This window comes from Flavobacterium sp. (assembly GCF_035299005.1).
Taxonomy (GTDB): Bacteria; Bacteroidota; Bacteroidia; order Flavobacteriales; family Flavobacteriaceae; genus Flavobacterium.
Map to the genome: position 1 here is coordinate 346,029 of NZ_DATGXL010000014.1, position 57,671 is coordinate 403,699.

General features: G+C 30.9%; 56 protein-coding genes (2 of these 56 cut by a window edge). 18 read left to right on the plus strand and 38 right to left on the minus strand.

Annotation, left to right across the window (positions count from 1 at the left end):
• The 9 genes from VK164_RS10455 to VK164_RS10495 form a co-directional block, all read right to left on the minus strand.
• A protein-coding gene (locus VK164_RS10455) for a CoA transferase subunit B (RefSeq protein WP_324209286.1) crosses the window boundary here: on the minus strand, positions 1–553 show its 5' portion. It extends 107 nt beyond the left edge of the window; 553 of the gene's 660 nt are visible here — the first part of the coding sequence; its start codon is at positions 551–553; its stop codon lies off the left edge, out of view.
• Between the two features lie 38 nt (positions 554–591).
• The gene (locus VK164_RS10460; RefSeq protein WP_324209287.1) at positions 592–945 is read right to left on the minus strand and encodes a four helix bundle protein; all 354 of its coding nucleotides are present in this window, start codon (positions 943–945) and stop codon (positions 592–594) included.
• A gap of 31 nt (positions 946–976) precedes the next feature.
• Positions 977–1,675: a CoA transferase subunit A gene (locus VK164_RS10465; RefSeq protein ID WP_324209288.1), complete on the minus strand. Its 699-nt coding sequence runs from the start codon at positions 1,673–1,675 to the stop codon at positions 977–979.
• Positions 1,676–1,693: 18 nt separating this feature from the next.
• Positions 1,694–3,988, minus strand: coding sequence for a transglycosylase domain-containing protein (locus VK164_RS10470; RefSeq protein WP_324209289.1), 2,295 nt, complete (start codon positions 3,986–3,988; stop codon positions 1,694–1,696).
• Position 3,989: 1 nt separating this feature from the next.
• Positions 3,990–4,487, minus strand: coding sequence for a gliding motility lipoprotein GldH (locus VK164_RS10475; protein WP_324209290.1), 498 nt, complete (start codon positions 4,485–4,487; stop codon positions 3,990–3,992).
• A complete protein-coding gene (locus tag VK164_RS10480; protein ID WP_324209291.1) occupies positions 4,468–5,628 on the minus strand; it encodes a regulatory iron-sulfur-containing complex subunit RicT in 1,161 nt (386 codons plus the stop codon). Before VK164_RS10480 ends, VK164_RS10475 begins: the two co-directional genes overlap by 20 nt.
• A 177-nt stretch (positions 5,629–5,805) precedes the next feature.
• A complete protein-coding gene (locus VK164_RS10485) occupies positions 5,806–6,036 on the minus strand; it encodes a ferredoxin (RefSeq protein WP_324209292.1) in 231 nt (76 codons plus the stop codon).
• Positions 6,036–7,277: a peptidase U32 family protein gene (locus VK164_RS10490; RefSeq protein WP_324209293.1), complete on the minus strand. Its 1,242-nt coding sequence runs from the start codon at positions 7,275–7,277 to the stop codon at positions 6,036–6,038. The genes VK164_RS10485 and VK164_RS10490 overlap by 1 nt, the downstream gene beginning before the upstream one ends.
• On the minus strand, positions 7,277–8,635 hold the full coding sequence (locus VK164_RS10495) for a rhodanese-related sulfurtransferase (RefSeq protein WP_324209294.1): 1,359 nt from the start codon (positions 8,633–8,635) through the stop codon (positions 7,277–7,279). The genes VK164_RS10490 and VK164_RS10495 overlap by 1 nt, the downstream gene beginning before the upstream one ends.
• A gap of 189 nt (positions 8,636–8,824) precedes the next feature.
• Here VK164_RS10495 and recA point away from each other — a divergent pair, with 189 nt between their 5' ends.
• The 4 genes from recA (at position 8,825) to VK164_RS10515 (ending at position 12,462) form a co-directional block, all read left to right on the plus strand.
• Positions 8,825–9,829 carry a recombinase RecA gene (gene recA, locus VK164_RS10500; protein ID WP_324209295.1) on the plus strand — a complete coding sequence of 335 codons (1,005 nt, stop codon included), beginning with the start codon at positions 8,825–8,827 and terminating at the stop codon, positions 9,827–9,829.
• 93 nt (positions 9,830–9,922) lie between these two features.
• Positions 9,923–10,327, plus strand: a complete 405-nt coding sequence (locus VK164_RS10505) for a hypothetical protein (RefSeq protein WP_324209296.1) — start codon at positions 9,923–9,925, stop codon at positions 10,325–10,327.
• 12 nt (positions 10,328–10,339) lie between these two features.
• Entirely contained in the window at positions 10,340–10,882 is a 543-nt protein-coding gene (locus VK164_RS10510) for a sigma-70 family RNA polymerase sigma factor (RefSeq protein ID WP_324209297.1), read from the plus strand.
• Positions 10,879–12,462 carry a hypothetical protein gene (locus VK164_RS10515; protein ID WP_324209298.1) on the plus strand — a complete coding sequence of 528 codons (1,584 nt, stop codon included), beginning with the start codon at positions 10,879–10,881 and terminating at the stop codon, positions 12,460–12,462. The genes VK164_RS10510 and VK164_RS10515 overlap by 4 nt, the downstream gene beginning before the upstream one ends.
• Before the next feature lie 89 nt (positions 12,463–12,551).
• Here VK164_RS10515 and VK164_RS10520 read toward each other — a convergent pair whose 3' ends face one another.
• Positions 12,552–13,292 (minus strand): lysophospholipid acyltransferase family protein, encoded by a 741-nt coding sequence (locus VK164_RS10520; RefSeq protein ID WP_324209299.1) that lies wholly within the window; start codon positions 13,290–13,292, stop codon positions 12,552–12,554.
• A 129-nt stretch (positions 13,293–13,421) separates the two neighbouring features.
• Between VK164_RS10520 and trpS the strand changes: the two genes are divergently transcribed.
• Positions 13,422–14,390, plus strand: a complete 969-nt coding sequence (gene trpS / locus VK164_RS10525; RefSeq protein ID WP_324209300.1) for a tryptophan--tRNA ligase — start codon at positions 13,422–13,424, stop codon at positions 14,388–14,390.
• 74 nt (positions 14,391–14,464) lie between these two features.
• Here the strand turns inward: trpS and VK164_RS10530 are convergent, their stop codons facing one another.
• Positions 14,465–17,038, minus strand: a complete 2,574-nt coding sequence (locus VK164_RS10530) for a phosphoenolpyruvate carboxylase (RefSeq protein ID WP_324209301.1) — start codon at positions 17,036–17,038, stop codon at positions 14,465–14,467.
• Positions 17,039–17,077: 39 nt separating this feature from the next.
• The gene (dprA, locus tag VK164_RS10535) at positions 17,078–18,181 is read right to left on the minus strand and encodes a DNA-processing protein DprA (protein WP_324209302.1); all 1,104 of its coding nucleotides are present in this window, start codon (positions 18,179–18,181) and stop codon (positions 17,078–17,080) included.
• Positions 18,182–18,431: 250 nt separating this feature from the next.
• Here dprA and VK164_RS10540 point away from each other — a divergent pair, with 250 nt between their 5' ends.
• The 5 genes from VK164_RS10540 (at position 18,432) to VK164_RS10560 (ending at position 23,306) form a co-directional block, all read left to right on the plus strand.
• Complete coding sequence (locus tag VK164_RS10540; protein WP_324209303.1) at positions 18,432–19,364, plus strand: SPOR domain-containing protein; 933 nt, start codon at positions 18,432–18,434, stop codon at positions 19,362–19,364.
• Positions 19,365–19,463: 99 nt separating this feature from the next.
• Entirely contained in the window at positions 19,464–19,976 is a 513-nt protein-coding gene (locus VK164_RS10545) for an acyl-CoA thioesterase (RefSeq protein WP_324209304.1), read from the plus strand.
• A 50-nt stretch (positions 19,977–20,026) separates the two neighbouring features.
• Positions 20,027–21,079: a ferredoxin--NADP reductase gene (locus VK164_RS10550; RefSeq protein WP_324209305.1), complete on the plus strand. Its 1,053-nt coding sequence runs from the start codon at positions 20,027–20,029 to the stop codon at positions 21,077–21,079.
• Positions 21,069–21,491 (plus strand): hypothetical protein, encoded by a 423-nt coding sequence (locus VK164_RS10555; RefSeq protein WP_324209306.1) that lies wholly within the window; start codon positions 21,069–21,071, stop codon positions 21,489–21,491. The genes VK164_RS10550 and VK164_RS10555 overlap by 11 nt, the downstream gene beginning before the upstream one ends.
• Before the next feature lie 141 nt (positions 21,492–21,632).
• Positions 21,633–23,306, plus strand: coding sequence for a hypothetical protein (locus VK164_RS10560; RefSeq protein WP_324209307.1), 1,674 nt, complete (start codon positions 21,633–21,635; stop codon positions 23,304–23,306).
• On the opposite strand, the gene VK164_RS10565 is transcribed toward VK164_RS10560, so the two are convergent.
• Both VK164_RS10565 and VK164_RS10570 read right to left on the minus strand, forming a co-directional pair.
• A complete protein-coding gene (locus tag VK164_RS10565; protein ID WP_324209308.1) occupies positions 23,299–24,336 on the minus strand; it encodes a glycosyltransferase family 9 protein in 1,038 nt (345 codons plus the stop codon). The genes VK164_RS10560 and VK164_RS10565 overlap by 8 nt on opposite strands.
• Positions 24,337–24,346: 10 nt before the next feature.
• Positions 24,347–24,952, minus strand: coding sequence for a DUF4254 domain-containing protein (locus VK164_RS10570; protein ID WP_324209309.1), 606 nt, complete (start codon positions 24,950–24,952; stop codon positions 24,347–24,349).
• Positions 24,953–25,025: 73 nt separating this feature from the next.
• Between VK164_RS10570 and upp the strand changes: the two genes are divergently transcribed.
• The gene (gene upp / locus VK164_RS10575; protein ID WP_324209310.1) at positions 25,026–25,679 is read left to right on the plus strand and encodes a uracil phosphoribosyltransferase; all 654 of its coding nucleotides are present in this window, start codon (positions 25,026–25,028) and stop codon (positions 25,677–25,679) included.
• Here the strand turns inward: upp and VK164_RS10580 are convergent.
• The gene (locus VK164_RS10580) at positions 25,674–26,603 is read right to left on the minus strand and encodes a DUF6427 family protein (RefSeq protein WP_324209311.1); all 930 of its coding nucleotides are present in this window, start codon (positions 26,601–26,603) and stop codon (positions 25,674–25,676) included. The two genes, upp and VK164_RS10580, sit on opposite strands and share 6 nt — an antisense overlap.
• Positions 26,604–26,649: 46 nt before the next feature.
• On the opposite strand from VK164_RS10580, the gene VK164_RS10585 reads away from it, so the two are divergent.
• Positions 26,650–26,880, plus strand: a complete 231-nt coding sequence (locus VK164_RS10585) for a DUF6341 family protein (RefSeq protein WP_324209312.1) — start codon at positions 26,650–26,652, stop codon at positions 26,878–26,880.
• Between the two features lie 22 nt (positions 26,881–26,902).
• On the opposite strand, the gene purD is transcribed toward VK164_RS10585, so the two are convergent.
• Entirely contained in the window at positions 26,903–28,174 is a 1,272-nt protein-coding gene (purD, locus tag VK164_RS10590) for a phosphoribosylamine--glycine ligase (protein ID WP_324209313.1), read from the minus strand.
• Positions 28,175–28,286: 112 nt separating this feature from the next.
• On the opposite strand from purD, the gene VK164_RS10595 reads away from it, so the two are divergent.
• Positions 28,287–29,597, plus strand: a complete 1,311-nt coding sequence (locus VK164_RS10595) for a phenylacetate--CoA ligase family protein (protein WP_324209314.1) — start codon at positions 28,287–28,289, stop codon at positions 29,595–29,597.
• 103 nt (positions 29,598–29,700) lie between these two features.
• Here the strand turns inward: VK164_RS10595 and VK164_RS10600 are convergent, their stop codons facing one another.
• Genes VK164_RS10600 through VK164_RS10630 form a run of 7 tightly spaced genes read right to left on the minus strand, consistent with a single transcriptional unit; the run spans position 29,701 to position 37,648 of the window.
• A complete protein-coding gene (locus VK164_RS10600) occupies positions 29,701–30,453 on the minus strand; it encodes a glycosyltransferase family 2 protein (protein ID WP_324209315.1) in 753 nt (250 codons plus the stop codon).
• A complete protein-coding gene (locus VK164_RS10605) occupies positions 30,453–31,805 on the minus strand; it encodes an undecaprenyl-phosphate glucose phosphotransferase (RefSeq protein ID WP_324209316.1) in 1,353 nt (450 codons plus the stop codon). Before VK164_RS10605 ends, VK164_RS10600 begins: the two co-directional genes overlap by 1 nt.
• A complete protein-coding gene (locus VK164_RS10610) occupies positions 31,806–32,789 on the minus strand; it encodes a UDP-glucuronic acid decarboxylase family protein (RefSeq protein WP_324209317.1) in 984 nt (327 codons plus the stop codon).
• Between the two features lies 1 nt (position 32,790).
• The gene (locus tag VK164_RS10615) at positions 32,791–34,125 is read right to left on the minus strand and encodes an O-antigen ligase family protein (RefSeq protein WP_324209318.1); all 1,335 of its coding nucleotides are present in this window, start codon (positions 34,123–34,125) and stop codon (positions 32,791–32,793) included.
• Complete coding sequence (locus tag VK164_RS10620) at positions 34,067–35,173, minus strand: DUF1972 domain-containing protein (protein ID WP_324209319.1); 1,107 nt, start codon at positions 35,171–35,173, stop codon at positions 34,067–34,069. Before VK164_RS10620 ends, VK164_RS10615 begins: the two co-directional genes overlap by 59 nt.
• A gap of 58 nt (positions 35,174–35,231) precedes the next feature.
• Positions 35,232–36,383 (minus strand): glycosyltransferase family 4 protein, encoded by a 1,152-nt coding sequence (locus VK164_RS10625; protein WP_324209320.1) that lies wholly within the window; start codon positions 36,381–36,383, stop codon positions 35,232–35,234.
• Positions 36,383–37,648: an O-antigen ligase family protein gene (locus tag VK164_RS10630; protein ID WP_324209321.1), complete on the minus strand. Its 1,266-nt coding sequence runs from the start codon at positions 37,646–37,648 to the stop codon at positions 36,383–36,385. The genes VK164_RS10625 and VK164_RS10630 overlap by 1 nt, the downstream gene beginning before the upstream one ends.
• 113 nt (positions 37,649–37,761) lie before the next feature.
• Here VK164_RS10630 and gmd point away from each other — a divergent pair, with 113 nt between their 5' ends.
• Genes gmd through VK164_RS10655 form a run of 5 tightly spaced genes read left to right on the plus strand, consistent with a single transcriptional unit; the run spans position 37,762 to position 43,028 of the window.
• Entirely contained in the window at positions 37,762–38,847 is a 1,086-nt protein-coding gene (gmd, locus tag VK164_RS10635) for a GDP-mannose 4,6-dehydratase (RefSeq protein ID WP_324209322.1), read from the plus strand.
• 13 nt (positions 38,848–38,860) lie between these two features.
• On the plus strand, positions 38,861–39,787 hold the full coding sequence (locus tag VK164_RS10640; protein ID WP_324209323.1) for a GDP-L-fucose synthase: 927 nt from the start codon (positions 38,861–38,863) through the stop codon (positions 39,785–39,787).
• Entirely contained in the window at positions 39,780–40,940 is a 1,161-nt protein-coding gene (locus tag VK164_RS10645; RefSeq protein ID WP_324209324.1) for a DegT/DnrJ/EryC1/StrS family aminotransferase, read from the plus strand. Before VK164_RS10640 ends, VK164_RS10645 begins: the two co-directional genes overlap by 8 nt.
• Complete coding sequence (locus VK164_RS10650) at positions 40,940–42,268, plus strand: MATE family efflux transporter (protein WP_324209325.1); 1,329 nt, start codon at positions 40,940–40,942, stop codon at positions 42,266–42,268. Before VK164_RS10645 ends, VK164_RS10650 begins: the two co-directional genes overlap by 1 nt.
• Positions 42,261–43,028 (plus strand): glycosyltransferase family 2 protein, encoded by a 768-nt coding sequence (locus VK164_RS10655; protein ID WP_324209326.1) that lies wholly within the window; start codon positions 42,261–42,263, stop codon positions 43,026–43,028. Before VK164_RS10650 ends, VK164_RS10655 begins: the two co-directional genes overlap by 8 nt.
• Before the next feature lie 14 nt (positions 43,029–43,042).
• Here VK164_RS10655 and VK164_RS10660 read toward each other — a convergent pair whose 3' ends face one another.
• The 15 genes from VK164_RS10660 to VK164_RS10730 form a co-directional block, all read right to left on the minus strand.
• Positions 43,043–43,588 (minus strand): hypothetical protein, encoded by a 546-nt coding sequence (locus tag VK164_RS10660; protein WP_324209327.1) that lies wholly within the window; start codon positions 43,586–43,588, stop codon positions 43,043–43,045.
• Positions 43,589–43,652: 64 nt separating this feature from the next.
• Complete coding sequence (locus tag VK164_RS10665) at positions 43,653–44,387, minus strand: glycosyltransferase family 2 protein (RefSeq protein WP_324209328.1); 735 nt, start codon at positions 44,385–44,387, stop codon at positions 43,653–43,655.
• 2 nt (positions 44,388–44,389) lie between these two features.
• Entirely contained in the window at positions 44,390–45,448 is a 1,059-nt protein-coding gene (locus VK164_RS10670; protein ID WP_324209329.1) for an NAD-dependent epimerase/dehydratase family protein, read from the minus strand.
• Position 45,449: 1 nt separating this feature from the next.
• On the minus strand, positions 45,450–47,357 hold the full coding sequence (locus VK164_RS10675; protein WP_324209330.1) for a hypothetical protein: 1,908 nt from the start codon (positions 47,355–47,357) through the stop codon (positions 45,450–45,452).
• A 1-nt stretch (position 47,358) separates the two neighbouring features.
• The gene (locus tag VK164_RS10680; RefSeq protein WP_324209331.1) at positions 47,359–48,420 is read right to left on the minus strand and encodes an NAD-dependent epimerase/dehydratase family protein; all 1,062 of its coding nucleotides are present in this window, start codon (positions 48,418–48,420) and stop codon (positions 47,359–47,361) included.
• A gap of 3 nt (positions 48,421–48,423) precedes the next feature.
• A complete protein-coding gene (locus VK164_RS10685) occupies positions 48,424–49,191 on the minus strand; it encodes a GIN domain-containing protein (protein WP_324209332.1) in 768 nt (255 codons plus the stop codon).
• Position 49,192: 1 nt separating this feature from the next.
• On the minus strand, positions 49,193–50,290 hold the full coding sequence (locus VK164_RS10690; RefSeq protein WP_324209333.1) for an acyloxyacyl hydrolase: 1,098 nt from the start codon (positions 50,288–50,290) through the stop codon (positions 49,193–49,195).
• A 4-nt stretch (positions 50,291–50,294) separates the two neighbouring features.
• Positions 50,295–51,206 carry a dTDP-4-dehydrorhamnose reductase gene (gene rfbD, locus VK164_RS10695; RefSeq protein WP_324209334.1) on the minus strand — a complete coding sequence of 304 codons (912 nt, stop codon included), beginning with the start codon at positions 51,204–51,206 and terminating at the stop codon, positions 50,295–50,297.
• Positions 51,200–51,751: a dTDP-4-dehydrorhamnose 3,5-epimerase gene (gene rfbC, locus VK164_RS10700; protein WP_324209335.1), complete on the minus strand. Its 552-nt coding sequence runs from the start codon at positions 51,749–51,751 to the stop codon at positions 51,200–51,202. The genes rfbD and rfbC overlap by 7 nt, the downstream gene beginning before the upstream one ends.
• 1 nt (position 51,752) lies before the next feature.
• Positions 51,753–52,613, minus strand: coding sequence for a glucose-1-phosphate thymidylyltransferase RfbA (gene rfbA / locus VK164_RS10705; RefSeq protein ID WP_324209336.1), 861 nt, complete (start codon positions 52,611–52,613; stop codon positions 51,753–51,755).
• Positions 52,613–53,626 (minus strand): dTDP-glucose 4,6-dehydratase, encoded by a 1,014-nt coding sequence (rfbB, locus tag VK164_RS10710; RefSeq protein ID WP_324209337.1) that lies wholly within the window; start codon positions 53,624–53,626, stop codon positions 52,613–52,615. Before rfbB ends, rfbA begins: the two co-directional genes overlap by 1 nt.
• Positions 53,626–54,582, minus strand: coding sequence for a hypothetical protein (locus VK164_RS10715; RefSeq protein WP_324209338.1), 957 nt, complete (start codon positions 54,580–54,582; stop codon positions 53,626–53,628). The genes rfbB and VK164_RS10715 overlap by 1 nt, the downstream gene beginning before the upstream one ends.
• A gap of 3 nt (positions 54,583–54,585) precedes the next feature.
• Complete coding sequence (locus VK164_RS10720) at positions 54,586–56,277, minus strand: DUF6909 family protein (RefSeq protein WP_324209339.1); 1,692 nt, start codon at positions 56,275–56,277, stop codon at positions 54,586–54,588.
• Between the two features lie 43 nt (positions 56,278–56,320).
• Positions 56,321–57,145 carry a carboxypeptidase-like regulatory domain-containing protein gene (locus tag VK164_RS10725; protein ID WP_324209340.1) on the minus strand — a complete coding sequence of 275 codons (825 nt, stop codon included), beginning with the start codon at positions 57,143–57,145 and terminating at the stop codon, positions 56,321–56,323.
• A 2-nt stretch (positions 57,146–57,147) separates the two neighbouring features.
• Positions 57,148–57,671, minus strand: the 3' portion of a protein-coding gene (locus VK164_RS10730; protein ID WP_324209341.1) for a GH3 auxin-responsive promoter family protein. It continues 967 nt past the right edge of the window; only the last 524 of its 1,491 coding nucleotides appear in the window; its start codon lies off the right edge, out of view; its stop codon occupies positions 57,148–57,150.

Below are 57,671 nucleotides of genomic sequence, written 5' to 3' on the forward strand. Positions count from 1 at the left end.
AACCTTTAGGTGTGATTTCTAAAACAGCTAACTCAGTAACAACTTTTTTCACACAACCAACACCCGTTAAAGGAAGCGTACATTTTTTAAGAATTTTCGATTCTCCAGCTTTATTTACGTGCATCATTGCCACGATAATATTTTCTGCTGAAGCTACTAAATCCATAGCGCCACCCATTCCTTTTACCATTTTTCCTGGGATTTTCCAGTTGGCAATGTCACCGTTTTCAGAAACTTCCATCGCACCTAAAATAGTTAAATCTACTTTTTGCGCACGAATCATTCCGAAACTAAATGCCGAATCAAAGAAACTTGCGCCTGGCAAAGTGGTAATAGTTTGTTTTCCTGCGTTGATGATATCAGCATCTTCTTCTCCTTCAAAAGGAAATGGACCCATTCCTAAAACTCCGTTTTCTGACTGAAATTCTACTGAAATATCGGTACGAACGTAATTGGCAACTAAAGTTGGGATTCCGATTCCTAAGTTTACATAGTAACCATCTTTAACTTCTTGTGCTATTCTTTTTGCGATTTGATTTTTATCTAATGCCATATATTATTTGATGATTTGAAAATTTGATGATTTGAAAATTAACCCTTCTTTGAAGAAGATATGATTTTAGAAATTATCAAATTTATCGATTGTAACTTTTTAAATAATTCTTCGTTAGGATTTGGATAGAATTCAGAATTATTACATAGCTCTAACCAAAATTGCAACTCATCTGCTTCTTTAGCTGAAATTTTAAACTTATGAATAAAATCAGCTTTACTTTCGGCATTTTGAGCTTCTCTAATATTTGCTCCTATTGATGTTCCACTTCTAAAAATTTGAGAAGCCATTTCAAAACGATTTGATTTTCTAATTTCCTCTGAAAAACTTATTATTTCTAAAGCAAACTCGAATGTTAATTTTACAATTAAATTATCCTTATCGTTTCTCATCTTCAAATTTTCAAATTAAAGAATTTTCAAATTATTTTTGACGAACTGTTCTTTGCTCAATTCTTTTCTCAAATTTCTCACCTTGGAAAATACGGTTTACCATAATTCCTGGAATGTGAATTTCGTTAGGATTTAAAGTTCCTGCTGGTACCAATTCTTCAACCTCAGCAATTGTAATTTTTGCAGCACCTGCCATACAAGCATTGAAATTACGTGCGGTTCCTTTGAAAATAAGATTTCCTGCTTCGTCACCTTTCCATGCTTTTACGATAGAAAAATCGGCTTTGTAAGCCAATTCCATTACGTGCATTTTTCCGTTGAATTCGCGTGTTTCTTTTCCTTCTGCGACTTCTGTTCCGAAACCTGCTGGTGTAAAAAATGCTGGAATTCCTGCTTGTGCAGCTCTGCATTTTTCAGCTAAAGTCCCTTGTGGGGTCAATTCTACTTCTAATTCTCCTGAAAGCATTTGACGTTCGAATTCTGCATTTTCACCTACATAAGAAGAAATCATTTTTTTGATTTGACGTTTTTGCAATAACAATCCCAGCCCAAAATCATCAACACCTGCATTATTTGAAATGCATGTTAGATTGGTTACGTTTTTAGTGACTAATTCAGCAATACTATTTTCAGGAATACCACAAAGACCAAAACCTCCCAACATGATAGTTTGCCCATCTTGAATTCCTTCTAATGCTTCTTTTACGTTATTTACTTTTCTTGAAATCATATAGTGTTATTGTTGTTTTTATAATCCTTCGAACTCATCCATACTTGGTTCATCTGTTGGAACCGCTGTTGTATCAACAACTTTTTTAGGTGTCCAACAATCTACTTTTATAGATAAATTATCGGGTCTTTCAAATGGTTCTCTTGATACATCTAAATCACTGTCATCATAACATTTTTTCATAAAGATTCCCCAAATAGGTAATGCTGTTGTAGCACCTTGACCCATATGAGTGGATCTAAAATGCGCTGCTCTATCTTCATTTCCTACCCAAACTCCTGTGGCTAAATTAGGTACCATACCAATAAACCAACCATCAGAATTGTTTTGAGAAGTTCCTGTTTTTCCAGCAACCGGATTTGCGAAACTATAATCATACTGAATAAAACCTCCACCACCATATTTCAATCGTGCTCCAGTTCCCGACTCTTTTACACCTTCCATTAATTTAATAACTGTATAGGCAACGTCTTTATTTACAACATCTTTCTGATAAGGAATAGGTTGATCAATTACAACCCCGTTTTTGTCTTCAATTTTGATGATAAAAGTAGGTTTTACATATACTCCTTGATTAGCAAATGTACTCATTGCCCCTACCATTTCTTCAACAGTAATGTCAACCGCTCCTAAAGCAATTGATGGCTGAACTGGAATTTTTGAAGTTACCCCTAATTCTTTTGCCATGTCTACTACGGCTTGTGGACCCACTCTATCTATCAGTTTAGCTGAAACTGTGTTGATAGAATTTGCTAATGCTTTTTGTAAAGTAATAGTTCCTCGATAATTTCCATCTGAATTTTTTGGCGACCAATCGGCGTCTATTCCCCATTTCCCTTTTGGCATGGTGAAATAACTGTCAATAATTGAATCACAAGGCGACATTGCTAATTGCTCAATCGCAGTTGCATAAACAAAAGGTTTAAAAGTAGAACCAACTTGTCTAGCTCCCTGTCCAACATGATCATATTGGAAATATTTATAATTAACACCTCCAACCCATGCTTTAATATGACCGCTTCTTGGCTCCATGGCCATCATACCAGTTTGCAACATGTGTTTGTAGTAAATAATAGAATCTTTTGGTTTCATGATGGTGTCTTTTTCGCCCTCATAAGTAAAGATTTTCATTTTTGCAGCAACATCAAAAGATTTAATAATTTCTTCTTCAGATTTGCCATTCAAGTCCATTTTTCTCCAGCGTTCAGAGTTTTTCATGGCTTGCATCATGATTTGATTGGTTTGCTCTGGAGTGATGTCAACAAAAGGTGCATTTTCTTTGTCTTTCATCCCTTTAAAAAATTCTTTTTGTAAATTTTTTAAATGTTCTTGCACTGCTTCTTCAGCATATTGCTGCATTTTAGAATCAATAGTTGTGTAAATTTTTAAACCATCTCGGTACAAATCATATTCTGTTCCGTCTGGTTTTAAATGGTCTTTTACCCATTTTCTCATGTAATCTCTTAAATATTCTCTAAAATAAGTAGCACTACCTTCTGAATGGCTTTCCGGTCTGAAATCTAATTTTATTGGAATTTTTCTTAATTGTTCTCTTTGGGATTCTGTAATTACATTATTTTTAGCCATCTGTTGTAGCACGGTGTTTCTTCGATCTAAAACCAATTTTGCTCTTTTCTTTCTATTTGGATTATACAAAGATGGGTTTTTTAACATCCCTACAAATAATGCAGATTCTTCAATTGTTAAATCTTTAGGTTCTTTATTCATATAGATTTTTGCAGCTGATCGAATTCCAACTGCTCCATTTACAAAATCTACCTGATTTAAGTACAAAGCAATAATTTCTTGTTTAGTATATTGTCTTTCTAAACGAATGGCAATAATCCATTCTTTGACTTTTTGAATTACTCTGAACAAAATAAATTTTGAACCTTCGCCATGGAATAAATTTTTTGCTAATTGCTGGGTCAGTGTACTTGCTCCACCATCTCTTCCCAGTTTAACAACTGCTCGTAAAGTTCCTTTTGCATCAATTCCTGAATGCTCATAAAAACGTTCATCTTCAGTTGCTACCAAAGCTTTTACAAGATATTGTGGTAATTCATGGTATTTTACAGGGGTTCTATTTTCTTTATAAAACTTTCCTATAACTACTCCATCAGCTGAAATAATTTCGGTTGCCACATTTGAATCAGGATTTTCTAAATCATCAAACGAAGGCATTTTCCCAAAAAATCCCCAAGAAGCAAAAAGGAATAAAAAAATAATTCCTAAAAATCCATACTTAAAAAGTTGCCAAAACTTTCTAGTATATTCAGAATAATCATTTGAAACTGGTTTTTTAGTCGCCATGTTATTTTGTTTTTTCAATTCGTAATCCTAATTCTGTAATTCCTTTTAAATCTGCAACACCATCTACTTTTCCTGTTTCTCTCACTGCTTGAACTACCTCAACATTATATTTGCCTATTCTATTAAAAACGTAATTTTCTAAATACCACAATTTACTTTCTTTAACATCAGAAAATCCTTCACCCATTAATGTTCCATCTGGATTTGCCATTTGATATTCTAATGTATCAACTTTAATTATTGGTTTTTTTCCAGGTTCTTTTAAAGAGACAATCAAATACATGTTACTAAACGGATAATCATTATTGTTTCTAACATTTAAAAACAAATGATATGGATTTATGGTGTCATTTTGTTCAAAAGTAAAACGCAAAGTATCTGACTTTTTCCAGGTACCATCTAATTCTTTATACTCGCTGAAAAATTGTTTTTTATCGCATGCAATAAAAAACACAGCAATCAGCATTAAACCAATGAAATTAGTCTTTTTTAGGTGCATTTTTAAAGTTTGTAGGTTTCTTCTTTTTATTTCTATTATTCGATTTTTTCTTAGGTTGATCAAAACGTGTTAGACTATCTTGACCTACTACATTTTCAAATTTTTTCTCAACTTCTTGAACTGTTTCAATCACATAATCTTCTAAACCTGCAACACGTTCTTTTTTCTTATTAACTGCGATAATTTCTTTCACTTTTGCTGCAGGTAAAACCATCCATTGTGCTGGAGCATTCGCATAAGAAAACCACATAATTTCTTTGAAAATATCAATTTTCTGACAATAAGCATCGCCTTTTTCAGTGTATAATTTGGTTTCCATATCTGGCATGTCTTTCAATACATCCAAATATGTATCTAATTCATAGTTTAAACAACATTTTAATTTTCCGCACTGCCCTGCTAATTTTTGTGGATTTAACGACAACTGTTGATAACGTGCTGCCGAAGTATTCACACTTCTAAAATCGGTTAACCAAGTTGAGCAACATAATTCTCTACCACAAGAACCTATTCCACCTAAACGAGCAGCTTCTTGACGAAAACCTACTTGTTTCATTTCGATTCTAATTTTGAACTCTTGGGCAAATTCCTTGATTAATTGGCGAAAATCAACTCTGTCATTTGCTGTGTAATAAAACGTTGCTTTTGAGCCATCGCCTTGAAATTCTACATCGGAAATTTTCATTTCTAACTTTAAATTAATAGCGATTTCTCTTGCCCGCATTCTAACAATTTCCTCTTTATTTCGAGCTTCTGTCCAAATATCAATGTCTTTTTGAGAAGCTTTTCGATATATTTTAGCTAATTCTTTATCTGGATTTTCATTTTTCTTTTTCATTTGAATTTTAACCAATTCACCTGTCAAAGTAATAATACCTATATCGTGTCCAGGAGAAGCTTCTGTAGCAACAATGTCTCCAATGGATAATGTTAATTTTTCGGTATTTCTAAAAAATTCCTTTCTTCCGTTTTTAAATCTAATCTCAACAGCATCAAAAGGCGCTTGACCACCTGGCAATGTCATATTTGAAAGCCAATCAAAAACAGAAAGTTTGTTGCAGCTATCGGTGCCACAAGACCCATTATTATTACACCCTTTTGGTGCACCACCATCGGCGGTTGAACAGTTTGTACATGCCATAATTTAGATATATAGTGATTGTCCTAAACGGACTACGTTTCAAAACGTTTTTGAGCGTAAAGATATTGATTTTTTATGGAAACTTTCAAATTCAATCTTTTGAAGTTATACAAAAACTAAAAACCTATCTCATTATAAAACGAAATAGGTAAATTTATAGTATTGCAAAACATAATATTATGTTTCTTTCACGGTAATAATATGAACAGGACAAGCCTTTTCAGCTAATTCACAATTTTCAACTATAGTATGATCTGGAGATTTTAAAGTAAAAAACCCTTTGTTATTTGTAGCTTTTATCAGCACTGATTTCCCGTCCTTTTTAGACATTTGAAATTGTGCTGGTGCCATTTCTACACAATAATTACACCCAATACATTTGTCTCTTTGTAATGTTACAATTACCATTAGTTTTCAACAATTTTATACATTTTGTCTGACAATCTAATACGAAAAGGCACCTTTAATGTACAACTATCTCCTTTGGTTGCTTTTTCAGAAGTGGCATCATTCACAAAAAAATCTTCTAAAATTAATTCTTGTGCTCCCGTTGACGGACCTGTAATTAAAATTTTATCACCTTTTTTGATATCATAAGCTTCGATTTTGAATTCGGCTATGCTTGATTTTGGAAAATAATGCATTCCTTTTCCAACGTATACTTTTTTCTGAGTTGCATTAGAACCAGGATTATCTGACCACTCACCTAACTTTTGCCCCAAATAATAACCGCTCCAAAAACCGCGATTGTAAACGGTTGCCAAAGCTTCCATCCAAATATTAATTTTTTCTTTTGTAAAAGTTCCATCATAATACGAATCGATAGCATCCCGATATGTTTTGATAACCGTTGCCACATAATCAGCAGCGCGTCCACGACCTTCAATTTTTAAAACTTTTATTCCAGAATCGATTACTTGGTCTAAAAAGTCTAACGTGCATAAATCTTTTGGTGACATCATGTATTCGTTGTCGATTTCAATTTCGAAACCTGATTCTTGGTCGATTACGGTATATTTTTTTCGACAATTTTGTTTGCAAGCACCACGATTTGCGGATGAATTGTGCGAATGTAAACTCAAATAACATTTCCCAGAAACCGCCATACACAATGCACCATGCCCAAAGATTTCAATTTCTACCAAATTTCCACTTGGCCCTTTGATTTGTTCTTTTTCGATATCATCAGTGATTTTTTTTACTTGTCGTAAACTCAACTCACGAGAAAGCACAATCGTGTCAGCAAACATTGCGTAGAATTTTACTGTTTCAATGTTTGTAACATTTAATTGAGTAGAAATATGAACTTCAATTCCCATTGTACGAGCTGTCATAATAACCGCTTGGTCAGATGCGATTACAGCTGTAATTCCAGCTTCTTTTGCCTTTGATAAAAGTGTTTTAACGATAGATAAATCATGGTCGTAAATGATTGTATTTAGAGTTAAATAAGTTCTAACATTTTTTTCTTTGCAACGACGAGCAATTTCTGGTAAATCATCTAAAACGAAATTTACCGTTGCACGAGCACGCATATTTAATTGTTCAACACCAAAATAAATCGAATCGCAACCATTATCTAAAGCAGCTTGCATAGATTCAAAATTTCCAGCTGGAGCCATTAACTCTATTTTTCCTGAAGTTGTCATTAACTTATAATTTTAAATAATTTATCGGATAATCTTACTCTAAAAGGTACTTCGAAAGTAACTTTATCGCCAATTTTTGCAATAGCATTTTCACTACCGTTTACCAACATTTTTTCTAAAACTAATTCTTGATTTCCAGTGGTTGGTCCAGAAATTAGAATTTTATCACCAACAGTTAATTCGTTATTCTCAATGATAAAAAGTCCTACTTGAGCTTTTACATAATAATGTTGAACGTTACCAATAAGTACTTTTTTTACTTTTATTTTCTGACGAATATCTTTCGTTTTTTCGGCAACAGCAAGAGGTTTGTCAGACAATTCTCCTGAATGTTTAAATTTCAATTTTTCCGATTTTCCTTTTCGGAAGACTTTATTACCCACTTGTTTTCCTCTACGAAGTTTAACTTGTTCAGCTAATGGTAAATGTGTGATTTCTAAACATTCGGTCGAACAACAATTTTCCATTGCTGCTTTACATTCATCACATTGAATGAATAATAAATGACAACCATCGTTTAAACAATTGGTATGATTATCACAAGGTTTTCCACATTGATGGCATTGCGAAACAATATCTTCGGTAATTCTTTCACCCAATCTGTGGTCAAAAACGAAGTTCTTTCCGATGAATTTGCTTTCCAAACCTTCTTCTTTGATTTGTTTGGCATAATTGATAATTCCACCTTCAAGCTGAAACACATTTTTAAAACCTTGATGTTTGAAATACGCCGACGCTTTCTCGCAACGAATTCCTCCAGTGCAATACATCACCAAGTTTTTATCTTCTTTGAAATCTTTTAATTGCTCATTAATAATTGGTAACGATTCACGAAAAGTTTCTACATCAGGAGTAATAGCACCTTTAAAATGACCGATTTCACTTTCGTAATGATTTCTGAAATCGACTACAATGGTGTTTGGATCTTCTAATATTTGGTTGAATGCTGCAGCTTTTAAATGAACTCCTATATTAGTAACATCAAAAGTTTCATCATTCAAACCGTCGGCTACAATTTTGTCACGGACTTTTACGGTTAGTTTTAAAAACGAATGATCATCGTGTTCTACGGCTACATTCAAACGAATACCACGCATAAAATCATACGCTTCTAAAGTTTCACGAAAAGCTTCAAAATTTTCTGCTGGAACACTCATTTGAGCATTAATACCTTCTTTGGCTACATAGGTTCGACCAAGAGCATCGAGTTTGTTCCATTCGATAAATAAATCGTCGCGAAATTTTTTGGGATCTTCAATTTTGGCATACGCATAGAAAGATAATGTAAGACGTTGTTTTCCTGCCTCATCAATTAATTGAGCTCTTTCTTCTGCGCTTAAGGTGTTATACAGTTGCATGCTATAAACGTTTAAGTGAGAAATATGTTATGAATTCTAAATGGAAGAATTCGAGGACAAAGGTAATAAAATTGGTTAAAAATCAAATCTTTAAATAGACTAGAAAACATATTAACAATTTTTGGAGCAATTGAAAAAAACTGTATTTTTACAAAAAAAAGAATTGTAATCAATTTAAAGCCAAATATTATGAGTTCAGACAAAGAAGCCAAATTAAAAGCCTTACAACTAACATTAGACAAACTTGACAAAACGTACGGAAAAGGAACCGTAATGAAACTAGGCGATAGCGCTGTTGAAGAAGTAGAAGCTATTCCATCGGGTTCATTAGGGATTGACTTAGCCTTGGGTGTAAATGGTTACCCAAGAGGAAGAGTTATTGAAATCTACGGACCAGAATCGTCAGGTAAAACTACGTTAACATTACACGCCATTGCTGAAGCTCAAAAGGCTGGAGGAATTGCTGCATTTATTGATGCAGAACATGCTTTTGACCGTTTTTATGCTGAAAAATTAGGAATCGATATTGATAACTTAATTATTTCACAACCAGATAATGGGGAACAAGCCTTAGAAATTGCAGAAAGTTTAATCCGTTCAGGTGCAGTAGACATTGTTGTTATTGACTCGGTTGCTGCTTTAACACCAAAAAGCGAAATTGAAGGAGACATGGGTGATTCTAAAATGGGATTACACGCACGTTTAATGTCGCAAGCATTGAGAAAATTAACAGGAACAATTCATAAAACAAATTGTACTGTGTTTTTTATCAATCAGTTACGTGATAAAATTGGAGTAATGTTTGGAAGCCCAGAAACTACAACTGGAGGAAATGCATTAAAATTCTATGCCTCTGTTCGTATCGATATTCGTAAATCAACTCAAATTAAAGATGGCGATAATGTTTTAGGAAACAGAACCAAAGTTAAAATCGTTAAAAACAAAGTCGCACCACCTTTTAGAACTGCAGAATTTGACATTATGTATGGTGAAGGAATTTCAAAAGTAGGAGAGATTTTAGACTTAGCCGTAGAATTTGAAATCATTAAAAAAAGTGGTTCATGGTTTAGCTACGGAGAAACAAAATTAGGTCAAGGTAGAGATGCTGTAAAAGCATTAATCAAAGACAATCCAGAATTAATGGATGAATTGGAATTAAAAATCAAGGAAACTATTAAAGAAAATAACGGTTAAAAAAATCATCACGCCTTGAGCGTGATTTTTTTTGTAAATTGACGCAACCATTTACTAAAATATGAATCTATATATTATAAAATGAAATTAAAAATGAAAAAAATATTTTTGTTTCTATCAATTTTATTCGTGTTTTGTTCGTGTACAATAGATGAAGAACAGCATTTTCATTATGAATTATTACCTGTTGAATCAGTAGAAATACCTAATGAATTTCAATTAGGTGAAACATATTCAATTAAAATAAGATATTATAGACCAACATCTTGTCATAGCTTTAATGGTTTTTATTATGATTCTTATTTAAACACAAGAACTATTGCTGTAAGAACTATTGTTTTTGAACAAGATAATTGTAATGAATTAACAAATAATTTAGTAGAAGAAATCATACATTTTTATGTAACAAGTAGTGGATCCTATACCTTTAAATTTTGGCAAGGAGAAAATGATGCTGGAGAAGATATTTTTTTAGAATATGAAATCCCTGTAAATTAAAATCAATTTAATTTGATAATAGAGCAACTCATATATGAATGCACAATCCATAATACCAAAGCACAAGAACAACTTTACAGATTATTAGCGCCAAAGTTGTTTTCAGTGTGTTTGAAGTATTCGCGTAATTATGAAGAAGCACAAGATAATTTACAAGAAGGTTTTTTACTGATTTTTGATAAAATCAGTCAATTTAAAAACAAAGGTTCATTTGAAGGATGGGCCAAAAGAGTGGTTATTAATTATACGCTGCAACAATATAGAAATCAGAATGTTTTCGAAATTGTTTCGGAAAATATTCCAGATATTGAAAATGTTGAAATTGATGATGAAAATATTTCTTTGGATTTTTTAACTAAAATTATTCAAGAACTGCCCGATAGATATCGTTTAGTTTTTAATTTATATGTTATTGATGACTATTCGCATAAAGAAATAGCCGAAATGTTAGGAATTAATATTGGAACATCAAAATCAAACTTAGCAAGAGCAAAAGCTATTTTAAAAGAAAAAATAGAGTTGAATAACAACTATTCAATCAAAAAAACAAAATGAAAGAACAAAAAAATATAGAACGATTATTTCAAGAAAAGTTCAAAGACTTTGAGGCAATTCCGCCACAAGATTCTTGGAATAATATTGCGTCTCGATTAGCCGAAAAGAAGAAGAAAAAAAGAGTAATTCCTTTTTGGTTTCAATTTTCAGGAATTGCAGCTTCTTTGGTTATTATTGGAGCTTTAATTTGGAATTATCAATCGGAAAACAATAACTCAATAATAGAAAACAACAATAGTATTGTTTCCGAAGATTCTAATCAAAAAACAAATAATAATTCCTTTGAAAATAAAAATATTACAAATTCTGAATCAAATAAATTAGATGAAAAATCTTCTGATATAAATCAGAATTATTCAAATGACTTAATCAAGTCTAAAAATGTTGTTGTTTCAAATTCAAATGAAAACACAAAAACAAATGACATTATAATTAAGCATAAAAAATCAACTGCATTCTTAGTTAATAATACAACCAAAAACAAAACTTCAAAAAACAAAAGAAACAAAACAAAAAAGGATAATTTATTAGCAACAGAAAACTTAATTCAAAACGAATTAAATAATTCAAATGAGAATGATTTAGTTCTGATTCAGAATCAAAAAGAGGACTTAATTGCTAATACAAAAAATATAAATTCAACTCAAATTGAAGCTTTTTATGAAAAAGAAAATTCGCAAATAACGTATACAAACAATAAAAATGATTCCAAAATAAATGACACAATAAATACTATTGTTGCTTCAAATGAAATCATTATCAAAGATAGTACGCTAGTGGTAAAAATTGCTGAAAAAACTAATCCACTAGAAGAATTGCTTGCTACAAAAGAGGATGGGAAAAATGAAGATGAAAAAGAAAAAGAGAAAAGAAATAGATGGGCGATTAGCAGTAACGCTTCGCCCGTTTATTTCAATTCATTAGCTGAAGGCTCTTCATTAGATCAACAATTTGACTCCAATGAAAAAAATTATACGACTACATTAAGTTATGGCATAGGCGGAAGCTACTTGATTACAAATAAAATTAGCATTAAAACAGGAATTAACAACATTAATCTTAGCTATAATACTAATGATGTATTATTTCGTAACAGTTTAAGTGTTATTAATAATAATGTTAAAGCCCTTAGTAGAAATGAAAACAGTGAAACTATGGTTTTTTCTGTTCCTAATTCAAAAAATGATATTGGAGATGCTGTAATTCTTCTCTCTGAAAAAACAGGAACCCTAAAACAAGATTTAAGTTACATAGAAATCCCTTTAGAATTAAGTTATAAAATTCTTGATAAAAAATTTGGGATAGAAGTTATTGGCGGAATGAGTACTTTATTTTTAAATAATAATACCGTTTCATTGGTAACAGATGGTATGGAAATGAATATAGGTAAAGCAAATAATTTAAACAATATACATTTTAGTAGTAATGTCGGTTTGGGTTTTAAATACAGTTTTTGGAAAAATTTTAATGCCAATTTCCAACCTATGTTTAAATACCAAATCAATACTTTTAGTGAGAATTCTGGTAATTTCAAACCTTATTTTGTCGGTTTGTATTCTGGAATAAGTTTTAGTTTTTAAGCTTTGTTGGTTAAGCTTAAATTTTTAGTTAAGTTGTTTCGTTTCTAGTTAAAATGAAACTGAAAAAGTCCAGATGCGTCTGGACTTTTTTATTTTAAATCTTTTACTAGTGGCTCTAAAATTAATTGTCTTACTTGTTGCTTAATAGCATTTCTGTCTTCTAATGTTTTTCCTTTGGTTTCAATTATTGGATAAATTTTGGCACGCATTCTACCTGGACTGCCACTAAAAAATGTATAGGAAAACCGCTTTTTATTATCAAAAAACACCATTGGAACTATTGGTAAACCATGTTCAATTGCTATTCTGAAAGCACCATCTTTAAATTCGTCTAACACAACTTGCTCTTCTGGAACACCGCCTTCTGGAAAAATACAAATACTTAATCCTTGATGAATTCTTTTTTGTGCGCGTTCAAAAACTTGATAACGGCTCTTACTGTTTGATCTATCCACTAAAATACAAACACGTTTATAAATAAATCCAAAAACTGGGATTTTTGCTAATTCCTTCTTTCCTACAAAAACAAAAGGATGATTTTTAACCGCAATCAACATCAACATAATATCTGTCATTGAAGTATGATTTGCTACTAACATATAACTTTTACCATCTTCAAAAACAGCATCACCTTCTATCGAATAATTGAATCCCATTCCTACCAAAATAAATTTTGCCCACAATCGGGCTATTTTAAAAAACAAAGGATATGTTTTTTCACTAATAATAGTAGCAAAAATCAAAGGAAACAAAACAATAATTGGAACTAAAACCAAAATATAAAACCAAATGCGGTACAATAATGTAAGTGGATATTTTAAAAATTTCATTAAGTTAAATTATTAGTTTTCCAAAAGTAATCATTTATATAAAACCTATCCCTTTTTACTTTTCTGTTTTTACTATACATTTGCATTTCTAAATAACAACTTAGCAACGCTTAGCGTTAAAACAAAACAATGGCAAAAATTTTAACTGGAGTTCAAAGTACAGGAACACCACACTTAGGTAATTTGTTAGGAGCAATTATTCCCGCTATTCAAATGGCAAACAATCCTGATAACGAGTCTTTTCTTTTTATTGCCGATTTGCATTCGATTACGCAAATCAAAAATGGAGCAGAATTAAGACAAAACACCTATAGTACAGCTTCGGCTTGGCTGGCTTGTGGTTTAGATACAAATAAAATTGTTTTTTATCGTCAATCTGATGTGCCTCAAACAGCAGAGTTGTCTTGGTATTTGAGTTGTTTTTTCCCGTTCCAACGTTTAACATTAGCGCATTCGTTCAAAGATAAAGCGGACCGATTAGAAGATGTAAATGCCGGATTATTTACGTATCCAATGTTAATGGCTGCCGATATTTTATTATACGATGCCAATATTGTACCCGTTGGAAAAGACCAAATGCAACACATTGAAATTACCCGAGATGTTGCTTCACGATTTAATCATCAAATGGGCGAAACCTTTATATTGCCTGAAGGAAAAACTTCTGAAGACACCATGTTAATTCCTGGTACTGATGGACAAAAAATGAGTAAATCGAGAAACAATTTCATTAATATTTTTGTGGACGACAAAGCGCTTCGCAAACAAATTATGGGAATTCAAACCGATAGCACACCGCTTGAAGATCCAAAAAACCCAGATACTTGTAATTGTTTTGCTTTGTACAAATTGTTAGCAACACCAGAACAAACAGAAGTAATGAAAGCCAATTATTTAGGTGGAAATTACGGCTACGGTCATGCAAAACAAGCGTTATTTGAATTAATCGTTGAAAAATTCAAAACTGAAAGAGAAAAATACAATTACTACATCAACAACTTAGAAGAAGTAGATAAATTATTACTTGAAGGAGCTGCAAAAGCAAGTGCTGTAGCAAATGGTGTTTTGAAAAGAGTTAGAGAGAAGTTGGGTTACTAGGAAAACTCAAAGTTCAATAAAGAAAACCTCAAAGTTTAGAAGTCTAAATTTTGAGGTTTTTTTAAAACTTAAAACTAAGCCGAATTTCTACTCGCGTTAATATTTCCAAACAACGAGCGCGTTACTATTTTTTCATACACTGCAATTAATTTTTCGTCAGGTGTTGGGCTTTCTCTCAAAGCTTTAATTTTTAACAACGCATATTGTTGAATCGTTAATAATGGCACCACCATTTTTTCACGCATTTCTATGGAAGCTTTTCCGTCGGGATAGTTTTCCATTAATTCTTTAAAACCTGAAATTTTTAACAACAAGCGCTTGGTTTCTAAATATTCCTCGTGAATTATCGTCCAAAAAGCACCAAATTCTGCATCGTTTTTCATGTAAGCCGTTAGTGGAAAAAACGATTTACTCAACGCCATCATACTGTTTTCTAGCAATGTTCTAAAAAACAACGAATGTTTGTACAAGTCACTTACTTCATGCCAACGGTTTTGTTCTTCAAAATATTTTAAAGCCGTTCCCACACCAAAAAAACCAGGCACATTTTGCTTCAACTGACTCCAAGAACCTACAAACGGAATGGCTCGTAAATCGTCTAAATTCAATTTGGCTGTGGCTTTTCTTTTTGATGGTCGGCTTCCAATATTCGTTTTTGCGTAATAATTCAACGTGCTCATTTTTTCCAAATAAGGCACAAACAGCGGATGATTTTTAAAATCGATGTATTTCTTAAAACTAATTGTTGCCAATTGTTCTAAAATAGCATTTTCAGAAAGCGTTAATTCATTTTGATTGGTATTAAAAACCTGATTTTTCGCACCCGCACTTACTAAATTCTCTAAATTATAACGACACGAATCCAACGTTCCAAAATTAGAACTAATCGTTTGTCCTTGCACCGTTAATTGCAATTGCTGACTTTCAATTTTTGGCCCTAACGAAGCATAAAACTGATGTGTTTTTCCGCCACCACGCGCAGGAGGTCCACCACGACCGTCGAAGAAAATAACTTTGATATTGTATTTTCTGGAAATTTCGGTCAACGCTTCTTTTGCTTTATATATAGCCCAATTTGCCATTAAATAACCGCCATCTTTTGTTCCGTCTGAAAAACCTAACATTATGGTTTGCTCGTTTCCTCGATTTTTCAAATGATTGGCATAAACCGAATTCGTGTACAATTGTTCCATCACTAAATCAGCTTTATGCAAATCTTCCACCGATTCAAAAAGCGGCACTACATCAACAGAAGGATTGTTCCAATCGCACAACTGAAACATGGCTAACGTTTCCATGACGTTCAAAGCACTTTCGTTGTTACTAATAATATAACGATTACAACCTAATTCGCCATTATTTTCTTGAATCGTTCGAATAGCTTCAATAGAACTTATGGTTTCTTTCGTAATTTCATTCTCAAAATCCGAAGCTTTTAATTGGGCAGAAGCTTTAGATAAAATATCGATTTTTGCTGTTTCCGATAAATTAAAATAATCTGCTGGAAACAAACTTTTTTCTTTTTGAACAATGTCTTGAAAAACCGCTTTGTGAATTTTACTGTTCTGACGAATATCTAAAGTGGCAAAATGAAATCCAAATAAATTGACTTTATTCAACAACAAATCCACTTCGTCCGCATAAAGCGATTGATGCTTTTCAACAATGATATTTTTTATAATCTGTAATTGTGTTTTAAACTCATCTAAAGAAATAAAAATTTCTCCTTGCGAATAAAAAACGGAACGATACAATTTGTTTTCTAGTTCGGCAATAATCACATCAACACCTGTAAATGTTAGTTTTCGTTTTAACTTTCTAACATCTGTATAATAACATTTTAAAATTGAAGTTCTTAAACGTTCAGCAACTTTCAATGTGATTTCGGTAGTTACAAACGGATTTCCATCCCTATCACCACCTGGCCAAAAACCCAAATTGAGTACATCATTTTTTAGTTCGTTTCCTTTGAAAATATTTTTTTGAAGGTAGTGCACCATTTCGCTTGCCGTGGGATAAAACACGTTTTCCAAATACCAAACCAAACTTACAGCCTCATCAAAAGGTGTTGGTTTTTCTTTTTTAAAAAAAGGTGTTTTGCCCAATTGCGCCAACAAATCTTTAATTACAATATGGTTATTAGCTTTCAAAGCTTCCGTTAAATCGGTAATAATTCCTAAAACTGAACCCGGATAAAACTGTGTTGGATGCGCTGTTAAAACTGTTCTAACTTTAAATTTTTCTAAAAACTCTTTCAGTTCTTTAGTTTTTCCTTCCGATTCTGCGGTTTCTTTGATGGCTCGAAGCGAACTTTTGCCTTCCATATTATTTACAATTGGAAAAGCTGCATCTTCAATGGCATCAAAAAGTACTACTTGTCGCTCTACATATTGAATAAATCGAAATAACAAGCTAATTTTTTCTGCTTCAGAAGGATTATCTAAATATTTGGTAACGAAGGTTTCAAAAATCTCCACTGGGCTTTGTTCGTTTTTATACCCATTTTCGCAAACTTCCGAAAACAAAGGCAACAAAACACCGGTGTTATTGATTTCGTCAAAAGGCAATGTGATAAAAACACTGTTGTAAATGGTATATTTTGAGGCTACATTTTGTTGGAACCGTTCAATTTTAGGAAGCGTGTACATGGTTTTGAAATTTGTACTAATTTACGAGTTTATTTTTAATTAAATCACCTCAAACATTTTTCCAGGTAAAGGTCTAACTACACCTTTTAATTCCATATTCAACAAAATAGATGAGATCCGATAAATAGGAAAATCACATTCTAAGGCGATGATATCCATCATTTCTTTGCCCATTTTTTGAAGGTAATCATAAATTTTTTGCTCTTCTTCGGTTAATGAAATAAATAGTTGTTTTTGGACTGTTTTTTGAGTTTCCCGCTGCAATTCCCAATTTAAAATATACACTAAATCGGCTGCCGAAGTAAGTAAATTGGCTCGTTGAGTTTTAATCAAATTATTGCAACCTTGACTATATTTATCAGTTGTTCTTCCAGGAACTGCAAACACATCTCTGTTATAATCGTTGGCTAAATTGGCTGTAACTAACGAACCTCCTTTTTCGGCACTTTCAATTACGATAGTAGCCTCGCTAATGCCAGCAACAATGCGGTTTCGTTTGATAAAATTTTCTTTATCTGGATTGCTAGTGCTCCAAAACTCGGTTAAAAAGCCGCCGTTTTGTTCCATTTTTGCCATGTACTTTTTGTGCGTTTTCGGATAAATTTGGTTTAATCCGTGTGCTAAAACACCGATGGTTTGCAAACCACAATCCATTGCCATTTGATGCGCATAAATATCTACTCCATAAGCAAAACCACTTATAACAATTGGATTTAATGGCGCAATTTCTTCAATAAGTTTTTTGGTAAATTCCATTCCATACGAAGTGATTTGACGTGTGCCAACAATACTTAAAAGTTTTCGATTTTGTAAATCGATGTTTCCCGCTTGGAATAAAAGTACAGGACTGTCGTAGCAATTTTTTAATCGTTCGGGATAATTTTTTTCAAGAAAATAGGTGGTGGAAATATTTTCCTTAGCGATGAATTGAAGTTCGGCTTCCGCTTTAGAAAAAACAGCTTTATTGTGTAAATTTTTGATTACAACCGAACCAATGCCATCAATTTTTTGAAGTTGGGATTTTTTTGAAGTGAAGACTTCTGTAGCGTTTCCGCAATGCTGGATGAGTTTTTTGGCGATTACATCTCCTACTCCTTCCACTTGCATTAACGCAAGCGTGTGGTATAATTCTGACTGTGTCATGGCGTGTATAAAATTTATTTGGCGAATAATTGAAGAACAAAAATAGTTCTTTTTAGCAACAATCCAAAAAAGAAAAAGAAATGCTATCTAGCCCTGATGGGAGCGGCACCGTGTAGAGCGGACAGCAGGAACATGGAAACCAAGAAATCCCAAGCCATTCGCTTCTAATTGTTTACAGAAAAATTGCAATTGTTAATAATTTTTGTTGATAAAATTTTGATATTGCTATTGATTATCTAACTTTGTTGTTATGCTTATAGAAAAACACATATCTGACTTATTATATCGTTATCAGTGCGTTACTGTTCCTGGTTTTGGTGCTTTTTTAACCGAAACTGTGTCGGCTCACATTACTGGAAATGCGAGTTCGTTTTTTCCACCTAAAAAAGTGGTTTCGTTTAATGCGAATGTAAAAAACAATGATGGTTTATTAGCAAATCATGTGGCATTACAAGAAAAAATGTCCTACGAACTAGCCGTAATCAAAATTGGTGATGTGGTGAACCAATGGACGTATTTGCTTCAAAACCGCAATCGAGTGGTGTTGAAAAACATTGGCGAAATTTCGGTTAACAATGAAATGAATTGGGTTTTTGAACCCGCTAATACTGTTAATTACCTAACCGATTCGTTTGGTTTGAGCAGCTTTGTTTCACCTGAAATTACAAGAGAAGTTTTAAAACAAGAAGTAGAAGCTTTAGAAGAAAAAGCACCAATTATTTTTACTCCTGAAAGAAAAAGAGATTATTCTTATTTAAAATATGCCGCTGTTTTTGTAATGATGTTAGGCGCTGGAGGTTTTGGTTATATAACTTATAACAATCAAAAAATTGAAAATCAAACATTAGCTATTCAAAAAAACGTTCAAGAAAAAGTACAACAACAAATTCAAGAAGCGACATTTGTTATTTCTAATCCAATACATACTGTTGAACTAGCTGTTGTAGAAGAAAAAATGCCTTATCATTTAGTCGCTGGTGCATATAGAAGCGAAGAAAATGCGAAAAAAGCGATTGCAGAATTAAATGCTGCTGGATTTGAAAAAGCAAAAATGCTTCCTTTGAATAATCACAAGTTATATCCTGTGGTTTATGCAAGTTTTAAATCGTTGATTGAAGCTCAAATTGAACGTAAAAACATTCAAAAATCACACAATGCTGAAGCTTGGTTGTTGATAGAATAAATTTTTAACACTTTGCGTAATAATTATTAAAATCCCTATTTTGGGATTTTTTTATGCATTTTATTTTCAAATTCCTCATTATCTTTGCAAAAAAAAACAATGCAACCAAAATTTCCTTCAGAATCGGTAACTACTTTAACCGATTTAGTATTACCTGGTGAAACCAATCCTTTGAACAATTTATTTGGTGGAGAATTGTTAGCTCGTATGGACAGAGCAGCAAGTATTACCGCTAGAAGACATTCACGCAGAATTTGTGTAACGGCTTCAGTGAATCATGTGGCATTTAATAGAGCTATTCCTTTAGGAAGTGTTGTGACTGTTGAATCAAAAGTTTCTAGAACATTCAATACTTCAATGGAGATTTTTATTGATGTATGGATTGAAGACAGAGAATCAGGAATTAAAAATAAAGCCAACGAAGCCATTTATACTTTTGTAGCGGTTGATGAAACCGGAAGACCTATTCCTGTTCCACCAATAGAACCAGAAACAGAATTAGAAAAAGAACGCTATGCAGCGGCATTAAGAAGAAAACAATTAAGCCTAGTTTTAGCAGGAAAAATGCAACCAAGTGAGGCAACAGAATTAAAAGCGTTGTTTATGGAATAAATGAAGAACCTTAGGGTTCTTTTTTTTATTTTTGTAAAAAATTAAATCAAATGTCATCATTTTATAAATTAAGCATTAAAGAAATCATCAAAGAAACTGCTGATGCTGTTTCCATTCTTTTTAATGTTCCCGATGAATTAAAATCATACTATTCTTTTGTTGCTGGACAATATGTAAACTTAAAAGTTACGTTGGACGGACAAGAAATTAGAAGAGCGTACTCTATTTGTTCTTCTCCAAAAAGTGGCGAATTAAGAATTGCTGTTAAAGCTATAAAAACTGGATTCTTCTCTAAATTTGCTAATGAAAAATTAGCGGTTGGTAACGTAATCGAAGTAGGAACACCTGAAGGAAAATTTACCTTTGAACCAAAAGTTGACCGTCAAAAAAACTACGCAGCTTTTGTAGCTGGAAGTGGAATTACTCCTGTTTATTCTATTCTAAAATCGGTTTTAGAAGAAGAACCTAACAGTACTTTTGTATTGGTTTACGGAAATAAATCGGAAAAAGACACGATTTTCCACAACCAATTACACGATTTACAATTGCAATATGTAGGACGTTTATTTGTGCAATATGTATACAGTCAATCAACGGCAGACAATGCTTTAAATGGTAGAATTGATAAATCGGCTGTAAATTTTGTTTTAAAAAATAAACATGCTGAAATGGAGTTTTCAAAATTCTATTTGTGTGGGCCAGAAGAAATGATTAATCTGGTTTCAGACACTTTAAAAGAAAATAATATTTCAGGTTCTGACATTAAATTCGAATTATTCTCTACATCTTCCAACGAAAACGAATCAGTTGGTGGTGCTGAAGGCCACACTAGAATTTCAATTTTAGTAGATGATGAGGAAACGACTTTTGAAATGAGTCAAAAACAAACTTTGTTAGAAGCCGCTTTAAAACAAGGTTTAGATGTTCCATATTCTTGTCAAGGTGGAATTTGCAGTAGTTGTATTTGTAAAATTACCGAAGGTGCTGCCGATATGAAGAAAAATCAAATCTTAACCGATACTGAAGTTGCTGACGGATTAACATTAGCTTGCCAAGCTTATCCAACAACAGCAACTATCAAGATTGATTTTGATGATGTCTAAAAGATTTTATATAACGTTATTTTTATCTTTTACTTTTCTATTCTGTAATATTAGTTTAAGTCAAAATTTTAATAAATCTCAAATTAAAATCCTTTTTGAAAAGTTTAACAAACAATCTCAAACTCCTTTTAGTTATAAAATTCTAGAAGATTTTTTAAAAGACATTAAAATTGAAGATTTAAAAAAAGGTAAAACATTTGAGAAAGAAGTTCTGTTTGAAAATTTTGATTGTGAATGCAAGGATGTAATGAAAATTTCGTACGATAAAACTTCGAAAACTTTTATTTTAAAAATCCAAGAAGCTACGTTTGTAAAAGACTTAGATTGGTGTCCTGAACATTCATATGTTGGATCTTTTAAAATTAAAGACAATAAAATTATAAATACAGGATTCTATCTTATTGCTGGTTAATAAGACTATGTGAGTAATTTTAGCTCTTTAGTTTTATTAACCTGATTTTTATCGAATAAAATTATCATATATCGATTATTATTTTTTTCTCATATTGCTTTTTGTATACTTACTTAAGTATTTATAAAACAATTGATTACCATGAAAAAAATTATCCTTTTCTTTTTATTTTTTGCATTACAACTAACTTTCTCTCAAGTAGGAATTGGGACAACAAATCCTCAATACACATTAGATTTAGCCAACGGGACATTTGGTTTTGGCTCCTCTAATGTGAGAACAGAAACAAGAAATGATGCTGGAACATCTGGTGCTGCTGGTGCTCAATCAGGTTTTTTTGAAACCTCTACTCCAACAAATTTTCCTACTGGAGCTTCTTCTTGGTGGCATTTAATTGATGTGAGACATAGCAACAACGCAAACAACTATGCTCTGCAAATTGCAGGAAGTTTCTTTGATCAAAACCTGTGGTTTAGAAAAACTAATGGCTCTGGAACAACAACTTGGACTCAATTATTAACATCCAATAATGCATGGACGACAATAGGCAATTCTGGAACAAATCCCTCAACCAATTTTTTAGGAACATCAGACCCTCAAGATTTAGTCTTTAGAACTAATAATACAGAAAGAGCTAGATTTTTAAGTTCTGGAAATTTTGGAATTGGAATTCCCGGACCAACACAAAGATTAGATGTTCAAGGAGGGAATGCAAGAATTAATAATGCTTTTATTGGTGATGTAGGACATGGTGCTTCTTGGGCTGGTTTTGCAAATCATTTACAAGCAAATACAAATGGCTATAGTTTATTATCTTCATCAGATGGGGTATATACTCTAATTAATAAACTAAATACAGGTAATGGATATATTGGATTTAGAGTGGGAAATATAGATCAGGCAGTTATTTTAAATAACGGAAATATGGGAATTGGAACAACTGCCCCATCTACAAAATTACATGTAATTTCAGATTCAGATAATTTACCTGTTATTTATGGTATTAATACCAATGTAACTGCAGCTACTTCTTCATATGGTGTTAGAGGTGAATGTGGTTCAACGGGTTTGGGTTCAGCTGGTGTAAGTGGGGTATCAACTAACTCAAGTCAAAATGAAATTGGTGTGCTTGGAGATTATTCCTTATGGGGAGCCAGTGTTTTTGGTTTAGGTTGGGCATCTTCTTTTGCAGATATGCCAACAAGTAGAGATTTTGGAGTTTTCGCAACATGTAATTTTAGCACTGGAACTGGTGTTTATGCTAGAGATATGAGTAATAGTGCCGGATCTTATGCTTTCTACGGGACAGGTAAATTTTCGGTTACTGGTGCGAAAGCAGCCTCAGTTCCTACAACAAAAGGAAATCAATTATTGTATTGCACAGAAAGTCCAGAAATTTGGTTCGAAGATTTAGGAGGAGGAAAACTTGTTAACGGAAGTACACATATTGCTCTTGACGAAATGTTTTTAGAAACTGTTTTTATCGATAAAAACCATAAAATGAGAGTCTTTATTCAAGAAGAAGGCGAAAGTAATGGTTTAATTGTGATAAAAGATGCAGATGGAAAAGGATTTACTGTAAAAGAAAAAAATGGAGGAACATCAAATATAGAATTTTCATACAGAATTATGGCAAAAAGAAGATTTTATCAGGACCAACGTTTTGGTGTTGATTCAAACCAACCTTTTGAAAACAACTTGCTTAACGCAAAAGACGCTCCTCTAATTACTAGAGATCCACAAGAAATGAAACAATTTGTCGAAGAACAAAGACAATTAAAAGAGTCGCAAAAAAATAAAAAAGGAGCTAATTAAGCTCCTTTTTTATTATATCATAAATAGTTTCTGGTAAAATACTTCGCATCACCTCTTCATAACCTTCCACTTTTTTGTTTCCATAAATAGAAGTTGGTAATAATGGATATTTTTCTCTATCCGAAGTTAAACAAAAATGGTCTGGTTGATTAAAAGGTTTGAATCCTGCATAAGGATGTGTGGCGCCCCAAAGTGTAATTGTTTTCACGCCTAACATCGCAGCAATATGTGCATTTCCAGAATCCATGGAAAGCATTATGTCTAAATTAGAAATAACTTCTAATTCTTGTTTGAATTTTAGTTTTCCGGCTAAAACGATTACATTTTCATGTTGCTTTTGTAATTGATTTAGCAACTGAATTTCTTTCTCGCCACCGCCAAATAATAAGACTTTATTGCTTTTATTTTCAGCTAAACCATCTATTACTTGTTGCATTAAATCCAATGGATAGATTTTACTTTCGTATTGTGCAAAAGGTGCAATTCCAATCCAATTTTGATTTTTATTTCCTATAATAGAAAGGATTTCTTCTGATAAAATGGCTTTTTCAGGAAATTGGGCATTCGTTAAATCAATAGAAAATCCAAGTTGCTTGAACGTATCTACATGTCTTTCTACCATTGGTTTAACTGGAGCAAAAAGTTTGTTGGTTAAGCTAGTTAACGCTTTTTTTTCGGCTCTTCCTTTATCGGTTGCAGCTACTTTTTTTCCGCTTAAAGCGAATAATGTTCGAACAACTTTAGAGCGAAGAACATTGTGTAAATCGGCAATCAAATCAATATTTAATTTTCGTAAATCGGAAAATAATCGAAGTAAACCGAGGAAACCTTTATGACGTTCTTTCAAATCTACTCCAAAGAAATTCACATTCGGAATTCCATCAAAAAAAGGCTGAAAAAATGGTCGAGAAACTACCGTGATTTTTACTTCAGGATAGTGCAAAACTAAGGCTCTCAATACAGGAACTGTCATCGCGACATCACCCATAGCTGAGAGCCTTATTACCAATATGTGTTTTGGTTTAGACATCAAATGATGACTATTTTTTATTTTGATACAACACCGGATTCAACTCCTCATCGTTGTACATTTTCATTTGTTTGTACACTTTCATGTATTTGTCACCCGCTTCGATATCTTCAATTAATTGACTGATTGAAGTAAACATATCATTTTTTTGGTCTAACAAAACATTTAGTTTTTCTTGACATTTTGCTCTGTGCTCTGGTGTGGCTTCAGCACGAGTAGACTCTTCGTTCATATGGTAAATTTTCAATGCTAAAATCGACAAACGATCAATAGCCCAAGCTGGACTTTCGGTGTTGATTTTTGCATTTGGTTTTACTTGAACATCTTTATATTTATCTAAGAAATAACTATCAATGTATTCCACCATATCCGTACGGACTTGGTTAGAAGCATCTATTTTACGTTTCAAATCTAAAGCTGCAACGGGATCAATATTTGGATCACGAACGATATCTTCGTAATGCCATTGCACCGTGTCTACCCAATTTTTCGCAAATAACAAATATTCAATACTTCCTTTTTCGAAAGGATTTACAACTGGTTGATACACATCGTCAATGATGTGGTATGTTTTGATACTTTGTTCAAAAATAGGAAATGCAAATTCAGCAAACATAATTATAGCTTTAAAATTGATACAAAAATAGCGATTTTTTGTACTTTTATCCTGAAAATAAAAAATAAATCCAATGCACATTCATTATATCTCTGAACAAAATAGTATTCTTAACCATTTCTTGGCGCAAATTCGTGATGTTCAAATACAGAAAGACAGTATGCGATTTAGAAAAAACATTGAGCGTATTGGAGAAATAATGGCATACGAATTAAGCAAAACTCTTGATTATAAAGATGTTGATGTGCAAACTCCGCTTGGCATCAAACATACCACAACCATCGCCGAGCCTGTGGTTTTATGTTCAATTTTACGTGCTGGTTTGGCTTTACATCAAGGTTTTATGAACTTTTTTGATGATGCAGAAAACGGATTTGTTTCAGCTTACCGTCATCATTATGATAACGATGATAAATTTGAAATTTTAGTGGAATATCAAGCAGCTCCATCTTTTGAAGGAAAAAATCTTATTTTAATTGACCCAATGTTAGCCACTGGGCAATCTTTGGTTGCTGTATTACACAAGTTACATTTAGAACACCAACCTAAAGAAATTCATATTGCTGTAGTGATTGCTACACCAGAAGGAATAGATTATTTAGAAAAAAACATTCCTAAAAACTGCCATTTATGGGTTGCTGCTTTAGATGAAAAATTAAACGAACACAATTATATTGTTCCTGGTTTAGGAGACGCTGGGGATTTAGCATACGGAAGTAAACTATAATTGCATAATAAAAAAGAAAACTCCAAAAGCAAGCAAAGAATATACAACAATTTCTTTCACTAAATCATTTTCGATTTTTTCGATGAAATTCGCACCAATAATTGCTAAAGGTGCGAAACAAAACGCTAAACTTCCGTTATTTTTGTTTGCAGAAAGCACATAAATTCCTACGCCTAAAATAAAAGAAAATAAAATTGTTTTGTGTGAAGATTGCATATTTAATGCCTTATTAGGAATATCAAATACATGTAATACAAAAGCAAATAAACTGAGTGAAGTAAAAAGTGCCAATGCTAGTCGTTGATAAATATTATCAAAATAATAAAAGTCAAAACTAACGTATGTTTTACTTAGTAATGTACTCATTAAGCTATTATCTAATAAACTATTTGCAAGAAAAAATAAAATGGTTACGGCAAACAATGCAATGAAAGGAATAACCCAATTTCTATAATCTTTAGAAACATGGAGAATAATTGCAATGAACACTAAAACGATATAAAAAATACTCCAAAAGTGAAACAAAGCTGCCAAAAGAATCCAAAATGAAGCATCAAAAATTTTCTCTTTGGTGGTTAAAAGTGATTTTAACGAAATTAATCTTCTCAAAGCCAAAAGCAATAAGAAATTTGAAATTATAATGTTCTTATTTTGAAATATGGATGAGAAAAAAAGTAAAAATACAAAGAATAACAACAGTGCATAATTATTACTTTTTGTTAATCCATTTTTTAAAGCAATAAAATTGGTTAAAAAAATTGAGGCAAAAACCAAAAGAAACAATCCGAGTTCTTCAGCATAATATAACCATGTAGCATCAGCAGAAGCAGTAGAAATGGTCTTCATAATAAAGAAGACTAACGACAAAATTCCTATTACTAAATAATTAAATGGTCTAGTTTTACTAAAAACACTTGCTATCATGCGAATATTTTATATTTTTGTGGTGTAAATATAATACTTTATCAAAATGAAATCATTTTTTGAAGGAATTGCGAGTCTTTTTGTTGACTTCTTATTTGTTCCAATGGATATGTTCAGAAAATTAGAATTAACTAACTGGTGGACTGCAAATGTAATAAACTGGTTATTTATCATTGTTTGTTGTGTTGCCATGACCTATTGGATTAAACAATTAAACATTTTTAAAGCAAACAACGAAGACGAGCAAGACACGACTGCACATTCGTTTTTAAAATAATTTTAATAGCTATTGGTAAGAATTATAAATCCTTACCAATATCTGTTCTATAATACATCTTATCAAATTGTAGCTTTGCTATACTTTGATAAGATTTTTTTATGGCTTCCTGAAAGTCATTTCCGTACGAAGTTACAGCAATTACGCGACCTCCATTAGTAACTACTTTCCCGTTTTCTAATTTTGTTCCCGCATGAAATGGAATAGAATCTGTAATGTTTTCTAATCCAAAAATCTCTTTTCCTTTTTCATAGTCTTCTGGATATCCGCCTGAAACTACCATAATAGTTGTAGCGGCTCTTTCATCAATCTCCAAAGTAATTTTATCTAATTCTTGGTTTGCTATGGCTTCAAAAATTTCGACTAAATCACTTTTCAACCTTGGCATAACTACTTCCGTTTCTGGATCGCCCATACGAACATTGTATTCGATAACCATTGGTTCTCCTTTCACGTTGATTAATCCGATGAAAACAAATCCTTTGTATTCAATTCCGTCTTTTTGTAAACCTGAAATAGTAGGATTTACAATTCGCGTTTCGATTTTTTCTAATAAAACTGCATCCGCAAATGGTACCGGAGATACGGCTCCCATTCCACCTGTGTTTAATCCTGTATCACCTTCTCCAATTCGTTTGTAATCTTTTGCTGTTGGTAATACTTTATATGATTTTCCGTCGGTTAAAACGAAACAACTTAATTCAATTCCATCTAAGAATTCTTCGATAACTACTTTTGAACTTGCTTGTCCAAACTTAGCACCCACCAACATATTTCTCAACTCTGTTTTTGCTTCTTCTAAATCGGATATAATTAAAACTCCCTTTCCCGCTGCTAATCCATCAGCTTTTAAAACGTATGGCGCCTCTAAAGTCTCTAAAAACTGGCAGCCTTGCTCCACTGTTTCTTTGGTGAAACTTTCATAGCGAGCGGTTGGAATATTGTGTTTTACTAAAAATTCTTTAGCGAATTCTTTACTTCCTTCTAATTGTGCTCCCACTTTTGATGGTCCAATTACTGGAATATGATTAATTTCTGCATCATTTTTAAAGAAATCATAAATTCCTAAAACCAATGGATCTTCTGGTCCAACCACAACCATTTCTACTTTTTCTTGTAAAACAAAAGCTTTAACGGCATCAAAATTATTTGGATTTAAATCCACATTTTTTGCAATCGATGCTGTTCCTGCATTTCCAGGGGCAACAAAAAGAGAAGTACATTTTGAAGATTGAAGCATTTTCCAAGCCAGTGCGTGTTCGCGACCGCCAGAACCAAGTAGTAAAATAGTCATTTTGTATGTTGTTATGTTGTGAGGCAAAAGTACTATTTCTTAAGAAGAAAGAAAAAAGAAAAAAGAAGAAAGATTATTTTCAGATTTATTACTTTTGGATAAATTCCAACGAATGCTCAACTTGTTTCATCTTTCTTTAAAATTAAGCGGTTTTCCTATTGTGAAAGCTCAGGCTGATTTTGAGAAAATTCTACAAATTTCAGAAACAGATTATCCTATTTATCTCGAAACTAAAAAGCGAGAAATTGTGGAATTTCATTTGAAAAACAACACTTTTTATCAGGATTTAGTTGGGGAAAAAAAAATTGAAAATTGGAACGAATTACCTGTTCTCACCAAAAAAGATTTACAAAAACCTTTAAAAAATCGACTTTCAAAAGGCTATTCAGAAAAAACTGTTTTTATAAATAAAACTTCGGGGTCGAGTGGTGATCCATTTGTTTTCGCGAAAGACAAAGAGGCACATGCGATAACTTGGGCTTCGATTATTCATCGATTTGGTTGGTATGGTGTTGATTTCAATTCGTCGTATCAAGCCCGATTCTACGGAATTCCATTGGATTTTATTGGGTACAGAAAAGAACGTTTGAAAGACTTTTTGAGTAAGCGATATCGTTTTCCAATTTTTGATCTATCGGATAAAATATTAGATAGTGTTTTGGAACATTTTAAAACCAAAAAGTTTGATTATATCAATGGTTACACGAGTTCGATTGTGCTTTTTGGAAAATATTTACAAGTCCGAAATATCATTTTAACCGATGTTTGCCCAACGTTGAAAGTTTGCATGGTGACTTCGGAAATGTTGTTTGAAGAAGATAAAATTTTATTGGAAAAACATTTAGGAATTCCAGTTGTGAATGAATATGGTGCTTCAGAATTAGATTTAATTGCTTTTCAAAATCCGAAAGACGAATGGCAAGTGAATTCAGAAACCATATTTGTGGAAATTTTGGATGAAAATAATCAACCGGTTCCGTATGGAAAAGAAGGAAAAGTGGTAATTACTTCGTTGTATAATAAATCGCATCCGTTTATTCGTTATGAAATTGGCGATGTTGGAATTTTGGATGAAAAAAGCACGTTGAAAAAACCCATTCTAAAAAAATTAATTGGAAGAACCAGCGATGTGGCACTTTTACCAAGTGGAAAAAAATCACCTGGATTAACCTTTTACTACGTAACCAAAAGCATTATTGAAGACGATGGAAACGTGAAAGAATTTATCGTTCGTCAGACCAAATTGGATAGTTTTGAAATTGATTATGTGAGTTCGGTGGAATTGACTTCGGAACAAATTCAGGAAATTGAAAAAGCGATTGCGAAATATTTAGAACCTGGTTTGCATTTCACCTACAACCGAAAAGAAGTTTTAGAACGAACAAAAAGAGGAAAATTGAAGCAATTTCAGTCGATGCTTTGAAATTAAACACATAGTCACTTAGTTTTAAGAAAAAATGTAAGTCGATTAACTTTACATAAAAACATAGAAAATCCTTTTAATCTTTTAATCCGTGGCTGGAAAACTAATTTCTGTACTTCATAAAACCGCGATACATCCAATGCAACATATAATAGGTGGATTGAAAGACATTCAATTTTTCAACTTCTCTATAAAATTGCCATTGGTATTTGATTAAATCCGATTTTTTTCGGGAAAGTGAGTTTTCTCTGATTCGGTAAATCGCTTGAGTTTCTTGAATTCCGTGTGCGAATGGAATCACTTTTAAATAATTCAACCACAATCCCATGTCTTGGCGTTTTCGGATGAGTGGCATATATTTTTTACCCAATTTTTTAATATCAATAAAAGCTGTCAAACAACTTATTGAATTGGATTTTAAAATGTCGGTATAAGAAACTTTCTGAGGAACAATAAAATCAGAATACACAAATTCTAATTGTTCATTGGCTCTTTTATAAGACGAAAACACAAACGGAATTCCTGTTTTATGAATGGTTTTGATATTGTTTTCAATGAAAGTTGGGAACCAGATATCATCGGCATCAATAAACGTCATATAATCTCCAGAAGCTTTTTCAATTGCGGTATTTCGGGCAACGGCTGGGCCAGAATTTTGACTTAATTTATGAAATTGAATGCGTTTATCATTTTGCATTATGGATAAAATAACCGTTTCTGTTTCATCAGAAGAACCATCATCCACAATAATCATTTCCCAATTTGAATAGGTTTGATTTTGTACCGAATGTATCGTTTCAACAATAAATTTTGCAGAATTATAAGACGGTGTGATTATGGAAACTAAAGCATTCATTAATACGCTTTCTTCTCGCCTTTTATAGCGTTTACCACTGTTGCAAAGATAATTTTAATGTCAAGTAAAATCGACCAATTCTCTAAATAAAAAATATCATATTTTACTCTATTAATAATGTCTTTTTCTGTCTCAACCTCACCTCTAAATCCGTTGGTTTGAGCTAATCCAGTAATTCCTGGTTTTATAAAATGTCTTACCATGAATTTATCAACACTTTTAGCATACATTTCTGTATGACTTACCATGTGAGGTCTCGGACCAACTACAGACATATCTCCCAATAGTACATTGAAAAATTGCGGCAACTCATCAATACTTGTTTTTCTTATAAACTTTCCTATTTTAGTAATTCTTGGATCGTTTTTTTGAACTTGTTCTAAATCAGCTATAGGATTCAAGTGCATAGAGCGAAATTTATAACAATAGAACTCTTCATAATTTAACCCATTTCTTTTTTGCTTAAAAAAGATTGGTCCTTTTGATTCTATTAAAATAAAAAGAGCGATTATTGGAGTTAACCATGATAATAAAAAAACAACTATTAATAAAGAAAAAATAATATCAAAAATTCGTTTTAACCTCTTATTCACTTCTTTATCTAAGGGAATTGTTCTAAGTGATATAATTGGTATATAATCATAATACTCAACAGCTAAGTTTCTTAAAAAGGTGTTCTTACTGTCTGGTAAAAATTTAATTGTTTTTAAACTATTGTCAGCAAAATGAATTAAATTATCGATTTCATTATTAGTTAAAGTATTTATTGATGCGTAAATTTCATCTATTTTGTTCTTAACAACAAAATCTCTACATTCTATTAATTCTGCTTTTTTATTTACTTTTAAATCGAAAATATGCACTAGATTGTATCCATAATCTGGGTTATTTGTGAAGAAATCCTTTAACTCATCAACACTTTTTCCATGTCCTACAACAATAACATTTCTATGATTTCCACCATATAAAAGGCGGTATTTTTTTAATAAGAAAAAAATTGAAAATTTTAATAATCCAACCAAAAGAAAAGACCAGAATATATAAAGCCAAACTTCATCAGTAGTTACATATTTGTATTTGTAACCCACGTAAGCAAAAGTTATTAAACCAATAAAGAAAAACTGTTTTAATAATTTTCCGAATATTTCAACCCCTTTACTAAATCTATAAACTTCGTAGTATCCAGAATAATAAGAAATAATTAACCAAAAAATAGATAAAATAGTATGGTAACCAAAATTACTCATAGCAGAACGCATGCATAATAATACCATTAGATTTACAATTAATAAATCTAAAAATATTATTATGGGTCTAATATAACCTGAGTATCTTCCGGTTTTATTTTTCAATTAATGAATGTATTTAGTGAAATCCTTATGTTCTTCTTTTAATAACTCTTCCGAAGAAAGTGTTTTAAAATACTCATACGTAATTTTCATGCCTTCAGATCTGGATACTTTTGCTTCCCAACCTAAAATTTCTTTAGCTTTTGTAGTGTCTGGTTGTCTTTGCATAGGATCATTAACGGGAAGTGGATGGTATACTACCTTTTGATTGGTTCCTGTTAGTTTTATTATTTCTTCTGCAAAATCTTTAATGGTAATTTCATCTGGATTTCCAATATTTACTGGTAAATGATAATCAGAATGTAATAATCTATAAATGCCTTCCACTTGATCATCTACATAACAAAATGAACGTGTTTGGCTTCCATCTCCAAAAATAGTTAAATCCTCTCCACGAAGTGCTTGCCCAATAAATGCTGGAATTACACGACCATCATTTAATCGCATTCTTGGTCCATACGTGTTAAAAATACGAACAATTCTAGTTTCTACTCCGTGAAAAGTGTGGTAAGCCATGGTTATAGACTCCTGAAAGCGTTTTGCTTCGTCATAAACACCTCTTGGGCCAATGGTGTTTACATTTCCATAATATTCTTCTGTTTGTGGGTGTACTAATGGATCTCCATACACTTCAGAAGTTGAAGCAATAAGAATTCTAGCGTTTTTTACACGTGCTAAGCCTAATAAATTGTGTGTTCCTAATGACCCAACTTTTAGGGTTTGAATTGGAATTTTTAAATAATCGATTGGGCTTGCTGGGGATGCAAAATGTAAAATGTAATCTAATTTACCAGGAACATGTACAAACTTCGTAATATCATGATGATAAAATTCAAAATTCTTATCCTTAAAAAGATGTTCAATATTTTTTAAATCACCTGTTATTAGGTTATCCATTCCTATAACATAATATCCTTCTTTAATAAATCTATCGCAAAGGTGAGAACCTAAAAATCCTGCAGCACCTGTAATTAATATTCTTTTCATTTTATTTTTTTTCTAATTGGGGGTTAACTTTTATATTGAAAAGACAATAAAAAAGTATAAAAAACAAAACACCTCTTTGTCTCCACAAAAAAGATTCCGTCAAAAATAAGCTTATCATTAGAATCGCAAAAGCAATATGTATAAAATCTTTGCTTTTAAAAGCAATTTTAGTGTTTATAAATAAAATTACCATTAATAATAAAAACCCAATAAGTCCTAATTCGGCAAAGTTTTGCACATATTGATTATGAAAATTAAACGTCCCATAACCTGGGTATAGGTTATACTTTTTTTCTTTTTCTAACAATTTATTTAAAGAAGCATTTAATCCAAATCCTTTTAAAAAAATAGGTTCTTCGTTTAAAAACTCTGTAAACATTCTAAATTGATATACTCTAAATGCTGTGCCAGGAAAATAATCTGCTGGATGAAATTTTTCTTTTGTCCAAGCATCGGCAATACTTATATTGTTTATTCCTTTCTCTTTATTTAAAGCAACATTGTGTGAAATCCCTTTGTCGGAATTCGTTCTAAATTCTACTAAAAATCGCTCTTTAATTTTTCCAAACGAAATGACAAAACCTAATAAAAGTAGAAGAATTGTCAGATTTCTTAAACGAAGTCTATTTGCAATCTTTGAATAAAAAAATACCTGAATCAAAACCAACAACACAAAAATTACAATAATATTTTTGGAAGACAATAAGATAACAAACACAAAAAGAAGTGTAGCTATTAGTTGTTCAAGTTTTGATTTGTGTTCTTTTATAAAAAAATAAAAAAAGGCAATTGCAACATAAACAGAAAAATGAATTGCGTTTAATAACCTTGGCACTAGGCCCGTGTCTGTGTCATTGTCTGGTCCGTGATAAAAGAAAACACTAATGTCTTTTGTTAGTACAAATCGAACAACTGCTCTAACTAAATAATAAACCACATATAGTGTCATTGTATAGCTGTAAAACTTAATTATTTTTGTTTTTTGTTCGCTTGAAAATGTTGGTATTAACCAAAAAGCAATTGGAATTAATAAAAAAGCAATTTCTTTTGGTATTGCCTGAAGCGTTCGTTGTACATCAATCGACCAAAAATAGGACAATGACATCCATAAAAACAAAAGCATTGGAAACAATATAATTAAAGAAATTTTATTGTTTATTTTTCTACCATAAAAAAATGATGTTACTACAAATATTCCTAGTAAAATATTGTTTAAACCCATTGAAATTGGCAAAGTAATCAATAAAAACAGAAAAGGAATAAACGCTTTATTTTGTTTATTTTCTGTTAGAATTTCCAGCCAAACACTGTTCAAAAAGTTGTAAATATTGCTCATTTATCTTTTCCCAATTAAACGATTTTGCAATTGCTTCAAAATTGTTTTGTACGAATTGCAAGTTATTACTTTTTTTAATTGTATTTAAGATTTTTTTAACTTCTTCTGCAGATGAAAAATAAAAGGCATTTTCTTGTAGAACTCCTTTGTTAAAATCATTATTATGTGCGACTATTAAAGCCTTTGAAGCCATTGCTTCTAATAACGAAGGATTAGTTCCTCCTACAGTATGTCCATGAAAATATATGTTTGAAAAATAACGAAGGTTATTTAAATGTTCTAAATCATAAACAGCTCCAATAAATCGAATGTGTTCAAAACTAGAAAATTTGTTTTTTAAATACGCTCCATATTTTGTAAGATAGTTTCCAATAACTAGAATAGGTATTTTTTCATCTGTCAAAGCAACTCCTTCTAACACCATATCTAAATTGTTTTCAGGCTCAAATCGAGCCATTATCATATTGTAATTCCCTTCTTCAACATGATATTCTTTTAAAATTTCTAGTGTTGGATTATCAAAATTATGAGCTCCGTAAGCTATATAAGTGCTTTCTTTTTGATGTTTTTCTTTGATATACTTTTGAATTCCTATAGAATCTGCAATCAAAAAGTCACTTTTTTTAACAGCTAATCTTTCAGCAACTTGAAGTGCTTTTTGCACTTTTTTAGAATATTTTGTTCTTTTCCACTCTAAACCATCCATGTTGGTAATCACAATGGCGTTTTTTGGATGTAATGAAAACCAAACAGAGCTACTGGTATAGCCCAATTGAAGAATAATATCAAAATCTCTTTTTCTGGCGTCTCTAATACAATTTAAGTCATAAATAAACTGACCAACAGTTCCTATTTTATTTTCAGGATCATAGCAATGCACAATATTCACACCTCTGAATTGCTTTTCTTGATAAGGATGACTATGGGAATTGTAAACATACACCTCATGTCCTTGACTTGCGGCATACGTAGCAAAAAATTCTGCAAATTGCTCAAAACCACCATAATAATTTGGTATTCCTCGCGTTCCTAAAATTCCAATTCTCATTTGGTTTACATTAACAAGGACAAATATAAACTTTTTAAGATATTTTAAGGCTTAAAACTCAATCTGCAAGAACTTTTTCAATTTTTGAAACATGCTTTTGAATAGAAAACTCTTCAGCAGCTCTTTTATAACCTTTTTGTCCCATATCTAATCTCAACTTTTTGTCGTTAATCAACTTTTCTATTGCATTGATTAACTCTTGAATATTATTTGGTTCAATTAAAAATCCTGTTTGTTGATGGTCAATTATTTCTGTCAAGCCTCCATGATTTGAAGCAACAACTGGTTTTGAAGCTAACATTGCCTCTACTGCCACTAATCCAAATGGTTCCGGCTCAATTGAAGGAACTACTGCAATATCTATTGCCTTCCAAATGGAATTAATATTTGATTGAAATGGAATTATTTTTACATTTTTTTCAATTTGATACTTCTGAATTTTCGAATTTAATTCATTTATAATATGTTGTTGATTATCTGTTGTAGAACCAACAAAAATTAATTTTAAATTAGAATGCTTTTTTATTAAATCATTAAAAGCTTCTAATAACATAAATTGTCCTTTCCATCTGTTTATTCTACCTACTAAACCTATTACGATTTCATCCTCTACTTCAAACATTTTTTTTCTAATCAATTCTATTTCATTTGTAGTAATATTGTTTGATTGGATTTCTAAACCATTACTAACTATAATGTAATTTTTTCTTTCTCCAAAAAAAGATTCCCAAAAAATTGCGGTTGCTTTTGAATTATATATTGTGAAAAAATTGCTTCTTCTGCTTATTAAAAAACTGAAAATTTTTGAAACTAATTTAGGTGATTCTATTATTTCATGCACATGCCAAATATGCTTTATTCCTTTTATCCTAGCAAATAAAAAGCCTATTAAAACCGCTAAAGTGTTTGAATAAATAATTTCAAATCGATATTTTTTATGCAATTTATTTAACGTTGAAAAACCTTGTCTAAAATGATTTAATAGCAATAAAAGATTTGTGGGAGTAAACATTTTTCGGTGTAATTTTATAACAGGCGTTATAAATACCTCAATGTTTTCTTTTTCTAATTCTTTTTTTAACGGACCATCATTAGGTAAAACTACAATAGGACAAAACTTTTGCTTATTAATATGTTTTAATAATAATAATAATGTTTTATCTGAACCATACAATTCTGCAGATTGATGAACAAAAAGGATGCTTTTCATTATTGCTCAGTTATTTTATCCGTACTCTTTCTATAGGTGTCAAAACTTAACAATCCTCCAAGAATAAAAATTATTGCGTCTCTTGGTATGTAAATACCACTAATAATCAATGTTGTGAAAAGATAAAATATTCCAATTGACGAAATTAACCTATTTACAAATAATTGATTAAGATTGTTTGCGTTGAATCTATAAATATTTAAATATAGTCTGATTAAAAAAATCAAAATTAATATTAAGCCAAAAATTCCTGTTTTATAAAAAACAAAAACATACCCATTATGTAATCTCGAGATATATTTCATGTCCTCATTTCCTAATGGAGCCTTGAATTTTAAATTTACTAAAGAACCATACCCTGCACCAATTATATAGCTTGACGGGTTTTCTTTCATTAATTCAAATGCTCTATTAGCTTCATATCCCCTCCAGTGATCCCAAAGTTCCTTGTGATTTTCTCTATCTATTTTTGTTTTAAAAATTTCTTCTGGTGCAATTTTAATTTTATATAAAAATGCTTCAACTCCTTTTGAATTACGATCAAGTTTTACAGAAAATAAATAAATATATAATAATGAAATAAAAGCAAATGAAAAGCCTATAAAAACCAAAGTTTTTTTTGTGATTTTAGCATATCCTAACATCGAAAAACCTATTAAAAACATAATGACAAGCATTGTTCTTGAGAAATATAAATAAATTGAAGCGAGTAAAACTCCTAAAACAAAGATTTGAAGAATTCTATTTTCAATCAAAGATTTACCAAAATATTTCTTTGAAAATAATAAAAAATAAAAAGCAAAAACTTCTATAAAATTATCTAATCCAAAATCACCTCTTATGTTGTTAATTGAATCGTTTGCAAAATCACCTAAAATAAAAATTCCAAACAAATGAATAAAAGCAGTCAAACAGCCAATAAATAAAATTACTCTTAAAAATAAAGAAACATCTTTTATCTTCTTAAAAATCAAATAACTCAATAAAATTGCATTAACCGGTTTTAAAAAATAGGTTATGTCTTTAATTATAAAACCAAGATTGTGTTTGCTATTGATAAAACCAAATAATCCAATTCCGAATATTAAAATTAAAGGGAAAAGATTATTTATTATTCTTTTAGAAATTGCAATGTTACTAGTTAATAATAAACTACCTAATACTAAAAATTGTAATGCAAAATTTACTTTATAAGACGGAAGATAAATTTCACACAATAAAACAACTACAAATAAAGTTATTGAGATATATTTTTTTGGAATCAAAACATCATTTTTTACATCCCAAATATAACTCAATTAAACAAAATATATTGCTAAAAATTATACATTTACTATTTAAGGCATATATTTGTAACTATTAATTTTTTTTGCCTACAATGAAAAAAGCCTTAATCACTGGAATTAATGGACAAGATGGATCTTATCTAGCTGAGTTACTGTTAGAAAAAGGGTATGAAGTTCACGGAATCATCAGAAGAAGTTCTACGTTTAATACCGAAAGAATAGAACATCTATATATAGAATCATTAATTCAAGACTTACATAAAGATAAAAAAATCCATCTGCATTATGGTGACATGACTGATTCTACTAGCTTAATTCGTTTAGTACAAGAAATTCAACCTGACGAAGTATATAATTTAGCAGCGCAATCGCACGTAAAAGTGTCTTTTGATATGCCAGAATATACCGCAGAAACCGATGCTGTTGGAACGTTACGTTTGTTAGAAGCAATCAGAATTTGTGGATTAACTAAAAAAACTAAAATATATCAGGCTTCTACTTCTGAATTATACGGAAAAGTACAAGAAGTTCCTCAAAAAGAAACTACTCCTTTTTATCCACGTTCTCCTTATGGAGTCGCAAAAATTTACGCTTTTTGGATTACCAAAAATTATAGAGAATCATATGGAATTTATGCTGTAAACGGAATTTTATTCAACCATGAATCAGAAAGAAGAGGTGAAACTTTTGTAACTAGAAAAATTACGCTTTCAGCTTCAAGAATTAAACATGGTATTCAAGAAAAATTATACTTAGGAAACCTTAACGCTATGCGCGATTGGGGTTATGCAAAAGACTATGTAGAATGCATGTGGTTAATGCTACAACAAGAACAACCTGAAGATTATGTAATTGCAACTGGTATTCAATATTCTGTACGTTATTTTTGTGAATTAGCATTTAAAGAAGCTGGCATTGAATTAGAATGGCAAGGTGAAAACGAAAACGAAAGAGGAATTTGTAAGGCAACTGGTAAAACATTGATTGAAGTTGATCCTAACTATTACAGACCAGCTGAAGTTGAAAGTTTATTAGGTGACCCAACAAAAGCAAGAACACAATTAGGTTGGAATCCAAGTCGCACTTCTATCGAAGGATTAGTTAAAATCATGATGCAACACGATTTAAACTATGTTGTTCGTTTTAAAGATAGAGATTCATTAAAAAAATACGAATAACTATACTTTCCCTATGAAAATATTAGTTACAGGCGGTAATGGTATGGTGGGTAGAAATATTTTGGAACATCCAAAAGCAACTCAGCACATCTTATTATCACCATCAAGTGCTGAACTGAATTTACGAGATTATAACGCAGTTGATGCTTATCTAAAAAAAAACCAACCTGATTTTATCATCCATTCTGCAGGTTTAGTAGGCGGAATTCAAGCTAATATGGTAAGACCTGTAGATTTCCTAGTTTTCAATTTAGACATGGGAAGAAACATCATCATGGCGGCTAAAGAAAACGGCATCAAAGGGTTTATGAATATGGCCAGTTCTTGTATGTATCCGCGTGAAGCGCAAAATCCATTGCAAGAAGAGTTAATTTTAAAAGGTGAATTAGAACCTACAAATGAAGGCTATGCTATTGCAAAAGTTGTCGCTACGCGTTTGTGTGAATACATTGTAAAAGAAAATCCAACATTGCAATACAAAACTGTTATTCCATGTAATTTATATGGAAAATACGATAAGTTTTCACCCGAACATTCACATATGGTTCCGGCGGTAATAAAGAAAATTTATGAAGCTAAACAAAACAACGCTACTGAAATTGATATTTGGGGCGATGGTTTAGCCCGAAGAGAATTCATGTACACAGGAGATTTGGCCGACTTTGTATTTTATGCTTTAGAAAAATTTGACCAAATGCCACAAAATATAAATGTGGGATTAGGATTTGATTATACCATTAACGAATATTATCAAACCATTGCCAAGACGATTGGTTTTGAAGGAAAATTTGTTCACGATTTGTCAAAACCAATCGGAATGAAACAAAAATTAATTGGTGATACGAAACTGAAGCAATTTGGTTGGCAACATCAGACCTCCTTAGAAGAAGGAATTAAAAAAACAGTTGAATACTTTAAAACATCGGTTTTACATGATTAAATATCCATTAGCATCCTCTACTTGGGATGAAAAAGAAATAGAAGCCATCAATGGTGTTATCGCAAAAGACATGTACACAATGGGCGAAGGCGTAAAACAATTTGAAGATGATTTTGCAAAATTTGTCAATTCAAAATACGCGGTTATGGTAAATTCGGGCTCATCTGCTAATTTAATTGCAGTTGCCGCTATGTTTTATACTAAAAATCCAAAATTAAAAAGAGGAGATGAAGTAATTGTACCGGCAGTTTCTTGGTCAACAACTTATTATCCACTATACCAATATGGTTTAAAATTAAAGTTTGTAGATGTTGATTTACATACATTGAATTTTGATTTAAACCAATTGAAATTAGCGGTTACTGATAATACTAAAATGATTTTAGCGGTAAACCTTTTGGGTAACCCTAATAATTTTGATGCTATAAAAGATATCATAGGCTCTAAAGATATCATTTTAATGGAGGATAATTGTGAATCAATGGGAGCGGAATTTAAAGGAAAACAAACCGGAACTTTTGGTTTAGTTGGAACTTTTTCTACATTCTTTTCGCATCATATGGCAACCATGGAAGGTGGATTAATTGTAACCGATGACGAAGAAATGTATCACGTAATGGTCTGCTTAAGAGCACATGGTTGGACGCGTCATTTACCAAAAGAAAATAAAATCTCTAACAAAAGTGATAATTGGTTTGAAGAATCGTTTCGTTTTTTATTACCTGGTTACAACGTGCGTCCGGTTGAAATGAGTGGTGTGATCGGTGTGGAACAATTGAAAAAATTACCTTCTTTTTTAGACCAAAGAAGAAAGAATGCGGAATTATTTGTTTCTTTATTTAAAGATAACAAAGATTTTTACATTCAAAAAGATATCGACAACAGCAGTTGGTTTGGATTCAGCTTTATCATTAAACCCGAATCTAAACTAAACCGTTCAGATATTGTAAAAGCATTAGAAGAAAATCACATCGATTGTCGTCCAATCGTTACAGGCGATTTCACTAAAAATGAAGTATTGAAATACTTTGATTGTGAAATTTTTGGTGAAATGAAAAATGCACAATATTTAGACAAAAATGGTTTCTTTGTAGGCAATCACCAAATTGACTTAACGGAAGAAATTAAGCATTTGTATAAAGTGTTATCATAATGATATTACAAAAAATATTAAATAATTTGTCAAGCCAAGCGGCACAAAGTGCTATTTTTAAAGGCTTGACAGGTTTTTTTATGTTTATTTCTATTTCGTTTTTAGTTAGATATCTTGGAAATACAGGTTATGGTATTTGGGTGTTGGTTTTTAGCTTTTTCCAATGGGGCTTATATTTTGATTTTGGAGTTTCAAATGTTTTAAAATCAAAAATTCCTGAATTAATTTCAAAAAAAAAGGAAAGTCAGATTAATAATTTTATCGCCGAATCAATAAAAATTACAGTTCTTATTGCTTTAGTATTATTATTTATCTGTGTATTTTTTATCTTTTTTTTTAATATAAACACCGTTTTCAATATTGATTTAGACCTTTTTTTTACCAAAAAGTTATTTTTTTTAAATGCTGTTTTTTTCTGTATAAACTTTGTGTTGTCGATTAATAAATCACTGTATATTGGTGTCTTAAATCCTAAAGTTTCAGAATTATCATCAACCATTACTCAGTTATTTTTTTTTATAACGATTGGAATTGTTTTTATTTTCTATAATTCGATATCTATTGAAAAAAAACTCTTAACCATTACTTTGTTAAATGGCGTTAATACCACTTTTATTAATGGTGTGTTTTTATATTTATTCTTTAGAAAAAACAACTATAAGCCTATACTTTTTCAAAAATTCAATTCTCATATTTCTAAAGAAATTTTCAATAATGGAATTAAATTTATGATCATACAAGTTTTTATGGTGGTAATTTTTTTTTCTGACCCTTATTTTATCGCCTCCTATTGTAGCCCAAAAGATGTTTCTGTATTTGATATTTTAAATCGTTTATATCAACTACCACTATTGATTATAATCTCTGGATTAGCATCATTTTGGCCTTTTTTTTCTAAAAAATTTCACGAAAAACAATTTCTTTGGTTTAAGTCTACTTTTCAAAGATTCCAAAAAATATATTTCATTATTTTTATTTGCCTAATCTTTTTTACAATACTCTCTAACTATTTAGTTCAATTTTGGGTTGGTAATGAAATAAGCTCTTATATCGATATAAATTACTTGATTTTAATGATGTTTATTGTGCTGTTTAGAATATACTTCACCTTTTATGCGAATTTTTTTAATGGCATAAATCGATTAAAAAGTCAAATAGTAGTTATGGGTTTAACCGCAGTCATTAAAATTCCATTAACTATGTTTTTATTAAAAAACGGGTTTGGATTATATGGAATATTTTTACAGTTATTATTTTTTATGTTACTTTGGGCTGTATATTTTAAGATTGAATCTTCTATTGTAATCAATAAAATGATAAATGAATAATACTCCTTTTTTTTCAGTAATAACAGCAAGCTTTAATAGCGAAAGAACTATTTCTAAAACTATAGCGTCTCTGTTAAATCAAACCTATACTAATTATGAATACATCATTATCGATGGGAATTCTAAGGATGCTACATTAGACATTATTAAATCATTTGAATCGAAATTTATAGAGAAAAACATTACTTATAAATTCATTTCAGAACCAGATAAAGGCATCTATGATGCATGGAACAAAGGTATTAAATTAGCAAAAGGTGAGTGGATAAGTTTTATAGGATCCGATGATTATTATCTAGAAAATGCTTTATCTCTTTACTCTAATGAGATAAATAAATCATCTAAAAACACTAATTATATTTCCTCAAGAGTAATTATAATTGATAATAAAGGAAACAGCATTAAAACTATAGGTAAAATGTTTAATTGGGCTAATCTTATAAAAAATATGGATATTGCTCAAGTTGGTTCTTTTCATAAAAAAGATTTATTTGAGCATATCGGAAATTTTTCTACAGATTATAAAATTGTTGGTGATTTAGATTTTTATATTCGATCTAAAAATATAATAATTCCAGCCTTTTTTAATGAGGTTACTGCAAAAATGGAAAATAATGGAGTAAGTAATCAGATAAACAAGGCTTTGAGTGAGGCTTTAAAAGTAAGGCTCTTCTATAAATATGAAAATAAACCAAAAATTTATTTAAATCATTTTATAACTTTTATGAAATGTTATATTAATTTAATTGTAAAAAAATAAGGAGCTTTTGCTCCTTATTTTTTATATAATTTTTGAATTTCAAGTTTCATTTCATCATTTGCAACCATTATAGGATCATAATGAGTTTCTGGTAAAACCTTGATTTTTGCCTGAGAATTAATTGTGTCAAATTCGACAAAATTATTTGGGAAAAAATATTTGAAAATTTTAGCTCCTTCTACTTGGAACTTTTTCCCTTTGTATTCAAGAATCATTTCATCAAACTTAACAACCCCTTGTTTTTCATTATTTCCAAGATCTAATCTTATATTCATAGGTGCAGCATCTTCTGGAAAAATGAAAGTTATATCTTGAGGGGTTTTAGCGCTTTTCTTTTGTACTTTTAATAAGTTTTCTCCATTAAACGCATCAGAACCATCTTCTGTATAAAATAAATGAAATTCATCATCTTCATTTACAACAGCTCTAAAATTAATTTTAAACCCATCTGTTTCAACTGTTGACTCCTTTACCTTTAATTCATCAACAGACTTTTCATCTTTACACCCAACAAATATTGATGTAAATAAAACAAATAACATTATAAATTTTGCTTTCATTCTATGTATTTTTTTGACAAAAGTAATATTTTTATTTAACAAAATAATATTTTAAAAAAAAAATCTATTTTCTTTTAAAATCACCTCTTGAAAAATATTTTTCAACAAAGCAATATACTAAAATAAAGAAATAGCGACTTCCCATTTCCTTTATCTTTAATTTAGACACACCAAATTTTCTATTTGTCCATGAATTTGGAACAACAGTATAAGAGTATCCTCTAATAATCGCTTTTAAAGGTAATTCAATTGTTAAGTTAAAATGAGGAGACAAAATAGGTTTAACTCCATCGATAACTTCTCTTTTATACAATTTGAATGCATTAGTAGTATCATTATAATTAATTCGCATCACCATTCTAATTATAAAATTAGCAATTCGATTAATTACTTTCTTTACTAAAGGATAATCAATAACTTTACCTCCTTTAATGAATCGACTTCCGAAAACACAATCATAATTTCCTTCAACCATAGCAGTGTAATAACGAATTAAATCGTAAGGAGAATCTGACAAATCAGCCATCATTACTGCAACGCAATCTCCAGAATATCTTTCTAATCCATAACGAACCGCATATCCAAAACCATTAGGACCATGATTGGTTTCATATTTTAATGAGGGATATTTTTGAGCCAGTTTTTCTAAAACCTGAAGAGTATTATCTTTAGAATTATCATTAATAATGAAAATTTCATGATTAATGTTTACTTTAGAAAAAGCTTCTTCAATTTGGTCTATTGTTTCTGTAATAGATTCTTCTTCGTTGTAGGCCGGTATTACAATGCTAAGTTTCATTATTATTTACAAATTGTAGCTTGATGTATTTGTGTAAGAATATCGTTTATATTGAATTTCCAATTCCAATCGGGATAGTGTGATTTAAACTTTGATACATCACTAATCCACCAAATGTGATCTCCTATTCGATTTGTCTCTGAATATTCATAATTCATTGGTTTTCCAGTAATTTTTTCACACATTTCTATTGCCTCTGCCATAGAACAATTTGAGTAACGTCCACCTCCCGCATTGTATACTTCTCCTTGACGAGGGTTCTGATAAAAATGCCAAAACATATTTACTAAGTCCCAACTATGAATATTATCTCTTACTTGTTTACCTCTATATCCAAAAACAGTATACTTTTCTCCAGTTATAGCACATTTCATTAAATAAGATAAAAATCCATGTAGCTGTGTTCCCGAATGATTAGGTCCGGTTAAACACCCCCCTCTAAATACACCTGTGTTCATTCCAAAATACTTTCCATATTCTTGAACTAAAACATCTGCTGCTACTTTAGAAGCACCAAATAAAGAATGCTTAGTTTGATCGATACTCATTTTTTCATCTATCCCTTCTTTAAAATAAGAATGGGATTCATCTATTTCCCATCGTTTATCTAATTCAATTAATGGTAAATAATTTGGGGTATCTCCATAAACTTTATTAGTAGAAGTAAATATAAATGTTGCTTCAGGACAATACTGCCTTGTCATTTCTAACATATTAAGTGTTCCGTTTGCATTTATTGTAAAATCTGTTAGCGGTTCTCTAGCCGCCCAATCATGACTCGGTTGTGCTGCTGTATGAACAATTAATTTGATGTCTGAATTATACTTTGAAAAAACTTTTTGAAGCTCTTCATGGTTTCTAATGTCAATTGCATAATGTTCAAAATTCAGTACCTCTTTAACTAACTTTTGGGTATTCCATTCCGTAGAGGCGTTTTTTCCAAAAAACACTTGACGCATGTTATTATCAATCCCAATAATCTTATCAAATTTTTCAGCAAAAAAAGTTACAGATTCACTACCTATTAATCCTGAAGAACCAGTTATTATACAAATATTCATGTTATTGAGTTATTTTATATTCTGTTATTTTTATTTTATCTTTAAAATTATCTGTATCAAATGCTTTCAAATAAAAAGCATTAATCATTTTATCTTTTGGAAGATTTTCTTGTTTAATTAGTTTTCTAAAGTCTTCTATGTCTTTAATATAATATGGTGAAAAAATCCCTGCTTTTAACATTGATAATGATGTTCTACCTTGAAAAATACTAGTCTTTGTGTGAATTTCAAGATTAATCTCTGGAGCATATCTAATAATAGAAGAAAATTTACCTTTTAAAGAAGAATATGCTTCTATTTCATAAAAAACATCTTTTTTTACAACAATCGCATCATTCAAAATCATAGCATATTCATCTATTTTTATGAATTTAATAGGTTTAACATTTTCTTTTCTCTCAAGTAACAACATCTTTCTTTGATTGTGAAGTAATGTATCTGAAACTTTATAATTTTTTATCAAAACAACATTAGTTTTAACTTCATCATAAAAAGGATATCTTAAATCTATAGCCTCATAATCTAACAAGACAAATTTTGGTGCGTTTTCAGAATTGTAATGATTAAAATTTAAATCTTGTAAATATTTATCATAACATGAATACGACTGTAAAACAGGTCGAGGTAAATAATTTAAGTTATTTTCTAATAATAAATGAATATTCCAAGGAAAGACATCAACCGTATTTTTGCCAATCTTATTTAATATTTCAATTGGTAAAGCATTGTTATTGGGTATTAACTTACTTTTAGATTCTTCATCAAAATTAACGAAGGTTTTAAAATACTTTTCTTTATTTAGTTTAGAAAAATATTTATCAAATGAAATTTCATTTTCTTTGAAACCAACAAATAAAACCACTGCAATTAAACCAAATAATATAACAGTTTGTATGCTCTTTAATTTATAGTTTGTAAAATCTGGTATACATATTATTAATAACAAGCTGTACTTAAAAAAATCTAAAATGTGTTGTATGTCTGCCCTAACAAATGCTTGTTTGTATATTATAAAAATACAAATAGCAAAAATGCCTAACTTAAATAGATTTTCAAAAAAGAACTCCTTTTTGAAAGGGAAAAATTGGAATAACAAAAAAAATATTGTTAGTAGTATAAAAGCTAATGCACAAAATAACAAATAATTTCTAGATGGATCATTTAAATACATAATATCGTTATATCCTGATACTATATGATATCCTGAAATTATGTATTCTTTTAATGAAACGTTCAGTTGATATGATAGTAAATAAATTATTATTAAGGGTAAAATTGAAAAAAACAAAGCTCTTTTTATTTGCTCTTTTTTAAAAATTAATAAATAAATGATGCCTGTATAAAACAAGACAAATGATATAAGTCCAGTATTAAATTTTATATAAAAAAGGAATATTATTATAGCTATCTGAAATGCATAGTTTATGTTTTGAATAGCTTTTAAATTTCTATAAATCCAAAATGCCAAAAATAAAAGTAAAACTAAAGCTGCGCCACCATTTGGATAAGCAGGAATAATTGCTGTTAACAAAACAACAATTAAAGTAACCGCTATTTTGTTAACATAATTTCTAAGACTTAAATAAAAAATTATTGTAAAATTTAGATAATAAAAAATATCAAAAAATAAAAGACTCCATCTACTTGCTCCCCAACCATTTTTAATAATCAAATAAGATAGAGGACCATAGGTAAATGCAACATCTTTTCCCCAAATTAAATTTAAATTTCCACTATATTTTAATGCTAATGACCAAGAAGGGTCAAGTGAATTCCAAAAATAATTATCAGTAGAAATAGGATAAAGTCCAGTGATAAAAAAAGTTGGAAAAATAACGTATGTTAATAAAATAGCGATTAACAGGTAAAGTATATTTTTTGAAAAAATATGTGTTTTATTTAAATCCATATTACTTTAATATTGATTCTAATTGTTTTTCGTTCTTTTTAATCCAAAGATAAATATCTTTAAAAATATCTTCAACCGATTTCTTTGGTTTCCAACCGATTTCATTTTCTATCTTAGAGTTATCGGTAATGTAAATTCTTAAATCGGCTGTTCTGGTTTCTACAACTTCATCTATTTGAATTTTATTTCCCGAGATTTTCTGACAAATATCAGTCATTTCTTGTAACGAAGCACTGTTCTTCAAACCTCCTCCAACATTATATACTTTGCCAATAAATTTCTCAATATTATGAATTTGATAATCAATTAACTCAACTAGATCATCAACATGTAGCAAATCTCTAACTTGTTTACCTTTTCCACCATAGCCAATATACTTTAAAGATTGGTTCCAATAATGTTTTGCCATCCATAACGTAACAACCCCTTGGTCTGTTTTTCCCATTTGTCTAGGTCCTGCAATAACTCCAAACCTAGTAACAGCTGCTTTTAAACCATAAAATGCCGCATATTCATGAATAAATAACTCCGAACTTAATTTTGTTGTTCCGTAAAAAGAACGTGCACCTTCTAATGATAACTCCTCAGAAATTCCTTTTGATGAAATTCCAGTAATATTTTGATTATCTGTAAACAAAAATTTTGTTTGCTCCTCTATAAATAAAGCCCTTTCAATCGTTTCAATAGGATAAACTCTACTGGTAGAAAGGAAAATTAATTTTGCATTGTTTTTGACACAAGCATTAAAACAATTTATCGAACCGTATAAATTATTATTAATCACATAAGTTGGGTCTGAATCTAGTCCTGCTGTAACAGATGGTTCTGCAGATGCTTCAATTAATACGTCAAAATTACCTAATGATTGTAAATCTTCATTATTCCTAATATCGCCATGAATAAAACCAATAGCATTTTTTTGAAAATCTATAAGATTCAATTCTGACCCTCTTCTTTTTAAATTATCAAAAGCAACAATTTCGTAATTTGGGTACTTTGTTTTTAATTGCAAACATAAAGTCGAACCTACAAATCCTGCTCCGCCAGTTATTACTATTTTCATCTTTTAATAAATTACTCGTCCAGTATAAACCTCTTCTACATTAACAATAAGAGGTACATTTTTTAAAATAACATTTCCAGTGGCAAAAATCGTCCCTTCTATTTTTTGAACAGGATATACAAACATATCATTTGAACCTCTTTGGTAAATTTTTATAATTTCTGCATGTAATTGTTCTCCATAAAAACGACCATTCCCAAAATAAAAATTCAACAACATTTCATTACTATGTCCTGTGATATAAAAGTTAGAAACATTATTATTTTCTACTACCAATTGTCCATTATCAACCGTGATGTAAAAATCACCCGTTCCAGCTCCATCAGAAACATCAATTGAAAACAAACGAATGATTGGCGAATGTAAAACACCGTCTGACTGTATTTTTTGTTCTGTTTTACAATGTAATTCTAATTCTTGAATTAACGGTAAAACCGTACCATCTGGAACCGTTACATAAACAGTAGTTTGTCCATAATCGCGAGCAATATTACAAGAAGAATTGTCTTTAACTACTAACATATTGCCTTCTAACTTCACATCTATGTTGTCAATAATATTGTCAGATGTTTTCACTTTAACTTCATAACTAGGACCTTCTTTTACAACCAAACCTACTCCATCATACACTTTTATTTTGGAGAAATTTTCTAACGGAAACGTTTGTGTAATCTGAGTGCCATTTCCTTTGAAACAATCTTCAGAAATACCACAACTTGTAACCAAAAATAGGCCACAAAAAATAATTATATTTAAAACACTTTTTCTCATATTATAATCGCACACCAACAGTGGCTTCAATGGCTTCCGCTCTTCCGCCATGTGTTTTTAGTCCAACTCCCGTGAAAAAATTTTTATAAAGATAATATTTTATTCCAACTCTTTGATAGATGTCTATTTCATAATCAAATGGTTTGTACACATAATAACCTAGTTGTGTTTCAATTGATAATTTATTGATAAATAATTCGTGACCAACAAATAATCCAATTCGTTTATAATCGGTGTCTGGATCTGCATAAGATTCATGGTCTTCAGGAAAAGCTACCGAAACAAATTTGATGTAATCTTGTAAATAGCGCGATAAAAAAACATCTGTTCCTAATTGTAAAGCGCTTTTTCTACCAATTCTTTTATCTGCATACAAACCAATATGATAAAATTGACGCTGTCCTAAATGAGGAACTGGTCCTTCTGAAATTCCAGTTCTAAAAGCAATATTGTATTTGATTCTTTCTTTGTAAGATGCTGATGGAGGTAACGAATCAACTATAAATTCTTGTTTGTCATTAAAATTATAATTCAATCCTATGTTAAAAGCTATTGTGTTAATTCCACTATTTGGTGCTTTAAATCTTCCGTTAGAAAAATGGGTTAACATAAAACCTGCTTGTAAACCAATCTTATCAATAAAATTTTCCTTTTTATATTGCAATAAAAAGTAATTATTATCCATTATTTTAGTCCCAAAAGCATTGTTTTTATTGTTGGTTTCTTTATCATAAGGAGAAGAAGTCATCCCAATTCCTTGCGAAATTCGAAACATCAATTGACGCTTGAAAAAATAAAAGTTATAATGTACTCCTATCGCATGATTAACACCCAAATACTGGTTTTTGAAATCTAAATAATGATATGAAATACCATAATCAGGATAATTATATACTTGTTGCCATTCTTTTTTTCCAAAGGTTTTCCAGTTATAACTTAATAAAAATCCGTCAGGATGACCCGTGATTAAATGACCGATATCATTTGTATGCTTGTAGATATTTCCTCTAAAAAGCTGCACGTCAAAATAAGTTGATGCTTGCTCTTGCGAAAAGGAAAAAAAGAAAGTAAAGCAAAAGAGTAAAACTATTTTTTTCATGAATTTACAGTTGATTAATACACCTTGCTAAACTCGTTTGCCATTCGCCGATTTCAATATCGAATGTTTTTTTAATTTTTGTTTTATCCAAAACACTATACGCTGGTCTTTTTGCTGGTGTTGGATAAGAAATTGTAGGTATTGGTTTTAAATCTATTTTAATTCCTCTTTGATGAAATATTGCTGCCGCAAAATCATACCAAGAACATTTTCCTTCATTACTGAAGTTGTAAATACCGAAAAATGATGATTGATGAGTGGTGGGTGATTGAATGATTTTTATCAAAACTTCAGCTAAATCAACGGCATTTGTTGGTGTTCCTATTTGGTCTTCAACAACAGAAAGACTGTCGCGTTCTGATGACAATCGTAACATAGTTTTCATAAAATTATTTCCAAATTGAGAATATACCCAAGAAGTTCTAATGATAAAATGTTTTTCCCAATTTGCCTGAATCGCCTGCTCTCCTTGTAATTTTGTTAAACCATAAACGCCGCTTGGAAAAGGCACATCGGTTTCTGTAAGTCCAAAATCACTTTTTAAAGGCAATCTAAGTTCTCTATCATAATAAGCAATTCCATCTGAAAAATAAGCATCAAATACAAAATCAGTAGAAATATGAATTAAAATTGTATTGAACTTCTTGCAGGTAATCGCTAAATTTTCTGGTCCGTTTGCGTTAATATCAAAAGCTTTTGATGATTCGCTTTCAGCTTTATCAACTGCTGTGTATGCAGCTGCATTGATACAAAAGTGTGGTTGATAGGTTGAAAAAACCGCTTGACAGTTTTCTAAATTCGTAATATCTAATTCCGAAGAAGAACAAAACACAAAATCTATTTCAGGATATTTCCCAGAAATAGATTGAATAGCTTGACCTAATTGTCCGTTTGCTCCTGCTATAAGTACTACCATACTTTTTTAGCGTTTTGTAAATTGGGTAATACTTTGTCCTTATCGGAAATAATCAAATCCTGGACAGGAAAATTCCAATCGATATTTATTGTTTCATCATTATATATTAAACCACCTTCGCTTTCTTTATTGTAAAAATTATCGCATTTGTAAAAGAAAGTTGCTGACTCGCTTAAAACCAAAAATCCATGAGCAAAACCTCTTGGAACAAAAAACTGGGTTTGATTTTCTGCCGAAAGCAAAACAGCCTCATATTGACCATAAGTATCTGATTCTGGTCGCAAATCTACAGCAACATCTAAAACTTCACCCTCAAGAACACGTACTAATTTAGCTTGCGCATGCTCACCACATTGGTAATGCAATCCTCGTAAAACTCCTTTAGTAGAATAAGATTGATTGTCTTGCACAAAATTTGTTTTTTGCATAACACCTTCTTGAAAAACTCTTTCATTGAAACTTTCCATGAAGTAACCTCGTTCATCCTTTATTATTTTTGGTTCAAGGATAAAACATCCTTTAAGTTTGGTTTCTATAAATTTCATTTTAGTTTACTAAACTCATTAAGTGCTTTCCATAACCGCTTTTTAGTAATGGTTCTGCTAATTTTTTTAATTGGTCAGCATTGATGAAACCCATTTTATAAGCGGCCTCTTCAATAGCACCAATTTTTAATCCTTGACGTTCTTCAATTACTTGTACAAACTGTCCCGCTTGCATTAACGATTGAAATGTTCCTGTGTCTAACCAAGCTGTTCCTCTATCTAAAATAGAAACTTTTAAATTTCCTTGTTCTAAATAGGCTTTGTTAACATCAGTAATTTCTAATTCTCCGCGTGGGCTTGGTTTAATGTTTGCTGCTATTTCAACTACTTGATTATCATAAAAATAAATTCCTGGAACGGCAAAATTTGATTTTGGATGCGTTGGTTTTTCTTCAATAGATAAAACTTTGCCAGCGCCATCAAATTCAACTACACCATAACGTTCTGGGTCGTGAACATGATAAGCGTAAACAATTCCTCCGTTTGGATTGCTGTTTTCTTGTAATAATTCAGCTAAACCCGTTCCGTAGAAAATATTATCTCCAAGTATTAAGGCAACTTTATCGTTCCCAATAAATTCTTTTCCTATAATAAATGCTTCGGCCAATCCATTTGGGTGTTCTTGAACTGCGTATTCAAATTTACATCCTAATGATTTTCCATCACCTAATAATTGACGAAATAAAGGTAAATCATGAGGGGTTGAAATAATTAAAATTTCGCTAATTCCTGCCCACATCAAAGTTGATAATGGATAGTAAATCATTGGTTTATCATAAATTGGCATTAGCTGTTTACTTACCGCTAATGTTAACGGATGCAAACGTGTGCCTGAACCTCCAGCTAATATAATTCCTTTCATTAGTTGTTATATTTTTGTAAATACCATTCTATTGTTTTCTTGATTCCCGACTCGAAATTTTCATCGGCTTTCCAGCCCAATTCATTTTCAATTTTGGTGGCATCAATGGCATAACGTAAATCATGTCCTGGTCTATCTTTCACAAAAGTAATTTGATCTTGATATTTTCCTTCTGATTTTGGTTGCAATTGATTCAAAATCGAACAAACAGTATCAACAATATATAAATTATTACGTTCGTTTCTTCCTCCAATGTTATAAGTTTCACCTGATTTTCCTGTTTTAAACGCCAATTCAATTCCTTTACAATGATCTAAAACATATAACCAATCGCGTACGTTTTTTCCGTCACCATAAATTGGAATATTCTCTCCAGAAATAGCTTTACGAATAATAGTAGGTATTAACTTTTCATCATGTTGTTTTGGTCCGTAATTGTTAGAACAATTTGTGGTTACAACGTTCATTCCGTAGGTGTGAAAATAACTTCTCACAATCATATCTGAACCCGCTTTTGAAGCGGAGTACGGACTATTTGGTGCATATGGAGTGGTTTCTTCAAATAAACCAGTTTCGCCTAAAGTACCATAAACCTCATCGGTTGAAACATGGTGAAAACGCGAATTTTTAAAATCAGCATTGTATTGACTAGGAGCTGACATCCAAAGTTTTCTGGCGGTATCTAATAAGTTAAACGTTCCTAAAACATTGGTTCTAATAAACGCTTCTGGGCCAGAAATTGAATTATCAACATGACTTTCAGCTGCAAAATGAATGACACCGTGAAATTGAAATTTTTGAAATAAATCTTCAACAAAATTTCTATCACATATATCGCCTTGTACAAAGGTATATCTCGGATGATTTTCAACTTCAGAAACGTTTTCTAAATTTCCAGCGTAGGTAAGTAAATCCAAATTTACCAAATGATAATCTGAATTATTTTCTATAAAATAGGGAACAAAATTAGCTCCAATAAATCCGGCACCTCCAGTAACTAATATATTTTTCATTAACTATTAATTCTTGCTACTTGTTTTTTGTATAATGAACTAAATTTATAAAATCCTAAGTATAAAAACACTATTAAGAATGGTAAAATAAACTTCATCTTGTTATTTAAACCTTTTGTGTTAACATTATTTAAGGAAACATTTTGTGTTTTAATAATATCCTCATACTCATGTTTGTGTATTTTTAGATATTGAGATTCTATAACTAATTCATTCTTTTTATTAATCAACTCACTAATTCCTTTATTCTCAGAAATAGATACATTACTACCAGAATTATTATCAGACAACTTTACAATTAATCCATCAATCTGTTTTATTAATGAATCATTAAATTTGATTTTATCATTTGTATTTTCCTGATAAATTTTTTGCTGTGTTTTGTAAAACGAATTGTCTTGTAAATACTTTAAAAGTGGATCAATGACTTCTTTTTGATTGATTTTTTCAGCTGTTTGAAAAGTGATGTTGTGCAAATAATAATTTTTACTTGTTATATCACTTTTTATAATTTCATCAATGTTTCCGTCTTCAGCCATTAATTTAATTAATTCAAAATTTTGCTCGTTGTCACGCATATTTACAAAACCAAAAATTCCATTAATCGCTTTAATTTGTATTTTTCCTATTTTATCGGAATTATTAATCCCTATACTTTTGAAAAAATTTTTATCCTTTTCAATAATTCTTGAGTTTAAGAAATCTACTTTTTTGTACAAATATTCATTACTGCCAAAATTTGGAATCACTGTAATATCTTGTGTATAAGCATGATTTTTATCAATAAAAAAACCTAATACAATTCCAATTAATAAAAGTGTTCCAATTATAATAATCTTCTTTTTTACAAAGAAAATAAAGTCAAAAAACGAATTAATTATTCCGTTAAAATAATTTTTAATTCCTATTCTAATTTGTCCTAAATCAATTTCTTGGTCTTGAGAATTTGTACTCATTTATTATTGTTTTACATTAAAAATTTGTTCTAATATTTTAATCGTAATTAAATACGTAGGTTTTACTCCTGTTGTTCCTAAACCGCCAGAAGCCAATGTACTTCCAGTTTCTAAAGGATTATCTGATGCGTAGTAAGCATAACGTACTTTTACATTTGGATTGATACTTTTTCTAATTTTAGAAGCCGATTGAATTGCTTTTTGATAATAAGCTCCTTCCATTTCTAATCCTATTGCTTGCCATGTGGATTCGTGAAAAAATTTCAATAAATCTCTATTTTGAAGTGATGTTCCTAAAACAGTAATCATTGGGCCTTCAAAAACTGGTATATCATTACCTCTCAACATATCTGCAGTTAATTCATTTTCAAAAGGATAATTATCAGCTGTTCCTTCATTTACATGAGAAGTTGGAATCATAATATCCCCTTTTCCTCCTTCTAAAATTCCAGCTTTACCCATAATAGAAACCGATTCTACATTTAAAAAGATTTTATTCTTATTTATTTTATATGGCTTCAGTAACTCATCAATGGTTTCATAAGCTTGTTCTCCAAAAGCATAATCCATTACAATTAACACTGGTTTATTTTCGCCTAAATTTGCCTTTGCAAATGCTGATTTTTTAATATCAATTTTAGCCGTATCAAAAATTTGCACATCAATATTAGTTCCAGATGTATCGGGTAATGAAATCATACCTTGTTGTAACGCAAAATCTTCAACTTTCTTGCGTAACTCTTTATTATTTGAACTACTTAAATCTTCAAATATTTGAAAATCAGCCGCTTCTTTATATTTTTTTCCTAATACTGGTTCTGCAAAAATAGAATTCATTACGCTGTGCATATTGGCACTAATAATATGAATTGGCCTTTCAATTAAATTGTTTTTAACCAAAACTTCTTTGATATCGTTTGCCCAAATTTCGCCATATATATGATGACCTAAACGTTCTCTTAAAATTGGGCTGAAGGTAATGGTTCTTTTGTTGTTATCAACTATTTCTTCAATAGCTAATTTACCTAACCAATAAACGATGTGTAAAAATCGTTCTGGTGTTTCTGCTGTGCCAAAATCATCATAAATTTCTTTTACCTCAGCAAAAGTTCTTCCTAAAATATTTGAAGTGTGTGAAATTGCTTTTTCTCTGTCAACAAGTGTTAGTTTTTTATTTTGTAAAACTACTTGTTCTAGTTTTTCCCAATCACGTGTAAATCTTCCTTCTTCATCAATTAAAACTCTATCTTTAATTTTATGAGATTCGATAAAAATAAAAGTTAAATGCGTTAAAATATCATAAATATCTGAACGTCCTCGTGTGATTTCGATATTCATTTGCTCGTCATCAATACGATAGCAATTTCTTCTTCTTTTGGGTGGTACGATTGCTTTAAAATGTGAATTTGAATACCCTTCATCTGAAGTTAAATTGATGTATCTACATTGCTCAATACCTACTGGTAATCGTTCAATTACATACAACAATCCGTTTAATTCAACTTTTTCTTCGGCAATAGAACCGTAAATCTCTGGTCGAAGCTCCAATAACGCTTCTCTTAAAGTTTCCCCTGAAACACCCATTGGTTTATAAAAACCTCTATTGAATAAATGTCTCATGGTAATGTACAGTCGCTCAATAGCTGCTGAGGACTCTTGCGCTCTTGAGCGCGAAATGTTTTTAATGTCTTTCATTAATATTTTGTTTTTCTAACCTGCAAAGGTACAATATTTTATTTTAGTTAGATAATACTAGATTTATAGCTGGTTCGTTCAATTGTAACTTGGTAGATTCTGCAGCTATTTGCTTATTCCATTTTCCTCCTGAAAAAGTATAAAAAAAGTCTCTTTCAACATAGTTATACAATACATAAGGCTGAAATTTTGTACCTGTTTTATTGCTTTCAATTAACAACTTTTCATAAGCAACAAAAAGCCCGTTTTTTGGAAATTCTAAATCAAACTGACTTAAGTTAAATTTGTGTTTAATAACCCCTTTTTTTAAAGTAACAATGTAGTCTTTAGTAAGAAGCTCTTCTCCAGGTGATCCATCATTATCAACTTTGTAAAAATGTAATTTAATTGTTGCACTGTCAATTCTACTATCTGTAAAAATAGTGACTTGTTTTATAAATCTTGTTTTACTATACAATTTATCATAAGGAAAAAATTTAGCTTCAACTTTTGGTCCATTATCAAATGCTTGAAAAGTGGTGTTTTTTATATTACCAATTTCGATTTGTTTAGTTTCTTTTTTGTTTAGAATTACAACTTCTTTTAAATCAAAAGTTGCAGGTTTTAAAAATACATTTGATACTTGTGAGGCCTTAATGATTTTTTTTTCAAATCCTAAAATTGAAAAAATAATGTTTTTTTCGGGCTTTGTCTCTAAAAAAAAACTACCGTCAATTTCAGAAGTAGTAGCTATATTCTCATTCTCCACCCAAATATTCACAAACGGAATTGGTTCTCCCGAAAGACTGTCTTTGACTACGCCTTTGATTTGTGAAAAAGTAAATTGTGAAATAATTATAAAAATCCAAATCAGTTTCTTTTCTCTCATCTTTATTCTTTTATCTCAAAAAACTGAGCAATTTTTCTATCATTGCTTAATCTTGGTAACTTATTTTGTCCGCCTAATTTGCCAATGGATTTCATATACTCTTGAAATCCATTTTTTGGAACACTTGTAATTACTAACGTTCGCAACACATTGCCCACAATCAAATCATCATAATATACATTTTGTTTGCGCATGGCGTTATCAATTCGTAAAGCAAAATCTTCTAAATTATTAGGTTCATTTTCAAATTCAATGAGCCATTCGTGATATGGCAAACCTTTAGAAGGAGTGATTTGTGGTGCAACTGTAAATTCATTTACACGAACATCGGTTTCTTCCATAGCTTCTTTTAATGCTGATTCGACCTCTTTCCCTATAACATGTTCTCCAAAAGCTGAAATATAATGCTTAATACGACCTGAAACTATAACACGATATGGTTTTATACTTGTAAACTGAATTGTATCGCCAATATTGTATGCCCAAAGTCCTGCATTACTAGAAATAATTAAAACGTAATTGACAC

Bases quoted from the DNA above. Each gene is read 5' to 3' on its own strand.
- VK164_RS10460 (WP_324209287.1), bottom strand. From the start codon at position 945: ATGAGAAACGATAAGGATAATTTAATTGTAAAATTAACATTCGAGTTT.
- VK164_RS10465 (WP_324209288.1), bottom strand. From the start codon at position 1,675: ATGATTTCAAGAAAAGTAAATAACGTAAAAGAAGCATTAGAAGGAATT.
- VK164_RS10470 (WP_324209289.1), bottom strand. From the start codon at position 3,988: ATGGCGACTAAAAAACCAGTTTCAAATGATTATTCTGAATATACTAGA.
- VK164_RS10475 (WP_324209290.1), bottom strand. From the start codon at position 4,487: ATGCACCTAAAAAAGACTAATTTCATTGGTTTAATGCTGATTGCTGTG.
- VK164_RS10480 (WP_324209291.1), bottom strand. From the start codon at position 5,628: ATGGCATGTACAAACTGTTCAACCGCCGATGGTGGTGCACCAAAAGGG.
- VK164_RS10485 (WP_324209292.1), bottom strand. From the start codon at position 6,036: ATGGTAATTGTAACATTACAAAGAGACAAATGTATTGGGTGTAATTAT.
- VK164_RS10490 (WP_324209293.1), bottom strand. From the start codon at position 7,277: ATGACAACTTCAGGAAAAATAGAGTTAATGGCTCCAGCTGGAAATTTT.
- VK164_RS10495 (WP_324209294.1), bottom strand. From the start codon at position 8,635: ATGCAACTGTATAACACCTTAAGCGCAGAAGAAAGAGCTCAATTAATT.
- recA (WP_324209295.1), top strand. From the start codon at position 8,825: ATGAGTTCAGACAAAGAAGCCAAATTAAAAGCCTTACAACTAACATTA.
- VK164_RS10505 (WP_324209296.1), top strand. From the start codon at position 9,923: ATGAAAAAAATATTTTTGTTTCTATCAATTTTATTCGTGTTTTGTTCG.
- VK164_RS10515 (WP_324209298.1), top strand. From the start codon at position 10,879: ATGAAAGAACAAAAAAATATAGAACGATTATTTCAAGAAAAGTTCAAA.
- VK164_RS10520 (WP_324209299.1), bottom strand. From the start codon at position 13,292: ATGAAATTTTTAAAATATCCACTTACATTATTGTACCGCATTTGGTTT.
- trpS (WP_324209300.1), top strand. From the start codon at position 13,422: ATGGCAAAAATTTTAACTGGAGTTCAAAGTACAGGAACACCACACTTA.
- VK164_RS10530 (WP_324209301.1), bottom strand. From the start codon at position 17,038: ATGTACACGCTTCCTAAAATTGAACGGTTCCAACAAAATGTAGCCTCA.
- dprA (WP_324209302.1), bottom strand. From the start codon at position 18,181: ATGACACAGTCAGAATTATACCACACGCTTGCGTTAATGCAAGTGGAA.
- VK164_RS10540 (WP_324209303.1), top strand. From the start codon at position 18,432: ATGCTTATAGAAAAACACATATCTGACTTATTATATCGTTATCAGTGC.
- VK164_RS10545 (WP_324209304.1), top strand. From the start codon at position 19,464: ATGCAACCAAAATTTCCTTCAGAATCGGTAACTACTTTAACCGATTTA.
- VK164_RS10550 (WP_324209305.1), top strand. From the start codon at position 20,027: ATGTCATCATTTTATAAATTAAGCATTAAAGAAATCATCAAAGAAACT.
- VK164_RS10555 (WP_324209306.1), top strand. From the start codon at position 21,069: ATGATGTCTAAAAGATTTTATATAACGTTATTTTTATCTTTTACTTTT.
- VK164_RS10560 (WP_324209307.1), top strand. From the start codon at position 21,633: ATGAAAAAAATTATCCTTTTCTTTTTATTTTTTGCATTACAACTAACT.
- VK164_RS10565 (WP_324209308.1), bottom strand. From the start codon at position 24,336: ATGTCTAAACCAAAACACATATTGGTAATAAGGCTCTCAGCTATGGGT.
- VK164_RS10570 (WP_324209309.1), bottom strand. From the start codon at position 24,952: ATGTTTGCTGAATTTGCATTTCCTATTTTTGAACAAAGTATCAAAACA.
- upp (WP_324209310.1), top strand. From the start codon at position 25,026: ATGCACATTCATTATATCTCTGAACAAAATAGTATTCTTAACCATTTC.
- VK164_RS10580 (WP_324209311.1), bottom strand. From the start codon at position 26,603: ATGATAGCAAGTGTTTTTAGTAAAACTAGACCATTTAATTATTTAGTA.
- VK164_RS10585 (WP_324209312.1), top strand. From the start codon at position 26,650: ATGAAATCATTTTTTGAAGGAATTGCGAGTCTTTTTGTTGACTTCTTA.
- purD (WP_324209313.1), bottom strand. From the start codon at position 28,174: ATGACTATTTTACTACTTGGTTCTGGCGGTCGCGAACACGCACTGGCT.
- VK164_RS10595 (WP_324209314.1), top strand. From the start codon at position 28,287: ATGCTCAACTTGTTTCATCTTTCTTTAAAATTAAGCGGTTTTCCTATT.
- VK164_RS10600 (WP_324209315.1), bottom strand. From the start codon at position 30,453: ATGAATGCTTTAGTTTCCATAATCACACCGTCTTATAATTCTGCAAAA.
- VK164_RS10610 (WP_324209317.1), bottom strand. From the start codon at position 32,789: ATGAAAAGAATATTAATTACAGGTGCTGCAGGATTTTTAGGTTCTCAC.
- VK164_RS10615 (WP_324209318.1), bottom strand. From the start codon at position 34,125: ATGAGCAATATTTACAACTTTTTGAACAGTGTTTGGCTGGAAATTCTA.
- VK164_RS10620 (WP_324209319.1), bottom strand. From the start codon at position 35,173: ATGAGAATTGGAATTTTAGGAACGCGAGGAATACCAAATTATTATGGT.
- VK164_RS10625 (WP_324209320.1), bottom strand. From the start codon at position 36,383: ATGAAAAGCATCCTTTTTGTTCATCAATCTGCAGAATTGTATGGTTCA.
- gmd (WP_324209322.1), top strand. From the start codon at position 37,762: ATGAAAAAAGCCTTAATCACTGGAATTAATGGACAAGATGGATCTTAT.
- VK164_RS10640 (WP_324209323.1), top strand. From the start codon at position 38,861: ATGAAAATATTAGTTACAGGCGGTAATGGTATGGTGGGTAGAAATATT.
- VK164_RS10645 (WP_324209324.1), top strand. From the start codon at position 39,780: ATGATTAAATATCCATTAGCATCCTCTACTTGGGATGAAAAAGAAATA.
- VK164_RS10650 (WP_324209325.1), top strand. From the start codon at position 40,940: ATGATATTACAAAAAATATTAAATAATTTGTCAAGCCAAGCGGCACAA.
- VK164_RS10655 (WP_324209326.1), top strand. From the start codon at position 42,261: ATGAATAATACTCCTTTTTTTTCAGTAATAACAGCAAGCTTTAATAGC.
- VK164_RS10660 (WP_324209327.1), bottom strand. From the start codon at position 43,588: ATGAAAGCAAAATTTATAATGTTATTTGTTTTATTTACATCAATATTT.
- VK164_RS10665 (WP_324209328.1), bottom strand. From the start codon at position 44,387: ATGAAACTTAGCATTGTAATACCGGCCTACAACGAAGAAGAATCTATT.
- VK164_RS10670 (WP_324209329.1), bottom strand. From the start codon at position 45,448: ATGAATATTTGTATAATAACTGGTTCTTCAGGATTAATAGGTAGTGAA.
- VK164_RS10675 (WP_324209330.1), bottom strand. From the start codon at position 47,357: ATGGATTTAAATAAAACACATATTTTTTCAAAAAATATACTTTACCTG.
- VK164_RS10680 (WP_324209331.1), bottom strand. From the start codon at position 48,420: ATGAAAATAGTAATAACTGGCGGAGCAGGATTTGTAGGTTCGACTTTA.
- VK164_RS10685 (WP_324209332.1), bottom strand. From the start codon at position 49,191: ATGAGAAAAAGTGTTTTAAATATAATTATTTTTTGTGGCCTATTTTTG.
- VK164_RS10690 (WP_324209333.1), bottom strand. From the start codon at position 50,290: ATGAAAAAAATAGTTTTACTCTTTTGCTTTACTTTCTTTTTTTCCTTT.
- rfbD (WP_324209334.1), bottom strand. From the start codon at position 51,206: ATGGTAGTACTTATAGCAGGAGCAAACGGACAATTAGGTCAAGCTATT.
- rfbC (WP_324209335.1), bottom strand. From the start codon at position 51,751: ATGAAATTTATAGAAACCAAACTTAAAGGATGTTTTATCCTTGAACCA.
- rfbA (WP_324209336.1), bottom strand. From the start codon at position 52,613: ATGAAAGGAATTATATTAGCTGGAGGTTCAGGCACACGTTTGCATCCG.
- rfbB (WP_324209337.1), bottom strand. From the start codon at position 53,626: ATGAAAAATATATTAGTTACTGGAGGTGCCGGATTTATTGGAGCTAAT.
- VK164_RS10715 (WP_324209338.1), bottom strand. From the start codon at position 54,582: ATGAGTACAAATTCTCAAGACCAAGAAATTGATTTAGGACAAATTAGA.
- VK164_RS10720 (WP_324209339.1), bottom strand. From the start codon at position 56,277: ATGAAAGACATTAAAAACATTTCGCGCTCAAGAGCGCAAGAGTCCTCA.
- VK164_RS10725 (WP_324209340.1), bottom strand. From the start codon at position 57,145: ATGAGAGAAAAGAAACTGATTTGGATTTTTATAATTATTTCACAATTT.